At 73.0% G+C, this 41,916-nt stretch carries 41 protein-coding genes; 19 read left to right on the forward strand and 22 right to left on the reverse strand.

The window, feature by feature from the left end; genetic code table 11:
• The 4 genes from C1I92_RS21045 to C1I92_RS21060 form a co-directional block, all read right to left on the reverse strand.
• On the reverse strand, positions 1 to 1,443 hold a 1,443-nt coding region (locus C1I92_RS21045; protein ID WP_111256615.1), incomplete at its 3' end, for a hydantoinase B/oxoprolinase family protein.
• Entirely contained in the window at positions 1,440 to 3,494 is a 2,055-nt protein-coding gene (locus tag C1I92_RS21050) for a hydantoinase/oxoprolinase family protein (RefSeq protein WP_111256616.1), read from the reverse strand. The genes C1I92_RS21050 and C1I92_RS21045, both read right to left, overlap by 4 nt.
• Before the next feature lie 55 nt (positions 3,495 to 3,549).
• On the reverse strand, positions 3,550 to 4,065 hold the full coding sequence (locus tag C1I92_RS21055) for a Uma2 family endonuclease (protein ID WP_111256617.1): 516 nt from the start codon (positions 4,063 to 4,065) through the stop codon (positions 3,550 to 3,552).
• Positions 4,062 to 5,093 (reverse strand): ArsR/SmtB family transcription factor, encoded by a 1,032-nt coding sequence (locus C1I92_RS21060; protein WP_199521442.1) that lies wholly within the window; start codon positions 5,091 to 5,093, stop codon positions 4,062 to 4,064. The genes C1I92_RS21055 and C1I92_RS21060 overlap by 4 nt, the downstream gene beginning before the upstream one ends.
• A 67-nt stretch (positions 5,094 to 5,160) precedes the next feature.
• Here C1I92_RS21060 and C1I92_RS21065 point away from each other — a divergent pair, with 67 nt between their 5' ends.
• From C1I92_RS21065 to C1I92_RS35465, 3 genes are read left to right on the forward strand one after another with little or no spacing between them, the layout of a single operon-like run.
• Positions 5,161 to 6,357, forward strand: coding sequence for an MFS transporter (locus C1I92_RS21065; protein ID WP_199521443.1), 1,197 nt, complete (start codon positions 5,161 to 5,163; stop codon positions 6,355 to 6,357).
• 25 nt (positions 6,358 to 6,382) lie between these two features.
• Entirely contained in the window at positions 6,383 to 6,733 is a 351-nt protein-coding gene (locus C1I92_RS21070) for an LLM class flavin-dependent oxidoreductase (RefSeq protein ID WP_158564221.1), read from the forward strand.
• 58 nt (positions 6,734 to 6,791) lie between these two features.
• Positions 6,792 to 7,601, forward strand: a complete 810-nt coding sequence (locus C1I92_RS35465) for a MerR family transcriptional regulator (protein WP_111256619.1) — start codon at positions 6,792 to 6,794, stop codon at positions 7,599 to 7,601.
• Here the strand turns inward: C1I92_RS35465 and C1I92_RS21080 are convergent.
• From C1I92_RS21080 to C1I92_RS21110, 7 genes are all read right to left on the reverse strand, one after another.
• The gene (locus C1I92_RS21080) at positions 7,588 to 8,487 is read right to left on the reverse strand and encodes a carbon-nitrogen hydrolase family protein (RefSeq protein WP_111256649.1); all 900 of its coding nucleotides are present in this window, start codon (positions 8,485 to 8,487) and stop codon (positions 7,588 to 7,590) included. The genes C1I92_RS35465 and C1I92_RS21080 overlap by 14 nt on opposite strands.
• Positions 8,488 to 8,667: 180 nt before the next feature.
• The gene (locus C1I92_RS21085; RefSeq protein WP_111256620.1) at positions 8,668 to 9,300 is read right to left on the reverse strand and encodes an SRPBCC family protein; all 633 of its coding nucleotides are present in this window, start codon (positions 9,298 to 9,300) and stop codon (positions 8,668 to 8,670) included.
• Positions 9,297 to 11,687 carry an aerobic carbon-monoxide dehydrogenase large subunit gene (cutA, locus tag C1I92_RS21090; protein ID WP_111256621.1) on the reverse strand — a complete coding sequence of 797 codons (2,391 nt, stop codon included), beginning with the start codon at positions 11,685 to 11,687 and terminating at the stop codon, positions 9,297 to 9,299. Before cutA ends, C1I92_RS21085 begins: the two co-directional genes overlap by 4 nt.
• Positions 11,684 to 12,178, reverse strand: a complete 495-nt coding sequence (locus C1I92_RS21095) for a (2Fe-2S)-binding protein (protein WP_111256622.1) — start codon at positions 12,176 to 12,178, stop codon at positions 11,684 to 11,686. Before C1I92_RS21095 ends, cutA begins: the two co-directional genes overlap by 4 nt.
• Positions 12,175 to 13,044, reverse strand: coding sequence for an FAD binding domain-containing protein (locus C1I92_RS21100; protein ID WP_111256623.1), 870 nt, complete (start codon positions 13,042 to 13,044; stop codon positions 12,175 to 12,177). Before C1I92_RS21100 ends, C1I92_RS21095 begins: the two co-directional genes overlap by 4 nt.
• Before the next feature lie 4 nt (positions 13,045 to 13,048).
• On the reverse strand, positions 13,049 to 14,494 hold the full coding sequence (locus tag C1I92_RS21105; RefSeq protein WP_111256624.1) for a uracil-xanthine permease family protein: 1,446 nt from the start codon (positions 14,492 to 14,494) through the stop codon (positions 13,049 to 13,051).
• 213 nt (positions 14,495 to 14,707) lie between these two features.
• Entirely contained in the window at positions 14,708 to 15,883 is a 1,176-nt protein-coding gene (locus C1I92_RS21110; protein WP_111256625.1) for a LolA family protein, read from the reverse strand.
• A 136-nt stretch (positions 15,884 to 16,019) separates the two neighbouring features.
• Here C1I92_RS21110 and C1I92_RS21115 point away from each other — a divergent pair, with 136 nt between their 5' ends.
• The 7 genes from C1I92_RS21115 (at position 16,020) to C1I92_RS21145 (ending at position 23,205) form a co-directional block, all read left to right on the forward strand.
• The gene (locus C1I92_RS21115; RefSeq protein WP_111256626.1) at positions 16,020 to 16,697 is read left to right on the forward strand and encodes a response regulator transcription factor; all 678 of its coding nucleotides are present in this window, start codon (positions 16,020 to 16,022) and stop codon (positions 16,695 to 16,697) included.
• A gap of 1 nt (position 16,698) precedes the next feature.
• The gene (locus C1I92_RS21120; protein ID WP_111256627.1) at positions 16,699 to 18,084 is read left to right on the forward strand and encodes a sensor histidine kinase; all 1,386 of its coding nucleotides are present in this window, start codon (positions 16,699 to 16,701) and stop codon (positions 18,082 to 18,084) included.
• Positions 18,085 to 18,095: 11 nt separating this feature from the next.
• Positions 18,096 to 18,674 (forward strand): hypothetical protein, encoded by a 579-nt coding sequence (locus C1I92_RS21125; protein ID WP_111256628.1) that lies wholly within the window; start codon positions 18,096 to 18,098, stop codon positions 18,672 to 18,674.
• 11 nt (positions 18,675 to 18,685) lie between these two features.
• Complete coding sequence (locus C1I92_RS21130) at positions 18,686 to 19,276, forward strand: hypothetical protein (protein WP_111256629.1); 591 nt, start codon at positions 18,686 to 18,688, stop codon at positions 19,274 to 19,276.
• Positions 19,277 to 19,302: 26 nt separating this feature from the next.
• Positions 19,303 to 19,899 (forward strand): hypothetical protein, encoded by a 597-nt coding sequence (locus C1I92_RS21135; RefSeq protein WP_146605222.1) that lies wholly within the window; start codon positions 19,303 to 19,305, stop codon positions 19,897 to 19,899.
• A 1-nt stretch (position 19,900) separates the two neighbouring features.
• A complete protein-coding gene (locus C1I92_RS21140) occupies positions 19,901 to 20,629 on the forward strand; it encodes a DinB family protein (protein ID WP_111256631.1) in 729 nt (242 codons plus the stop codon).
• 62 nt (positions 20,630 to 20,691) lie between these two features.
• On the forward strand, positions 20,692 to 23,205 hold the full coding sequence (locus C1I92_RS21145; RefSeq protein ID WP_111256650.1) for a DNA gyrase/topoisomerase IV subunit A: 2,514 nt from the start codon (positions 20,692 to 20,694) through the stop codon (positions 23,203 to 23,205).
• A 339-nt stretch (positions 23,206 to 23,544) separates the two neighbouring features.
• Here the strand turns inward: C1I92_RS21145 and C1I92_RS21150 are convergent, their stop codons facing one another.
• On the reverse strand, positions 23,545 to 24,144 hold the full coding sequence (locus C1I92_RS21150; RefSeq protein WP_111256632.1) for a TetR/AcrR family transcriptional regulator: 600 nt from the start codon (positions 24,142 to 24,144) through the stop codon (positions 23,545 to 23,547).
• A 6-nt stretch (positions 24,145 to 24,150) separates the two neighbouring features.
• Positions 24,151 to 25,701 carry an MFS transporter gene (locus C1I92_RS21155; RefSeq protein ID WP_233507137.1) on the reverse strand — a complete coding sequence of 517 codons (1,551 nt, stop codon included), beginning with the start codon at positions 25,699 to 25,701 and terminating at the stop codon, positions 24,151 to 24,153.
• A gap of 239 nt (positions 25,702 to 25,940) precedes the next feature.
• Between C1I92_RS21155 and C1I92_RS21160 the strand changes: the two genes are divergently transcribed.
• The 8 genes from C1I92_RS21160 to C1I92_RS21195 all read left to right on the forward strand — a co-directional run bounded on the left by C1I92_RS21160 (position 25,941) and on the right by C1I92_RS21195 (position 32,253).
• Positions 25,941 to 26,657, forward strand: coding sequence for an LppX_LprAFG lipoprotein (locus C1I92_RS21160; protein ID WP_158564222.1), 717 nt, complete (start codon positions 25,941 to 25,943; stop codon positions 26,655 to 26,657).
• Positions 26,641 to 28,395: an MFS transporter gene (locus tag C1I92_RS21165; RefSeq protein WP_199521446.1), complete on the forward strand. Its 1,755-nt coding sequence runs from the start codon at positions 26,641 to 26,643 to the stop codon at positions 28,393 to 28,395. The genes C1I92_RS21160 and C1I92_RS21165 overlap by 17 nt, the downstream gene beginning before the upstream one ends.
• Positions 28,392 to 29,300, forward strand: a complete 909-nt coding sequence (locus C1I92_RS21170) for a ferredoxin family protein (RefSeq protein ID WP_111256635.1) — start codon at positions 28,392 to 28,394, stop codon at positions 29,298 to 29,300. Before C1I92_RS21165 ends, C1I92_RS21170 begins: the two co-directional genes overlap by 4 nt.
• Before the next feature lie 10 nt (positions 29,301 to 29,310).
• The gene (locus C1I92_RS21175) at positions 29,311 to 29,811 is read left to right on the forward strand and encodes a beta-class carbonic anhydrase (protein ID WP_199521447.1); all 501 of its coding nucleotides are present in this window, start codon (positions 29,311 to 29,313) and stop codon (positions 29,809 to 29,811) included.
• Between the two features lie 482 nt (positions 29,812 to 30,293).
• Positions 30,294 to 30,635: an ArsR/SmtB family transcription factor gene (locus C1I92_RS21180; RefSeq protein ID WP_111256637.1), complete on the forward strand. Its 342-nt coding sequence runs from the start codon at positions 30,294 to 30,296 to the stop codon at positions 30,633 to 30,635.
• 3 nt (positions 30,636 to 30,638) lie between these two features.
• Complete coding sequence (locus tag C1I92_RS21185; RefSeq protein ID WP_111256638.1) at positions 30,639 to 31,130, forward strand: SRPBCC domain-containing protein; 492 nt, start codon at positions 30,639 to 30,641, stop codon at positions 31,128 to 31,130.
• A complete protein-coding gene (locus tag C1I92_RS21190; protein ID WP_111256639.1) occupies positions 31,130 to 31,750 on the forward strand; it encodes a dihydrofolate reductase family protein in 621 nt (206 codons plus the stop codon). The genes C1I92_RS21185 and C1I92_RS21190 overlap by 1 nt, the downstream gene beginning before the upstream one ends.
• Positions 31,751 to 31,770: 20 nt before the next feature.
• Positions 31,771 to 32,253: a GNAT family N-acetyltransferase gene (locus tag C1I92_RS21195; protein WP_111256640.1), complete on the forward strand. Its 483-nt coding sequence runs from the start codon at positions 31,771 to 31,773 to the stop codon at positions 32,251 to 32,253.
• On the opposite strand, the gene mnhG is transcribed toward C1I92_RS21195, so the two are convergent.
• The 8 genes from mnhG to C1I92_RS21230 all read right to left on the reverse strand — a co-directional run bounded on the left by mnhG (position 32,235) and on the right by C1I92_RS21230 (position 41,092).
• Positions 32,235 to 32,588, reverse strand: coding sequence for a monovalent cation/H(+) antiporter subunit G (gene mnhG / locus C1I92_RS21200; protein WP_111256641.1), 354 nt, complete (start codon positions 32,586 to 32,588; stop codon positions 32,235 to 32,237). The two genes, C1I92_RS21195 and mnhG, sit on opposite strands and share 19 nt — an antisense overlap.
• Positions 32,585 to 32,857 (reverse strand): MrpF/PhaF family protein, encoded by a 273-nt coding sequence (locus tag C1I92_RS21205; RefSeq protein ID WP_111256642.1) that lies wholly within the window; start codon positions 32,855 to 32,857, stop codon positions 32,585 to 32,587. The genes mnhG and C1I92_RS21205 overlap by 4 nt, the downstream gene beginning before the upstream one ends.
• Positions 32,854 to 33,414 (reverse strand): Na+/H+ antiporter subunit E, encoded by a 561-nt coding sequence (locus tag C1I92_RS21210; RefSeq protein ID WP_111256643.1) that lies wholly within the window; start codon positions 33,412 to 33,414, stop codon positions 32,854 to 32,856. The genes C1I92_RS21205 and C1I92_RS21210 overlap by 4 nt, the downstream gene beginning before the upstream one ends.
• Complete coding sequence (locus C1I92_RS21215) at positions 33,411 to 34,991, reverse strand: Na+/H+ antiporter subunit D (RefSeq protein WP_111256644.1); 1,581 nt, start codon at positions 34,989 to 34,991, stop codon at positions 33,411 to 33,413. Before C1I92_RS21215 ends, C1I92_RS21210 begins: the two co-directional genes overlap by 4 nt.
• Complete coding sequence (locus C1I92_RS21220; RefSeq protein WP_111256645.1) at positions 34,988 to 35,443, reverse strand: Na(+)/H(+) antiporter subunit C; 456 nt, start codon at positions 35,441 to 35,443, stop codon at positions 34,988 to 34,990. Before C1I92_RS21220 ends, C1I92_RS21215 begins: the two co-directional genes overlap by 4 nt.
• Positions 35,440 to 38,352: a Na+/H+ antiporter subunit A gene (locus tag C1I92_RS21225; protein ID WP_111256652.1), complete on the reverse strand. Its 2,913-nt coding sequence runs from the start codon at positions 38,350 to 38,352 to the stop codon at positions 35,440 to 35,442. Before C1I92_RS21225 ends, C1I92_RS21220 begins: the two co-directional genes overlap by 4 nt.
• 92 nt (positions 38,353 to 38,444) lie before the next feature.
• The gene (locus C1I92_RS33430) at positions 38,445 to 38,846 is read right to left on the reverse strand and encodes a hypothetical protein (RefSeq protein ID WP_146605223.1); all 402 of its coding nucleotides are present in this window, start codon (positions 38,844 to 38,846) and stop codon (positions 38,445 to 38,447) included.
• 146 nt (positions 38,847 to 38,992) lie between these two features.
• Entirely contained in the window at positions 38,993 to 41,092 is a 2,100-nt protein-coding gene (locus C1I92_RS21230; protein ID WP_111256646.1) for a DNA gyrase/topoisomerase IV subunit B, read from the reverse strand.
• A gap of 207 nt (positions 41,093 to 41,299) precedes the next feature.
• Between C1I92_RS21230 and C1I92_RS21235 the strand changes: the two genes are divergently transcribed.
• The gene (locus tag C1I92_RS21235) at positions 41,300 to 41,572 is read left to right on the forward strand and encodes a DUF7455 domain-containing protein (protein ID WP_111256653.1); all 273 of its coding nucleotides are present in this window, start codon (positions 41,300 to 41,302) and stop codon (positions 41,570 to 41,572) included.
• Here C1I92_RS21235 and C1I92_RS21240 read toward each other — a convergent pair.
• The coding region (locus C1I92_RS21240) for an SRPBCC family protein (protein WP_111256654.1) at positions 41,562 to 41,916 on the reverse strand (355 nt) is incomplete at its 5' end. The two genes, C1I92_RS21235 and C1I92_RS21240, sit on opposite strands and share 11 nt — an antisense overlap.

Here is a 41,916-nt window from a genome sequence, read left to right on the forward strand (position 1 = left end):
GTGTATAAGAGACAGCGACAGGATCGACCGGTCCGCGATCGACATGAAGTGCGCGCCGCGCAGCATCCGCAGCCGCTTCTCGTAGCCGAGCCCGCCGCGGTACCGTCCCGGCCCGCCGGAGTCGACCGCGAGCCCGAGCGACTCGACGACGAACGGGAAGCGCGCCTCGCTGAACTCCGTCGGCAGGTTCCGCGAGTCCGGGACCACGTGGATCGTGTCCTCCCCGTCGGCGTAGTACCGCCCGCCCGACCCGCCGCCCAGCACCTCGCGCATGAGATACGGCCGCCCGTCGAGGTCGTCGCCGTAGATGCCGGTGTAGCGGATGGTCTCCTGGTCCGCCGGCATCCGCCCGTCCACCGCCTTCGCCAGCACGCCGGCCAGCACGCCGAGCAGCCGCAGGATCACGAACGTCCGCGCGTTCGTCGGCGCCGGAAACACCGGGGTGAGCAGCGTGCCGGGCGGCGGGAACCGCATCTCGATCAGCGGCACGACGCCCTCGTTGACCTCCAGCTCGGCCATCCGCTCCGGCGAGTCGGCGAGGTTGCGCAGGATCGGGGCCAGCCACTTCTTCAGGAACGCGCCGTCGGCGTAGTCGCCGCAGTGGTTGATCGGGCCCTTGGCCTGCGGCCCGGTGCCGTTGAAGTCGATCACCAGCCGGTCCGGCGCCAGCTCCCGCGTCAGCGTGATCCGCTGCGTGTGCAGCCGCGGCTCGTCGACGCCGTCGTGCTCGGCGTAGTCCTCCCACACGTACGTGCCGGGCTGGATCTTCGCCAGGATCTCGCGGCGGAACGTCTCCGTCGTCCTGTCCAGGATCGCGTCGAAGCACGCCTCGACGTCGGCCCGCCCGTACCGCTGGAACAGCTCGGCCAGCCGGCGCGCGCCCATGAGGCAGGCCGCGCACTCGGCGTCGAGGTCGGCGGCCAGCGACTCGGGCATCCGCGAGTTGCGGGTCATGATCTTCAGCGCCGCCTCGTTCGGCACCCCCTGGTCCCACAGCTTGATCGGCGGGACCATCAGGCCCTCCTCGAACACGCTGGTGGCGTGCGAGGGCATCGAGCCGGGGACGGTGCCGCCGATGTCGTCGTGGTGCCCGAACGCCTGGACGAACGCGACGACCTCGCCATCGTGGAAGACCGGGGCCGTGACGCACAGGTCCGGCAGGTGCCCGATGCCGCCCTCGGACAGGTACACGTCGTTGTGGAAGAACACGTCGCCCGGCCGCATCGTCTCGATCGGGTAGTCGCGGACGACGGGGTGGACGAGCGCGGAGTACGAGCGGCCGGTCAGCTTGCGGAGCCTCCGGTCGTGGATGCCGGCCCGGTAGTCGTGCGCGTCGCGGATCATCGGCGAGCGCGACGTGCGCCCGATCGCGGTCTCGACCTCCTTCTCCACCGACGTCAGGTAGCCCTCGACGATCTCGGCCAGGATCGGGTCCGCGCTCATGTGGCCTCCCGGGTGATCAGCAGGTTGCCGTGCGCGTCGACGACGGCGCGGAAGCCCGGGTGGATCGGGACGGTGGAGCCGAACTCCTCGATCACCGCCGGCCCCGCGACGGCGTCACCGGCGCCCAGCGCGGCCCGGTCGTGGATCGCCGTCTCCGTCCAGCCGGCGCCGAAGTCGACCTGTCTGGTGGTCCGGGGCGGCGCTCCGCTCCCGGGCGCGACGGTGCGCAGGGACGGGCGGGCGATCGGGCCGACCCCCGTCACCCGCAGGTTCACCCACTCGACCTCCTGCCGCGTGTCGCAGGCGAAGTCGTAGCCGTAGAGCTTGCGGTGCGCGGCGTGGAACGCGGCGGCGACGGCGTCCGCGAGCTGCGCCGTGACCGGCCCGTCCGGCACGTCGACCCGCACCTCCGACGCCTGGCCGAAGTAGCGCAGGTCGGCGGTGCGCAGGTAGCGCCGCTCCCCCGCCGCGAACCCCTCCCGCTCCAGCGCCGCGGACGCCTCCGCCGTCAGGTCGTCGAACGTCTTCGCGACGGCGTCGGGGTCCAGCGCCGCATGCCGCGCGACCGCCGTCCGCACGTAGTCGTTGCGGACGTCGACGGTGAGCAGCCCGTACGCGGACAGGTTGCCCGGGTCCGGCGGGACCAGCACGCCGGCCAGGCCCAGCACGTCGACCAGCCGGCAGGCCAGCAGCGAGCCGGAGCCGCCGGAGCAGACCAGGTGGAAGTCGCGGACGTCCAGCCCGCGGGTGACGGTGACCTGGCGCAGCGCGTTCGCCTGGTTCCAGGCGGAGATCTCCAGGATCCCCTCGGCGCAGCGCTCCGGCGTCAGGCCGAGTCGCCCCGCGAGGTCCGCGATGCCGTCCCGAGCCGCGGCCACGTCGAGCGGGATCTCGCCGCCGAGCAGGTGCGGCGGGATCCGGCCGAGCAGCAGGTGCGCGTCGGTGACGGTCGGCTCGGCGCCGCCGGTTCCGTAGCAGAGCGGGCCGGGGTCGGCGCCGGCCGAGCGCGGGCCGACCTTCAGCGTCCCCTCCGGGCTCAGCCAGGCGACCGAGCCGCCGCCGGCGCCGACGGTGACGACGTCGATCATCGGGATCTTGCTCGGGTAGGCGCCGACGCTGCCCTCCGTCGTCAGCGCCGGGTGCCCGTCGACGACGACCGCGACGTCGGTGGAGGTGCCGCCGCCGTCCAGCGTCAGGACGCTCGGGAAGCCGGCCGCCTGTGCGACGACCGCCGCGCCCAGGGCGCCCGCGGCCGGGCCGGACAGCACGGTCGAGATGGGCTGGCGGACCACCTCGTCGGCGGACAGCACGCCGCCGTTGGACTTCATGATGTAGAACGCGGTCGGCTGGTCGGCCAGCTCGCCGAGCCGGGCCGCGATCGTCGCGACGTAGCGGGCGATGCTCGGCTTCACCGCGGCGTCGACCAGCGTCGTCACGCTGCGCTCGTACTCGCGGTACTCCCGCAGCACCTCCGCCGAGATGGAAACGACGGCGTCCGGGTGCTCCCGCGCGAGCACGTCGCGCATGCGCAGCTCGTGCTCGGGGTTGGCGTAGGAGTGCAGGAAGCACACGCCGATGGTCGTGATGCCGCGCTCGCGGAAGAACCGGGCCGCGGCGACGGCGTCGTCCTCGCTGAACGGCCTGATCTCACCGCCGTCGAAGGCGAGCCGGCCGCCGACGGTGCGGACGAGGTCGGCGGGGACGATCCGCGGCGGCTTCACCCAGAAGTAGCTGTTGCCATAGCCGTCCGGGACCGACTGGCGGGCGATCTCGAGCAGGTGCCCGTACCCCTCGGTGGTGACGAACCCGAGCCCGCCGACCTTCCCCTCCAGCAGCCGGTTGGTCGCGACGGTGGTGCCGTGCACGACGGCGGCGACGTCCTCGCCGGTGGCGCCGAGCTGGCCGAGGATCTTGTGCACACCCGCCATGAACCCCTCGGCCGGGTCGCCCGGCGTCGACGGCGTCTTCGTGCTCGCCTGCCGGCCGGTCTCCTCGTCGACGGCGACGACGTCGGTGAACGTGCCGCCGGTGTCGATGCCGATGCGGATCATGGGCTCGATTCAACCTGCGGCCCGGACGCCCGGCGTCGGCAACTGCTGCCAAGGGTCAGGCTTCGAGTGTGGTGAGCGTCGTCACGCGTGTCTCGACGTACGTTGCGGAGCCGTCCGCCGGCCGGGCGAGCCGGTACTGGTAGACGATCGCCTCGCCGTCGACGTCTTCCTCGATGCGCCAGTACTCCGGTACCCCGGCGCTCGCATAGAGGCGTGGTTTCACCTCACGGTCCTCTCGCCGCGATCCCTCGGAGACCACCTCGACCAGGAGGGCGAAGTCCGCGGCCGGATGATAGGCGCTCGTGCCGGACGGAGGGCGGGCGAAGACACCGACGTCGCACGTGCGGATCTCGCCGTGGGGCAGGATCACACCTTGCTCGATGTAGGTGGGCCTGCCTGGATCCACCAGGAGGTTCCGCACCCGGGACTGGACGTCCGCGTGCCAAGGACGCCTCGCCGCGGCCATCACGACGAGGTTTCCTTCCCGCACCTCGTACCGGAACTCCGGCGACAACCGCTCCAGCGCCTCGGGGGTCCACTCGGTGACGTCGGGCAGTTCCAGCGTCCTCATGAACGCACCTCCCTCGCGATCGGCTCTTCACCACCGTACGGTGCGGCCGCCAGGGCCGCGCCGAGCGCCGTCACCCGGTAGAGGACGGTCCGGCCGTGCCGCTCGCCCTCGACCAAGCCGTTCTCGCGCAGCACCCGCAGGTGCTGGCCGACGGCGCTGGGGGTGACGCCGAGGGCGCGGGCCAGGTCGGTGGTCGAGGCGGGTGAGCGCAGCGCGCCGAGCAGCTCGGCCCGGGCCCGGCCGAGCAGCCTGACAGTCGCGGCCGCCGGCGCGTGCTCCGGCGCGACCGACCAGAGCGCCGCGACGCCGCGGGCCGGGTAGCGCACCGTCGTCTGGGTCGACGTGCGCCGCTTGATGAGCACGTACGCTGACCCGAGCACGACCGGCATCAGCACCAGCCCGCCGGGACCCCGGTCGACGGTGCTGTCCTGCCGCCAGCGGTCGCCGCCGAGCTCGAGCCGGCCGTCCCGCCAGCGCAGGTCCGGGTGCAGGTCGGCGAAGAGGGCGGCCGCTCCCCCGCGCGCCAGCCGCCGGGCCCGGTGGGCGATGTCGGCGGCGAGGACGGCGCTGATCCGCTGCCAGTGCGGCGCGATCAGGCGGTCGTGGGCGGTGCGCAGCTCGGCGGCGAGCTCGCGCAGGCCATGGTGCGGGTCGGCGGCGAGGTCGGCGACGGCGGCCGACGGCGCGGTGTCGCCGAACCGGCGCCGCAGGTTTGCGCGAACGGACGCGGCCGGCGTGCGGCGCAGCGCCGCGAGGTCGTCGTCGATGGAGCCGCCCGGCCCGGCCGGCGCCGGGACCAGGAACTCCGGCCAGCCGCGCGCGTCGCCGAACAGCAGCGGCCAGGTAAGCGGCAGCGCCAGCGGCTCGTGGGCCAGCTCGTCCTGGGCCCACTGCAGCCAGCGCCGGTGCACGGCCTGCCGGTCCAGCCCGGCCAGCTGCTGCAGCGCGGCCACCGTCTCCGACAGCGGCGACACCGCGAACCGGGTGGACGCCAGCTCGTCCACGCCCAGCTCGACGGTCAGCGCCATGTCCCGATTATGTAGCCCAGCGCTACAACATGGAGCGCGGGGCGAGGATCCCGCGACGATCGCCGGCATGGCCCGCTACCGCCGGTTCGCCGTCGCCACCAGCCTGAGCACCGCCGGCGACGGCGTGTTCGCGGCGGCCGTCCCGCTGCTCGCCGCGACGCTGACCCGGGACCCGCGGCTGGTCTCGGCCGTCGCGGCGGCCGCGTACGTGCCGTGGCTGCTGTTCTCGCTGCCGGCCGGCGCGCTGGTGGACCGGCACGACCGGGCCGCGATGATGTGGCGCGGCGTCGCCGTCCAGGCCGTCCTCGCCGCGGTCGTGGCCGTGCTGGCCGCGACGGACCGCCTGAGCGTCGCCGGGTTGACGGCGCTGGCGTTCGGCCTCGGCGCCGGGCAGGTGCTGACGGGGACCGCGGCGCAGGCGCTGCTGCCGTCGCTGGTCGCGCCGGACCGACTCCCGTCGGCCAACGGCTACCAGCAGACCATCGCCGTCGTCGGGCAGCAGTTCCTCGGCCCGCCGCTGGGCAGCCTGCTGTTCGCCGTCGCCGCCGGGCTGCCGTTCGGCGTCGACGCGGTCGTGCTGACGGTGGCGGCCGCGCTGCTGGCGACCCTGCGCGCGGACCGCGGACGCCCTGCCCGGGTGACGTCGTCGCTGCGGACGGAGATCGCCGCCGGGCTGCGGTGGCTGGCCGCGCACCGGCTGCTGCGGACGCTGACTCTGCTGGCCGCCGTCAACACGTTCTGCTTCCAGCTCGGCAACGCGACGCTGGTGCTGCTCGCGACGTCGGAGCTGGGTGTGACGGCGCGCGGGTTCGGCCTGCTGCTGGCGACGGCGGCGGTCGGCAGCCTCGCCGGCGGCGTGGCCGGGCCCTGGCTGCTACGCCGCTGCGGTGACCGTGCCGTCCTGCTCGCGGCGCTGACGGTGAACGCGGCGGCCGCGCTGGCGATCGGCCTCGCCGGCTCCGCCGTCGCGCTGGGCGCGCTGCTCGCCGTCATCGGGCTGGGGGTCACGTTGTGGAACCTGGTCAGCATCGGGCTGCGGCAGCGGCTGGTCCCGGCCGAGCTGCTGGGCCGGGCGATGAGCGTGCACCGGCTGGTCGGCTGGGGGCTGATCCCCGCCGGCGCCCTGCTCAGCGGCGTCGTGGCGCACGAGTTCGGCCTGCGCGCGCCGTATCCCCTGGCCGGTGGGATCCGGCTGGCCGCCCTGCTGGTCGCCCTGCCCATGATCATCAACCTTTCGGGCTGGCATGACGACCCGGAAGGTTGATGATCATGGGAGTCCACAGCTACGGGTGCGACGCCTCGAGGCGCTCACCGTCGACCAGCTGTCCGGCGGACGGCTGGAGCTGGGCATCGGCGCCGGCATCATGGCGTCGGACCACCACGCCACTTGCACGACGCCGTGGCCGGTGCGGGAGCGGGTGGCCCGCTACCCCGAGTACGTCCGCGTCCTCGACGAGGTGCTGCGCCGCGACGGCGGCCCGTACACGTTCGAGGGCGACTGGTACACCGTCCGCGACCTGCCCACCGGCCCGGCGACCGTGCGGCGGCCGCGGCCGCCGCTCATCGTCGGCGGGCAGGCGCCGGCCACCGCGGAGCGGTTCGAGCGGCTCGCCCTGGAGGTGATCCCGAAGCTGCGCTGACGTGTTTGACTCGTCCCCTGGGGAAGAGTCCAGGCTCCTGGACGTGAGTGGAGTGGCGATGGACGAGCTGCTGCCGATCGGCCGATTCTCCCGGCTGTGCTGGCTGAGCATCAAGGCGCTGCGGGTCTACGACGACATGGGTCTGCTGCGCCCCGCCCACGTCGACCCGGACACCGGCTACCGGTACTACCGCCCGGACCAGGCGACGACGGCTCGGATCATCGCCACCCTGCGCTCGCTCGACATGCCGCTGGCGACGATCAGGCAGGTGCTGGCCGAGTCCGACCCGGACCGTGTCCGCGACCTCCTCGACGCCCATCGGCTGGTGCTCGAGCGGCGCGTCGACCGCGATCGGCACCTGCTCCAGCGTGTCGAGACCTTCATCCGGATGGGAGCCGTCATGACGTACGAGATCAGCACCCGCGAGACCGCAGCCGCCGAGGTCCTCGGCACCACCTACCCCGCGCCCATGGACTCGCTGGGCGAGACCAGCCGGGTCGCCTACCACCGGCTCTACGACGCCATCGCGGCGGCCGGGGGACGACCGGACGGCTCGCCGCGCCTGGTGTACCTCGACCTCGCCGACGACACCTGGACCGTCGAGGCCTGCGTGCCAGTGGCCGGTCTGACGCGGGCGCCCGACGGGTTCAGCCTGCACCGGGCGCGGGGCGGGCTGGCCGCCGTCACGCTGCACGTCGGCCCGTACGAGGAGCTGGGCATCGCCTACCGCGAGGTCGAGTCGTGGATCGACGCCCAGGGGCTGCGCTCCGCGGGCGCGCCCTACGACGTCTACGTCAACGACCCGGCGGAGGTGAACGACCCGTCGAAGTTCGAGACGGAGATCGTCTGGCCGGTCAGCCGCGACTGAACGGGCTCGCGGCCGGGCGGGTGAGCTCGTCGACGTGCCGGCGGATCAGCTCCAGGTTGCGGTCGGCGAGGTGGTCGAAGCCCTGCCCGATGCTGGAGCCCGGGGTCAGCGAGCGCAGCGCCGCGTCGGGGTCCAGCCGCGCCGACACCCAGCACTCGTGGCTGGCCGCCCGCGCGACCACCTCGGCGATCGGGGTGACGATCATCGAGTTGCCGAAGTAGAGCACGCCGGCCGGGTCGGCGCCGGTCGCGTTGGCGCCGATCACGTAGACGTGGTTGTCGTAGGCGCGGGCCCGGTTGGTCAGCTCCCACAGGTCGGCCGAGCGCAGGAGCGCCGACGGGCGCAGGATCACCTCCGCGCCGCGGACGGCGGTGATCCGGGACAGCTCCGGATAGTCGCCGTCGAAGCAGATGATCAGGCCGATCTTCCCGAGCTCGGTGTCGACGACGCAGACGTCGTCGCCCGGGGTGACCCAGCCGCCGCGGGAGGCCAGCTCGGTGCAGAACGGATGCGTCTTGCGGTAGACGCCGCCGATCTCGCCGTCCGGCCCGGCCAGGACCGCCGAGTTGTAGACGCCGCCGCGCTCCGGCCCACGCTCGTACGTCCCCCACGCCAGGTGCACGCCGAGCCGGCGGGCGGTCTCCTGGAACGGCTCGGCCAGCGCGCCGGGCACGTCGGTGACGAGGTCCCACAGCTCGTCGGCCGGCAGCGCCGGAGTGAACCCGGTGGTCACCGACTCGGGCAGCACGATCAGCTCCGCGCCGGTGTCGGCCGCGCATCGTTCGACGTGGTCGAGCGCGTGCTCGATGTTGGCCTTGACGCTCTGCGCGGTCAGCGGCTCGGCCAGCGGCCGCACCTGGACCGCGGCCGCGGTGAACGCCCGCATGCTGCTCGCCTCCTCGTGGAACTGCTCCAGCGTATCGCCGACCTGGACCTGCACCGGGCGCCTGAGCCGGGCCGAGATGATCACGTTCACCACGAAATCCCCTGCCGCACTACGCATGCAGGCGTGTTGATGGTCGTGCAAGCCTGGCGGGCGGCCCGGAGACGGCCCGCCAGGAGGTCGTCAGGCGCGACGGGAGCGCCCGGACAGCCAGCCGCCGAGGGCGACGCCGGCCAGGGCGACGGCGGCGCCGACGAGGATGCCGCGGGTGAAGTCGCCCGAGGCGGCCGAGCTCGCCGGCCGCGGCGGCGCCTCGTACACGCCCGCGGCCGCCGGGACCGCCGGCCCAGCGGCCAGGACCGGCGCGGCCGGCGCGCGCCCCGTCAGCACGTCGTCGACCGCGGCGAAGAACTCGCCGGCCGTCTTCTTGGCGACGCCGGCCAGCATCCGCTGCCCGACGCCGCCGATCATGCCGCCGACGATCGCGTCGGCGTCGTACTCCAGCCGGGTCGAGCCGTCCTCGGCGTCGGTCAGCGTGACGTGCACATCGGCGCTCACCGTGCCGGGCGCGCCCGCGCCGGACGCCGTCAGCACGAACGAGGCAGGCTCGCGCTGCGAGTGCAGCCGCACGTCGCCGTCGTAGCTGCCCTTGATCGTCCCAACGCCGGCCGAGACCGTCATGCGGTACTGGTCCGGCCCGGACGACTCCAGCCGCTGGCAGCCGGGGATGGTCCGCACCAGCACGGCCGGGTCGTTGAGCGCCTTCCACACGTCGGCCCGCGGCGCGTGCAGGACGGCGGTTCCAGAGACCTTCATCGCGACTCCCGAGCGAGACGGAGAGAGAACAGGTCCGACGGCGAGATCGGCATCCGGGTGATCGCGAACCCCTCCGCGTCGGAGATCGCCGATGCCAGCACCGCCGACCCGGGGATCACGCCGGCCTCGCCCGCGCCCTTGACGCCGAGCGGGTTCAGCGGCGACGGCGTCTCGAGGTGGTCGGTCTCGATGAACGGCACCTCGGTCGAGTACGGCATGAGGAAGTCCATGAACGACGCGTTCAGCAGCTGGCCGGCGTCGTCGTAGACCATCCGCTCGTACAGCGCTCCCCCGACGCCCTGGGCGACGCCGCCGTGGATCTGGCCCTCGACGAGGCGCGGGTTGATCAGCGTGCCGCAGTCGTGCACGACGCAGTAGCGCAGGATGGTGATCTCGGCGGTGTCCGGGTCGGTCTCGACGATGGCCGCGTGCATGCCGTTCGCGAACGTCGACCGCGGCGGCGAGTAGTAGCCGGTGTCCTCCAGCCCGGGCGACTCCCCCTCGGCGACCGGCGGCTTGGAGTAGTCGACGGGGCCGCCGAACTGCGTCGCCCGCTCGGCCTCGCGGTCGAACGCGTAGCGCAGCGGGTTGGCCAGCACGGCGACGGTGGCCAGCGGGATGCTCCCGCCCGGCGCCCCGGACGGCGACCCGACCACCCGCACGACGCCGTCGACGATCTCGAGGTCGCGCGGGTCGGCCTCCAGCGCCTCGCCGGCGATCCGCAGCGCCTTGTCGCGCACCTTCCGGGCCGCCGTGGCCAGCGCGTTGCCGCTCATCACCGCGGCGCGCGAGGCGAACGTCCCGACGGCGTACCCGAACCGCCGTGTGTCGCCGGTCGTCACCGTGACGCGGTCCACCGGCACGCCCAGCTCCGCGGCCACGACCTGCGCGAACACCGTCTTGTGGCCCTGGCCCTGGGTGGTCAGCCCGGTCGCCGCGACCACCGAGCCGTCCGTCTCGACCTTCACCCAGCCGCCCTCGTACGGACCGACGCCGGTGCCCTCGACGTAGCAGGCCAGGCCGATGCCGACGCGCCGCCCGGCGGCCCGCGCCTCGTCCCGGAACGCCTCGAACTCGTCCCAGCCGACCAGCTTCTTCAGCTTCTCCAGCGTCGCCGGGTAGTCGCCGGAGTCGTAGATCAGCGGCCGGCCGTCCTGGAAGATCAGGCCGTGGTCGTAGGGCATCTCGTCGGGCCGGATGAAGTTGCGCTCGCGCACCACCGTCCGGTCCAGCCCCAGGTAGGCGGCGACGGCGTCCATCGTCCGCTCCATCGCGAAGCAGCCCTGGGGCCGCCCGGCGCCGCGGTAGGGCGTCACGGTGACGGTGTTCGTGTAGAGGCTGAAGAACTCCGCCCGGTAGGCGCCGGGCTTGTACGGCCCGAGCAGCTGCGTTGTCGTGATGATCGGGACGATGATCCCGTACGGCGTGTAGGCGCCATTGTCGTGCCAGACGGTGACGTCGAGGCCGAGCAGCCGGCCGTCGTCGTCGAAGCCGACCCTGACGTGCTGCAGCTGGCCGCGCTCGTGTGCGGCGCCGACGAAGTGCTCGCGGCGGTCCTCGGCCCACTTGACCTCGCGGCCGAGCCGGATCGCCGCCCACGGGACCAGCACCTCCTCCGGCCACGGGTGCACGATCTTCACGCCGAACCCGCCGCCGACGTCGGGCGCGATCACCTCGACACGGTCCGGCGGCAGCTCCAGCCGCGCCGCCAGCGCCGCCCGCACCGACGTCGACGCCTGGGTGGACGTGTAGACGCGCAGGCTGGCGTCGTCGGCGTCCCAGCGCGCGTGCACGCCCTTCCCCTCCAGCGGGGTGGACGCGCTGCGCTCGATCGCCAGGTCCAGCTCGAGCACGTGCGGGGCGGCCTCGATGGCCGCCACCGCGTCGCCGCGGGACTGCACCATGTGTGCTGCGACGTTGCCGGGGACGTCCTCGTGCACCAGCAGCTCGCCGTCGCGGGCGGCCTCGATGCCGACGACCGGCGGCAGGAAGTCGTACTCGACCCGGATCCGCGCGCAGACGTCCTCGGCGACGTACCGGTCGGTCGCGACGACCATGGCGATCGGCTCGCCGACGTGGTTGACCTCGTCCTTGGCCAGCGCGTACGCGGTGCGGCCGTGGGTCAGGGCCGCGTGCGGGATGAGCAGCGGCAGCGGCTCGCCGGCCCGGCCGTCGAGGTCCTCGTGGGTGTAGATCGCGACCAGCCCGTCGACGTCCACCGCGTCGGTGACGTCGATGCTCACGATCCGCGCGTGCGCGTGCGGGCTGCGGACGAACGCGGCGGCCAGCGCACCGTGCCCGATGTCGTCGAGGAACCGGCCCTGCCCGGTGAGCAGCCGGGGGTCCTCCAGCCGCTGGATCGGCTCGCCGAACGCCCTCGTCGTCATGCCCGCTCCGCCCGCAGCTCGGCGGCGCGCAGCACGGACGCGACGATGTTCTGGTAGCCGGTGCAGCGGCAGAGGTTGCCGGCGATCGCCTCGCGCGCCTGGTCCGCCGTCGGCGCCGGGTTCTCCTCCAGGTAGGCGGTGATCGTGGTGACGAAGCCGGGCGTGCAGAAGCCGCACTGCAGGCCGTGGCACTCGCGGAAGGCCTGCTGGACGTGGCCCAGTTCGCCGTCGGGCCGCGTGCAGCCCTCGACGGTCGTGACCTCGGCGCCGTCGACGGTGACGGCGAACTGCAGGCAGGACCGGATCGGCCGGCCGTCGACGAGCACCGTGCAGGCGCCGCAGACGCCGTGCTCGCAGCCGACGTGGGTACCGGTCAGCTCCAGGTCGTGGCGGAGGAAGTCCGACAGCAGCCGCCGGGCCGGCACCGTCGCCGACCGAGGCACGCCGTTGACCACCAGCGACACCTCGTACAGCTCCTCGGCGGCGCTCATGCGACGGCCGCCCGCCGGGCCGCGTCGCCCGCCGCCCGGGCCGTCAGCACCTCGGCGAGGTGGCTCCGGTAGGCGGCGGTGGCGTGGATGTCGTCGTCGGGCTCCAGCCGGCCGGCGGCCAGTCGCCCGGCCGCCGCCCAGTCCGCGTCGTCGTACATCGCCCCGGCGACCGCGTCGGTGAGGTCGAGCACCGCCGGCTCCGGGCCCATCGAGACGTACGCCGATCTGGCACCGGCGACCCGCAGGTCGTCGTCAAGTGTCACCACCACTCCGGTCCCGCAGACGGCGTAGTCGCCGTGCCGGCGGGCCACCTCCGTCCAGACGGCCCCGGTACGGCCCTCCGGTACCGGGAACGTGACGGACGTGACCAGCTCGTCGGCGTCGGCGCAGGTGGTCAGCGGGCCGGTGAAGAAGTCGGCCGCCGCGACGGTGCGCTCGCCCCTCATGGAGCGCAACGTCGCCGTGCCGCCGAGCAGCGTCAGCACGGCGGTGAGCTCGCCGGCCGGGTCGGCGTGCGCGATGCTGCCGACCGTCGTGCCACGGTTGCGGATCGTCGGGTGCGCGACGTGCTCCAGGGTGTCGCGCAGCAGTGGCAGGACGGCGTACGCGGCGTCGTCGTGCTCGACGTCGGCGTGCCGGGCCAGCGCGCCGACGGTGACCTCGTCGCCGTCGACGCGCACGTAGGCCAGCTCCGTCAGCCGGTTGATGTCCACCAGGTGCTCGGGCGCGGCCAGCCGCATGTTGAGCAGCGGGACCAGGCTCTGGCCCCCGGCCAGCACCTTGCCGGCAGGGCTCACCTCGGCCAGCACCGCGACGGCGTCGTCGACGGTGGCCGGCCGGTGGTAGGCGAACCCCGCTGGCTTCACGGCATCATCCTCTCTCGCCGCGCGCCGTTTCGCCCGGCGGCTCGTCGTCGACCTCGTGCACACCCGGCGGCCCGACCGTCAGGACGGCGCCGCCGTCGCGCAGGTGCGGCGGGGCGACGGCCCTGGCCAGGTGGTACGCGGCGATCGTGACGATGGTGCCGAGCGCGATGCCGGACAGCACGAAGTCGTCGGTGATCTCCAGCGACGTGTCGCCGATCGCGATGATGATGCCGGCCGACACCGGCACCAGGTTGATGGGGTTGGAGAAGTCGACCCTGTTCTCGATCCAGATCCGGGCGCCGAGCAGGCCGATCATCCCGTACAGCACGACGGTGATGCCTCCGAGCACCCCGCCCGGCGTCGCCGCGATCAGCGCGCCGAACTTCGGCGAGAACCCGAACAGGATCGCCACCAGCGCGGCCACGTAGTACGCCGCCGTCGAGTACACCCGGGTCGCCGCCATCACGCCGATGTTCTCCGCGTACGTCGTCGTCGGCGAGCCGCCCACCGACGTCGCGATGACCGTGCCGACGCCGTCCGCGGCGATCGCCTTGCCCATCACCGGGTCGAGGTCCTTGCCGGTCATCTCCGCGACCGCCTTGACGTGACCGGCGTTCTCGGCGATCAACGCGATGACGGCCGGCAGCACCAGCAGGATGAAGGTGATGCTGAAGCTGGGCAGATGCCAGCCGGGGATCTCGACGCCGTTGCTGACCACGGTCTCGTCGGGGAAACCCAGCCAGTCGGCCTCGCGGACGCCGTCGAAGTTCACCCGGTCGCGGGTGACGATCTCGCCGGTGCCATCGGGCGAGGTGATCTGACCGAAGATCCGGTCGAACACCCATGACAACGCGTAGCCGAACACCAGCCCGACGAAGATCGCGATCCGGCCGAAGAACCCGCGCAGCCCGACCGCCATGAGAATGACGGCCGTCATCACGATCAACGCGATCCACTGGTCCTGCGGCCAGTACACCGTCGCGACCACCGGCGCCAGGTTGAAGCCGATCAGCATGACGACCGCGCCGGTGACGACCGGTGGCAGCACCTTGTGCAGCACACCGGCGCCCAGGTAGTGAATCAGGACACCGGCCGCCGCCAGCACTACACCTGCCACCAGGATCGCCCCGGTGACGTCCACCGAGTCGCCCTCCTGCGCCCGGATCGCGACGACACCGCCGACGAACGAGGCGCTGGTGCCGAGGTAGCTCGGCACCGCCCCCTTGACGATGAGCAGGAAGCAGATCGTCGCGACCCCGCTCATCATGATCGCGAGCTGCGGGTTCAGGCCCATGATGATCGGGAACACGAACGTCGCACCGAACATCGCGACGACGTGCTGCGCGCCGAGGCCGATCGTCCGGCCCCACGACAATCGTTCGTCCGGCCTCACCACCGCCCCCGGCGGCGGCGTCCTGCCGTCGTAGACCACCTTCCAGCGCAGCGCCACGGGGCCTCCTCACGCGGGCGGGTGACGCACGTCACCCTTGCGGACACGTTGGAGGCAACTTAGGCATCAGACGTTTCCGGGGCATGGGCACGAAGTGCCGAGGAGATCACCCCGTCGTCGGCAACGTCTGCACTGCGCGCGGACGCGCGGAAAGGCCGCCGCGGGATCGCGAGTCCCGCGGCGGCCTCTGTTCCCGCCCGTGTGGTCTGCCGGCTACAACGCCGCGGCCGGGTCCTGCGCGGCCTCCTCGAGGACCTCCAGCGGGACGGCGCCGGCCAGCAGCCGGCCGTCGTCGAGGAGGAGGACGGTGAAGAGGTCGCTGCTCAGGGCGCGGCCGGTGCCGTACGGCCCGCTCACGTCCTCGAGTTCGGCGATGAACGCGTCGGCCATGGCCGCGGCACCGCCCTCGAGGCCGGCGGTGAGCTCGTCGAGGTTCACGTCGCGGGCGAGGACGACGCTGCTCCAGCCGGAGCCGATCACGTCCACGTCGGCGTCGCCCATCGCGACGTCGGCGCCGGGGTGCGCCTTCGCGTCCTCGAGGTCGCCGGGCTGGATCTCCTCGACGGTGGTGCCGGGCGGCGGGGTGAACTCGTAGGTCGACGCGTCGGGCTCGTCGAAGGAGATGGAGGTGAAGCCGACCTCGAAGGACGGCTCGGTGGCGTCCTTGGCGACGATCTGCACGCGCAGCGGCATCGACGTCTCGCCGTCGACGGCCAGCCGGATCGAGCCGATCAGCGACTGCTCGTCCTTCGGCCGCAGCACCAGCTCGTAGGCCGAGCGGCCGGCCACGGTGGCCGTCCCATCGACGTCGACCTGGGTGGACGGCTCGATCATCGCCAGCGCGAGCGACGCGGCCGCGGTCGGGATGTCGGTGGGCAGGTCCTCCGGCATGCCCTCGCCGCCGCCGAACGGGTTCTCGCCGCCGAACGGGCCCTTGCCGGCGTCGTCCTCGGTGTCCTCGGGGAGGACCAGGTGCGACGCGGACGCGCTCTCGCTGCTCCAGAACCAGGTGTCCTGGCCGTCGCGCAGCAGGTCGGACTCGGCCTGGTCGCTCTGCAGCGCGACCCGGTAGGTGTCGCCGTCGGTGTACCAGATGCGTGCCGTCGACGACCCGTTGAGCAGCGACAGCATGGCCGTCGGCAGCGAGGTGGCGTCGCCGCCGGTGACGTCGGGGAGGCCGACGTCGGCGGACTGGACGACGGTGCCGGCGAACGGCTGCACCTCGAGGCCGGCGAGGCCGATCAGCAGCTCGGCGGCGGTGCGATCGGGCAGGTCGGAGTCGGCGCCGGCGATCAGCGGGCCGGCCACGGCCGCGCCGACGACCACGGTCGCGACCGTCGCCCCGGTCGCCCACCGCCGGGCCGGAGTGCTGAGAAGGGAGTTCGGCATGTCTGCTCCTGACGTGCTTCGGTGCGTTTCGGTGCTTCGGGGGTCGTCCCGATGAGAACCAGAGTGCCAAGTCGTCGCTGTGAGATCCCTGAGAGCCGCCGCCACGGCCCCAAGCCGGCAGGGCATGCTTGACGGCATGCGGGTGCTGGTGGTCGAGGACGAGCGCGGGCTGGCCCGCGCGCTGCACCGCGGCCTGTCGGCCGAGGGCTTCTCCGTCGAGCTGGCCCACGACGGCCTCGACGGCCTGCACCTGGCCCGCGAGCACAGCTACGACGTCATCGTGCTCGACATCATGCTCCCGTCGCTGTCGGGCTACCGCATCTGCCGGACGCTGCGGGCCGAGGGCAACTGGGTGCCGATTCTCATGCTGTCGGCGAAGGACGGCGAGTACGACCAGGCCGACGGGCTCGACGTCGGCGCCGACGACTACCTCACCAAGCCATTCTCCTACGTCGTGCTGGTGGCCCGGCTGCGGGCGCTGCTGCGCCGCGGCGCGCCGGCCCGGCCGGCCGTCCTCACCGCCGGCGACCTCGAGCTGGACCCGGGCGCCCGGACCGTGCGCCGCGGCGGCGAGGAGGTCACCCTGACGCCGCGCGAGTTCGGGGTGCTCGAGTTCCTCATGCGCCGCACCGACGAGGTCGTGTCCAAGCGCGACATCCTCGAGCACGTCTGGGACGCCCACTACGACGGCGACCCGAATGTCGTCGAGGTGTACGTCGGCTACCTGCGGCGCAAGATCGACACGCCGTTCGGCCGGGCCGCGGTGCAGACGGTGCGCGGCGCCGGCTACCGGCTCAGCGGCGACGGCGGCTGACATGGCCGTGCTCGGCCGGATGAGCCTGCGCGCCCGGCTCACCCTCGCGGCCACCGCGATGGCGGCGGTCGGGCTGGCCGTCGGCGGCGTGCTGCTGATCATCGCGCTGGACCGGGCGCTGCTGAGCGCGCTGGACGAGACCGCGCGACGGCAGGGCGAAGACATCGCGACACTGGTCGAGTCCGACCGGATACCCAACCCGCTGCCCGGCTTCGGCGCCGTCGTCGCCCAGGTCATCGATGCCGAGGGCCGCGTGCTGGCCTCGACGCCCGGCGGCGACCGGCTCACGGCCGTCGTCGCGGGCGCCGACCTGGAGGCGATCCAGGCCGGCGGGGCGATCGACCTCGACGGCACCCGGCTCGGGCAGCCGGAGCCGCTGCGCGTCGTGGGCGTCGCCACCCAGACGGCGGGTGAGCCGCGCACCGTCATCGTCGCCGTCTCGCTGGAGGAGCAGCAGCGCAGCGTCCGGTTCGCGACGATCGGCGTGTTCGGCGGCGGGCTCGTCGTCACGATCGCACTGGCCGGGCTGAGCTGGCTGGTCATCCTGCGGGCGCTGCGCCCCGTCGACCGGCTGCGCGGGGGCGCCGAGGAGATCACCGGCGCCGGTGGCGGGCACCGGCTGCCGGTCCCGGCCGGCGGCGACGAGCTCAGCCGGCTCGCCGTCACGCTCAACGACATGCTCGGCCGGCTGGACGCGGCGGCGGCCCGGCAGCGCGCGTTCGTCGCCGACGCCGCGCACGAGCTGCGCAGCCCGATCGCGGCGCTGCGGACCGAGCTGGAGGTCGCGCTGGCGCACCCGGACGCCGTCGACCCGCACGACACCGCCCGCGAGGCGCTGGTCGAGGTTCAGCGGATGGCCCGGCTGGTCGACGACCTGCTGGTGCTCGCGCACCTGGACAACCCGCGGCCGGTACGCCGCGACGAGCTGGTCGACCTCGGCGAGCTGGCCATCGAGGTGGCCGAGGGGGTGCCCGATGGCGCGGTGGCGGTGCGGGTCGACGCCGGCGACGACGTCTTCACCCGCGGCCATCGCGACTCGCTCTCCCGGGTGCTGCGCAACCTGCTCGACAACGCCGTCCGGCACGCGTCGTCGCGGGTGGAGGTCGTGGTGACGACCGGCGGCGGCCGCGCCTGGGTGACGGTGGCCGACGACGGCGCCGGCGTCCGGCCGGCCGACCGGGAGCGGATCTTCGAGCGGTTCACCCGCCTCGACGACGCCCGCGACCGCGACGCCGGCGGCTCCGGGCTGGGGCTGGCGATCGCCCGCGAGATCGTCGTCGCGCACGGCGGCACGGTGACCGTCGAGGACGCCGCGCCGGGCGCCCGGTTCGTCGTCGCGCTGCCGGCCGCCCGGGCCACCATCGGCGCGCCCGAGTCGGTGCCCTAACCTGCTGGGCCATGACGCAGTTCGTCCTGCGCCCGTCCGTTCGGCACCGTCCCCTCGCGTTGGTCCCCGTCGTCGTCTTCGTCGTGTTGTGCGTGGTCGCCGGCGCCTCGGCCGGCCGGTTCGGAGTGCTGATCGGCCTGGGCATCGCGTCCCTGGTCGTCGTGCCGGTCGCCGGCGTCCTGCTGCGCTCGCGCATCGTCGTCACGCCGTCGGAGATCGCCGTGCGCGGCTTCCTCACCCATCGCCGCGCCGACCGCGCCCAAGCGGCGTCCGTCGTCCGCGCCATGATCGTCGCGCCCCGTGCGCCGCTGAACGACTCGATCTTCGTCCTGGACCGCGACGAGAAACCGCTGCTGCGCATCCAGGGCGTCAACTACCCCAGGGCAGACCTCGACCGCCTGGTCGACCACCTCGGGCTGCCGGCCATGACGGCGGACCGGCCCGTGACCGCGGCCGAGCTGGAGCGGCGATATCCCGGCATCGTGCCGTGGATCGAGCGGCACCCGTACCGGTTCGCGTTCGCCGTCGCGGGCGGGGTGGTCGTGCTGGCGATCGTCATCGCGGTGATCGTCGCGGCGGCCGTCGCGTAGGGTCGGGGGCCGTGCCCGAAACCGACGTCCTCGTCCTGCGACCGGCCTCCGGCCCGCGCCGGCAGGTCCTCACGATCGCCGCCGTCATCTCCGTCGTGCTCGTCATCGGCGGCGTCATGGCCGGCGGCCGGCCGGCACTGGTCACCGGCATCGGCCTCGCCGCGCTACTGGCGCTCGCCGTCGCCGTCTACCTGTGGCGCTCGCGCATCGTCGTCACCCCGGCCGAGATCTCGGTGCGCGGCCTGTGGTTCCACCGCCGCCGCGACCGTGCCGACGCCGCCTCGGCGATCCGGGCCACCGTGGTCCAGCCGATGGCCGCGCCCTCCGAGACCATCGTCGTCCTCGATCCCGGCCGGCGGGCCCTGCTGCGCATCAACGCCGCCCTCTACTCCCCCGCCGACGTCGACCGGCTGATGGACCACCTCGAACTGCCGGTCGCCGGGTCGGACGGCCCGGTCACTGCCGCGCAGTTCGCCCGTGAGCAGCCGGGCGCCAGCAGCTGGATCGAGCGGCACATGCTGGCCTTCATCCTGCTCTGCGCCCTGGGCTTCGCCGTCCTCGCGCTCGTCCTCGGCACGGTGATCGCGGCCCTGTCGGACTGACGCCGTCCACGCCTATGATGCTGGCCGTGCCCGGTCCCCTGCCCGCAGCCGCGCTCGAGCTGCGGCCGTCGCTTCGCCGCTACCTGGGCACCGTCAAGTGGTCGCTGCTGCCGATCGTCGTCCTGCTGGCGGCGCTGCTGTTCCGCGGCGGCGGGTTCGGCGCGATCGTGTCGCTGAGCGTCATCGTGCTGGCGTCGGCGGTCGTGCCGACGTGGTTCCGGCGGGCCGCGATCGCCGTCACGGCCGACGAGGTCGCCGTCACCGGCCTGCTGCGCACCCGCCGCGTGCCACGCAGCGCCGTCGCGTCCGTCATCACCGTCGCGCTCCCCCGCACCCACAAGAACAGCCGCAGCATGGCGCACCTCTATGTGCTCGACGGCGGCGGCCGGCGGATCGCCCGGATGAAGGGCAGCCGCTGGGTCGAGGACGACATGCGCCGCCTCATCGCCACCCTCGGCGTCGAGACCCGCAAGCTCGGCCGGCTCCCATCGGCCCGCGCGCTGGCCCGCCGCTACCCGCACGCCGTGCCGCTGCTCGAGCGCTACCCCGTCCTCGCCGGCGCCCTCGTCGTCGTCCCCGCCGTGGCGGCGATCTTCGCGCTGTCGCTGGAGCTCTCCTCCTAGGATGCGGAGCATGACACGTTACGTCGACGAGGATCTGCGCGGTGCGGAGTTCCGCGAGTGCGATCTGACCGGGGCACGCCTGATCGGCGTCGTCATGCAGGATGCCGTGATCGACGGGCTCGTCACGAACCTCGTGGTGAACGGTGTCGAGGTCACCGGGTATGTCGAGGCAGAGCTCGACCGGCGTCATCCGGTGCGGGTGCTGATCCGCTCCGAGGACCCTGCCGATCTGCGCGAGGCATCGCGTCAGCTCCATGCCGCCTGGGCCGCCACGATCGAGCGAATCCGCGCTACGCCCGGCATCGAGCGCCGCAGCGTGAACGACGAGTGGTCGGCGGCGCAGACGATGCGCCACTTGGTCTTCGTCCACGACTCGTGGTTCCGCCGCTGCTGCCTGGGCTCGACGGAGCTGTTCACGCCGATGGGCATCGGCACGACTGTCGAGCCCTACCGCGGGGCGCACGGGCTCGACCCCGCGCTCGATCCGCCCCTCGACGAGATCGTGAGCGTGCGTGAGGCACAGGCCGCCGAGCTCGAGGCCTGGCTCGACGACGTCACCGTCGAGCAGCTCGCGGCGCGAGCGCCAGTGCCCGACGACGACGTCTGGCCGCCGTACGCCCGGGGCCGCTCGGTGCGGCAGTGCCTCGGCACGGTGCTCAACGAGACCTTCGAGCACCACCGCTTCTGCGTCCGCGACCTCGACCTGATCGAGGCACAGGACGCTGAGTAGCGCCTGTCCGTCCTGCGGGTCGTTGCACGGTGGAGGACCCCGGCAGGGTGACAATGGTCGGCATGGCACGCCGGACCACGACACCCCCGCCCGAGGACTTCGAAGAGGTCATTCTCGACGTCGACGTCTCGGAGGAGATGCGGGGCAGCTTCCTCGAGTACGCCTACTCGGTCATCTACTCCCGCGCGATCCCGGACGCCCGTGACGGGCTGAAGCCGGTGCAGCGCCGGATCCTGTTCCAGATGAACGAGATGGGCCTGCGCCCCGACCGCCCGCACGTGAAGTGCGGCCGCGTCGTCGGCGACGTGATGGGCAAGCTGCACCCACACGGCGACACCGCCATCTACGACACGCTGGTGCGGATGGCGCAGCCGTGGGCGATGCGGGTGCCGCTGGTCGACGGGCACGGGAACTTCGGCTCGCTGGACGCCGGGCCGGCCGCGTACCGGTACACCGAGTGCCGCATGAGCGAGCCGGCGATGCTGCTGGTCCGCTCCCTCGACGAGAACGTCGTCGACATGGTGCCGAACTACGACGGGCAGTTCGAGCAGCCCGAGGTGCTGCCGGCGGCGTTCCCGAACCTGCTGGTCAACGGCGCCACCGGGATCGCCGTCGGCATGGCGACGAACATGGCGCCGCACAACCTCGGCGAGGTCATCGACGCGACCCGGCACCTGCTGACGAACCCCGGCGCGAGTCTGGACGACCTCATGCGGTTCGTGCCCGGGCCGGACCTGCCCAGCGGCGGCCGGATCATCGGGCTGGACGGGATCCGCGAGGCGTACGAGACCGGCCGCGGCGCGTTCAAGACCCGCGCGACCGCCCGGGTCGAGAACATCACCGCCCGCCGCAAGGGCATCGTCATCACCGAGCTGCCGTACATGGTCGGCCCGGAGCGGGTCCGCGAGCGGATCGTCGAGCTGGTCCGCAACAAGAAGCTGCAGGGTGTGGCCGACGTCGTCGACTACACCGACCGCAACACGACGTTGCGCCTGGTCATCGAGCTGAAGAGCGGGTTCGTGCCGGAGGCGGTGCTGGAGGAGCTGTACCGCCTCACCCCGCTGGAGGACTCCTTCTCCATCAACAACGTCGCACTGGTCGACGGCCAGCCGCGCACGCTCGGCCTCAAGGAGCTGCTCGAGGTCTTCATCGCGCACCGGCTCGACGTGGTCCGGCGGCGCAGTGAGTTCCGCCGGACGAAGGCCGCTGACCGGCTGCATCTCGTCGACGGCCTGATGATCGCGCTGCTCGACATCGACGAGGTCATCGCCGTGATCCGCTCGTCCGACGACGCCAGCGCCGCGCGCGAGCGGCTGATGGCCGTCTTCGACCTGTCCGACATCCAGGCCCGCTACATCCTCGACACCCCGCTGCGCCGGCTCACCCGCTACGACCGGCTGGAGCTGGAGAAGGAGGGCGAGGAGCTGCGCCGCACCATCGCCGAGCTGACGGCGCTGCTGGAGAACGAGGGCCTGCTGCGCCAGGCGGTCTCCGACGAGCTGGCCGAGATCGCCGCCGCGCACGCGACGCCGCGGCGCACCGTCCTGCTGGAGGAGTCCGGCGCCGTCACCACCCGGGCCGGCGCCGCTTCGCTGGAGATCGCCGACGACCCGTGCCAGGTGCTGCTGTCGTCGTCGGGGCTGCTGGCCCGCACGGCCGGCGAGGAGCCGCTCGTCTACGGCGACAAGCGGTCCAAGCACGACGTCATCGTGTCCGTCGCCGCGTCGACGGCGCGCGGCCAGATCGGCGTCGTCACGTCGGCCGGCCGGGTGCTGCGGCTGTCGGTGCTGGACCTGCCGGCGTTGCCGCCGACGGCCGCGCTGACGCTGGCCGGTGGCGCGGCGTTGAAGGAGTTCATCGAGCTCGATCCCGGTGAGCGGGCGCTGGCCCTGACGACGTTCTCGCCCGACTCCCCCGGCCTGGCGCTGGGGACGGAGCGCGGCGTCGTCAAACGCGTGGTCCCGGACCACCCGGGCAAGGACGCCTACGACGTCATCCGGCTCGACGACGGCGACCGCGTCGTCGGCGCCGTCGAGCTGCGCACCGGCGACGAGGACCTCGTCTTCATCAGCTCCGACGCCCAGCTGCTGCGCTTCCCCGCGTCGGCGGTCCGGCCGCAGGGCCGGTCGGGCGGGGGCATCGCCGGGATCAAGCTCTCCTCCGGTGCGAAGGTCACGTTCTTCGGCCTCGTCGACGCCACCCGCGACGGCGCCGTCGTCACGGTCTCCGGCTCGTCGACGGCGCTGCCGGGCACGCAGCCGGGCGCGGTCAAGGTGACGCCGTACTCGGAGTACCCGGCCAAGGGCCGCGCGACCGGCGGTGTGCGCTGCCACCGGTTCCTCAAGGGCGAGGACACCCTGCTGCTGGCCTGGGCCGGCGTGGCGCCGGCCCGCGCGGCCGCCGCGAGCGGCGTGCCGATCGAGCTGCCGCCGGCGACCGGCCGGCGCGACGGGTCGGGCATCGCGGTGGCGCAGCCGATCGCGGCCGTCGCCGGCCCGCTGGCTGCCGGTGAATCGGTTGGTGCGTCCGACCCGGAGGAGCCAGTCGGCGATGGGGAGCAGTTGACGTTGGAGTAGCCGAGTTGTGCCGGCCCCCTGTTGCTTTCCATTGTCGGGGGCGCGGGAGGCGCCCAGGCTCCTACCTTCGCTGTACTTGGGCTCCGCTGGCCGCCTCTGGCCGCGCCCCCGTGATCATCGGCGATCCACCACACCATGGCGTGGTCGATCGCCGATGATCATGGAGCGGGTGGCGGCAAGCGGACGGCAACCCACAGCGGAGTCGGTCGCCAAAGAGTGCGACCGTGAGAGGCCGGCGGACAGCAACCAGACAGCGGACCCCAAAGCCTGGGCCACTCTTTCCTCGCCCCCTGATGCTGTGAGAACGAGGGCGCAGAGGGCCGAGGAACTGGAGAACCTCTACCCCCGCGCAACCCCGTTCAACACGCCGTCGAGGAACTGCTCGAGCAGCTCGCGGGTCGGGTTGCGCTCGGGGTTGTGCAGCATCCAGTGCAGCGTCGGCGCGGTGACGATCTCGGCCACGACCTCCAGGTCGAGATCGTCGCGCAGCTCGCCCCGCTCGACGGCGCGCTCCAACGCGGCCCGCGTCAGCGCGCGCCGCGGCGCGATGACCGACTCCCGGTACTGGGCGTCCAGCGCCGGGTAGCGGGTCATCTCGCCGATGAAGCAGGCGTACACCTTGCGGTTGCGCGCCGACTCGCGGCCGCGGGCCGCCGCCTCCACCAGCACCAGGAGATCGTCGCGGATGGAGGTGCCGGGCAGCGTCGGCAGCGGGCCCTTGAGCTCGGCGACAGCGTCGCAGATCAGGCTCTCCAGGCCCTTCCACCGCCGGTAGATGGTGGTCTTGCCGACGCCGGCCTGGGCCGCGATGCCCTCGATGGTGGTGCCGGCGATGCCGGACCGCGCGAGCAGGTCGAGGGTCGCCTCGATGATCGCCCGGTCGGCGTCCTCGCTGCGCGGCCGCCCGCCGCGCCGCTCCGCCTGCGCGATCTCCGTCATGTCAGGTCACGTCCTCGCTGTCTCCGGCTCCGGCGCCTCCGTTGGCGCCGGCGCGGACGCGGCCGACCGGCCGGGCAGGAACACCCCGACGACGACCACGCTCAGCGCCGCCACCGCGGCTCCCAAGAAGGCTACCCAGTGCACGCCGCCGATGAAGGCGTCGAACGCCGGGCCGCGCACCTGCGCGACGACGCCGGCCCGCTCGGCCGCCTGCATCGTGGTGCCGATCGACTCGGCAGCGGCGTGCCTGACCCCCTCGGGCAGCACGCTGACCGCGTCCTCCACCCCGGACCGGTACCGCGCCGACAGCACCGCACCCAGCACGGCGACCCCGAGGGCGCCGCCGACCTGGCGCATCGTGTTGTTGACGGCTGAGCCGACGCCGGCCTTCTCGCGCGGGACGGCGGCCATGACGGCGGTCGTGGCCGGCGGCATGACGTTGGCGATGCCGGCGCCCTGGACGAAGAACGCGGCCAGCAGGAACCACAGCGGCGTCGTCTCGTCGATGAACCCCATCGCGACCAGGCTGACCGCGACCAGCGACAACCCCGTCGCCGTCACCGCCCGGATGCCCCACCGCTGCACCGCCGTCGACGAGAACGTCGAGAACACCGTCTGCGCGATGGCGAACGGCAGGAACATCAGGCCGGTCTCCAGGGGCGAGTACCCGCGGACGATCTGCAGGTAGAACGTCATGAAGAAGAACGTGCCGAGCATGGCGAAGAACACCAGCCCGATCGTCGTCACCGACGCCGAGAACACCGGGTTGCGGAACAGCCCGACGTCCAGCGCGGGGTGGGTGGAGCGGCGCTCGAACACGACGAACAACGCCAGCACGACCACCCCGCCGATCGTGGAGCCCCAGACCAGCGGGTCGGTGACGGTGGCCCGCTCGCCGCCCTCGATGATGCCGTAGACGAGCAGCGTCAGCCCGACGATGGACAGCAGCACGCCGATCGGGTCCAGCCGGCCGGGCGACGGGTTGCGCGACTCGGGCACCAGCCACGCGATCAGCGCCAGCCCGAGCACCACGACCGGCACGTTGATGAGGAACACCGAGCCCCACCAGAACCGCTCCAGCAGCGCGCCGCCGAGCACCGGCCCGAGCACGATGGAGATGCCGACGGAGGCGACCCAGATGCCGATGGCCCGGCCGCGCTCCTCCGGTTCGAAGACCTGCGTGATGATCGCGAGCGTCGACGGCATGACGGCGGCCGCGCCGACGCCCATGAAGGCGCGGGCCGCGATCAGCTGCTCCGGCGACGACGCGTAGGCCGAGACGGCCGAGGCGATGCCGAACAGCAGCAGGCCGAGCATGAGCATGCGCCTGCGGCCGAACCGGTCGCCGAGCAGGCCGAACGTGAACAGCAGCCCGGCGAAGACGAGCGTGTAGGAGTTGATCGCCCACTCCAGCTCACTCTGGGTGGCCGAGAGGTCGTCCTGGATGGTGCGGAGCGCGACGTTGAGCACCGTGTTGTCGAGCACGACGACGAGCAGGCTCACGACGAGAACGCCGAGGATGCTCCATCGCCGGTTGTGGATCGTCGCTTGGTCCACGATGGCGGTCCTTCCCTGCTGATCGATTCCGATACGGACACGTCCCGTATCGATTCGGCACCGACGCTAGACCGATCCGAAGCGATACGCAACCGTTTCGTATCGCTACGACGGAACTCTCAGCGAAATCACAGCCGCCGGCGCGCATCGTGGCCGCGCACCGAACGTGAGGAGAGCAGTCCATGTCCAGGCCGGGTGTCGTGGGTCACAGGTCGCGCAAAGGCTGGCAGACTGCCGTCATGCGTCCCGCCGCCCGACGTCTGCTGCCCGCCGCGCTCGTCATCGCCACACTGGCCCTGACCGCGTGCAGCGACGACGGCGACGGCGGCGGCAACGAGCCGTCCGAGGACCCGCAGGCTCAGCTGCAGACCGCCGCCGACCTGCTCAACGAGGCGTCCAGCGTCACGTTCACGCTCGAGGGCGAGGACCTTCCCGACGACGGCACGGTCGTCGTCGGCGGCGAGGGCGTCGCGGTGCCGCCGTCGTCGTTCGAGGGCGAGATCCGGATCCGCGCAGGCGCCCTGCCGGCCACCATCGAGGTCGTCTCCGTCGACGGGACGCTGTGGGCGCAACTGCCGCTGACCAGCGGGTTCGAGGAGGTCGACGCCCAGGAGCTGGGGTTCGGCGACCCCGGCCTGCTGATCGACCCCGACCACGGCGTCAGCCAGCTGCTCACGTCCGGCACCGAGATCAGCGCCGGCGAGCAGGTGCGCGTCGACGGCGAGGTCTACGACCAGGTCGAGTCGGTGCTGCCGGGCGAGCTGGTCGGCGAGGTGCTCACGATCGCCGACCCGACCGCCGAGGTGCGCGCGGTGTGGGCGCTGGACGCCGAGACCGGCCACCTGCGCCGGGCCACGCTGACCGGTCCGTTCTACGACGGCGGCGACGAGCAGACCTACTCCGTGAACCTCGACGACTATGACGAGCCCGCCGAGATCAGTGCTCCGGAGAGCTGAGCGCACCGGCCGCGCCGCGCTCGTCCTCGGGGTCATCGGCGTCCTGCTGGCCGCCGCGGACACCTACGTCATCGTCCTGGCGCTGCCGGACATGATGGTCGGCGTCGGGCTGGACGTCGACGAGCTCCAGCGCGCCGCTCCCCTGGTCTCGATGTTCCTGCTCGGCTACGTCGTCGTGCTGCCCCTGGTCGGGCGCGTCTCGGACGTGACCGGGCGGCTGCCGGTGCTGACCGGCTCGCTGCTGGTGTTCACCGCCGGGTCGCTGCTGACGGCGTCGGCCGACGGCGTCGCGGGCGCGGTCGTCGGCCGGTTCCTGCAGGGCGCCGGCGGCGGCGCGCTGGTCCCGGTGACGCTGGCGCTGGTCGCCGACCTGTGGCCGCCGGAGCGCCGTGGCGTGCCGCTCGGGCTGGTCGGCGCGGTGCAGGAGCTGGGCTCGGTGCTCGGGCCGCTGTTCGGCGCGGCGATCCTCGCGGTGGCGGACTGGCGGGCGATCTTCTGGGTCAACTTCGTGGTGGGCGCGGTGCTGTTCGCCGGGGCGGCGGTGGGGCGGCGGGCCGCGGCCGCGCCGTCGCCTGAGGACGACGCCGAGGCGCCGCCGCCGGGCCGGTTCGACGCGATCGGCGCGGTCCTCGGGCTGGCCGCCCTGGCCTGCGGCGGCGTCGCCGTGACCCGGCCCGCGTCGCTGGAGCAGAGCGTCCGCTGGGGCGAGCTGCTGGTGCCCCGGCTGGACGGCCGGGAGTGGACGACGCCGCTCGCGCTGGCCGCGTTCGCGCTGGTCGCCGCGTTCGTCGCGCGGGAGCTGACGGCGCGCCGGCCGGTGCTGCCGCTGCGCCGCACCCCGTCGGTGCTGCGCGCGGCCGACCTGCCCGGCGCGCTGCTGCTCGGCGTCGCGCTCGGCGGGATCGTGCTGACGTTCGCCACCGCCGATCCGGCGGTCGAGCTGATGGCGGACTCCGGGCCGTGGCTGCTGGCCGGGTCCGCCGTCGCGCTGGCGGCGTTCGGCTGGCGGCAGCGCCGGGCCGCCGCGCCGCTCGTCCCGTCGGCCGCCGTCCGCGCCACCGCCGCCTGGGGCGCGCTCGTGGTCAGCCTGTTCGTCGGCGCGGCGCTGGTGGCGGTCGTCGTCGACGTGCCGATCCTGGCCCGCACCGTCGTGCCCGGGTCGGACCAGCTGGACGCGGCGCTGGTGCTGCTGCGGTTCCTGGTCGCGCTGCCGGTCGGCGCGCTGCTCGGCGGCTGGCTGCTGCGCCGGTACGGTCCGGCGCTGCTGGCCGGCGCCGGGATGGCGATCGGCGCGGCCGGGCTCGCCGTGATGGCGACCTGGGGCGTCGGCTCGCTGGACGGGATCGGCGACGACGCGGTGCTGGTGGCGGCGGGTCTCGGGTTCGGGCTGGCGATCGCGCCGGTCAACGCGGCGCTGCTGGCTGCGGCGCCGCGCGAGACGCATGGCGTGGCCAGCGCGCTGCTCGTCGTCGCCCGGATGGTCGGCATGCTGGCCGGGCTGTCGGCGCTGACGGCGATCGGGCTGCGGCGGCTGTACTCCGTCCAGTCCGGCATCGAGTCACCGGCCGTCCTGTGCCCGGACTCCCCCACCGACTGCGACCCGTACGACGACGCCGTCCGGCAGGCCGTCGTCGAGCAGTTGCAGGCGACGTTCACCGGCGCGGCCGTGTGCGCGGCGGCCGCCACGGTGGGTGCCGTGCTGCTGTTGCGGCACCGTGCCCGTACCGTGGAGTCGTGACGCTCTGCTCGGACGTCGGCCGCGAGCTGGCCGAGCCGCTGGCCGGCACGGCGCCCGTCGCCGCGTGGTGGCTGGTGGTCGAGCAGCCCGGACCGTGGGGCGCGAAGGCGCTGACGCAGTCGCACCTGGACCCGTCGCTCGGGCGTGACCTCGACGCGGCCGCAGCCGAGTACGGCGGACGGGTCGCGCTGGTGCGGCGGCCGCGGCGGCATCCCGACACGCACTATCCGGCGGCGCGCCGGGTCTGGCTGGCCGGCACGACGCCGGGCGCGACGTTCCTGCTCGGCGGCTGGCTGCCGTCGCCTGAGGTGCTGCGCTCGCTCGACTTCGCCGCGCTGGCGTCCGGTTCGCCGTCCAGCCTGCCCGAGCTTCAGCCGGAGACCGAGCCGCTGCTGCTGGTCTGCACGAACGGCCGCCGCGACCTGTGCTGCGCGGTGAAGGGGCGCGACCTGGTCGCCGGGTTGCGCGACGACGTGCTCGGCCGGGTCTGGGAGACCACGCACCTGGGCGGGCACCGGTTCGCGCCGACGGCGGTGCTGCTGCCGCACGGCGTCGTGTACGGGCGGCTGGACGACAAGCAGGCGCTGCTGCTGGTCGAGTCCGCCCGCGACGGTGGCTTCCTCGGCGACGGATACCGCGGCCGCAGCACGTTCTCCCGGCCCGGCCAGGCCGCCGAGGCCGCGGTCCGGCAGCGGCTCGGCGACTCCGGGCTGGACGACCTGACCGTCGCGTCCGCCGACCCGGACGGCGACGGCGCCTGGTCCGCCGTCGTCGCGCACCGTGACGGGCGGAGCTGGACGGTCGCCGTCCGCTCACAGGAGCAGCACCCGCCCCGGCCCGAGTCGTGCGGCAAGCCGCCGGCCACCCCGATCGCATACGTTGCCGATGTCCCCGTCCCGAGGTGAGAGGAACCCGATGCAGTCCGACGAGTTCGCCGACGTCCTGGTCGCCAACGACGACTACGCCGAGCGGTTCGCCCTGGCCGGCCTGGAGCCGGTCGCCGCGCGCGGGCTGGCCGTCGTCACCTGCATGGACTCGCGCATCGAGCCGCTGGACATGCTCGGCCTGAAGCCCGGCGACGCGAAGATCATGCGCAACGCCGGCGCCCGCGTCACAGCCGACGTGCTGCGCACGCTGGCGCTGGCGACACACCTGCTCGGCGTCACCCGGATCATGGTGGTGGCGCACACGAAGTGCAAGATGGCCAGCGCAACGTCGGAGGAGGTCGTCGCCGCGATCGAGCAGTCCACCGGCATCGACGTGCGCAGCCTCGACTTCCAGCTGATCGCCGACCAGCCGGCCACCCTCCGCGACGACGTGCAGAAGGTCCGCTCCTGGCCCTTCCTGCCCCCGGCCGTCCCCGTCGGCGGCTTCCTCTACGACGTCGACACCGGCCGGCTCACCCAGCTCGCCTGACGTACCGGGCGTGCGGGCGGGTGTGGACGCTCATGATCATCAACCATCCGGTACCTCGCTAGGCGTTCTCCCGCTCTACCACCCATGCATGCCCGGTAGAGCGGGAGAACGCCTGGTGGGCCGCCCGGACCCGAGCCACAGACCACGCCGAAGTCCCCAACGGGGGTCGCCGTGCCCCGACGGGCCGTCGCCACACTCCCCCCGTCCCCCTGATAGCTGCCCGTTCTTGGCCGGGACGACTCGGGTCAAGTACGGCGGCCCCCACCACAACACAACAGAAACCAGCAAGAGCCGCCGGACTTGAGGCGCGCCGACCCGGCTAAGAAAATGGGCACCAGGGGGACGGCCAACGGTCGCAACCCCTCAATGCCGACGTCGCAGCCATCAAGCCAACGGCAGCAAGACCACCAACCTCCCCCGCCGGGTACAACGCGTCCTCCCCACGCCCTTGACGCATGCCGATATAGGCATACGATGGCGTTATGGCACGAGCAGCGACGACGTCGGACGTGTTCAACGCGATCGCCGAGCCGCAGCGCCGGGACATCCTGATGCTGCTGCGGGCCGGCGAGTGGCCGGTCACCGACCTGGCCCGGGAGCTCGGGATGACGCAGCCCGGCGCGTCCAAGCACCTGCGGGTGCTCCGCGAGGTCGGGCTGGTGCGCGACCGCAAGGCGGGCAAGCAGCGCCTGTACGGCCTCGACGCCCGCGGGCTGCGGCCGGTGCACGAGTGGACCGGCGGGTTCGAGCGGTACTGGAACGAGAGCTTCGACCGGCTGGACAGCTACGTCCAGCAGTTGAAGCAGGCCGGGCGGGAGGAGTAGCCGATGAGCGCGACGGCACAGTCCCCGACCGCTGACCGGGAGATCGTCATCTCCCGGGTCATCGACGCTCCGCGCGAGCTGGTCTTCGGGGCGTTCACCGAGGTGCGGCACCTGTCGCGGTGGTGGGGACCGGAGGGCTTCACGACCACCACGCGGACCTTCGAGTTCCGTGTCGGCGGGGTGTGGGACTTCGTGTTGCACGGCCCCGACGGCACCGACTATCCCGAGTGGATCACCTGGACCGAGATCGCCCCGCCGGAGCGGATCGCGCTGCTGCACGGCGAGTCGCGCGGCGACCCGAACGCCTTCGAGTCGGTCCTGACGTTCCAGCCCGACGGTACGGCGACCCGGATCGAGATGCGCACGGTGTTCCCCACCCGAGAGCTGCGAGACGAGATGGTCGAGAAGTATCACGCGATCGAGGGCGGCCGGCAGACCCTGAGCAACCTGGCCGCCTACGTCGCCGAGATCGTCCGGACGAGAGCGGAGGGCTGATGGCCGGCACGGTGTTCTTCAGCGTGTCGATGTCGCTGGACGGGTTCATCGCGCCCGAGTCCCCGGAGGACCTGATGGGGCGGCAATGGGTGGAGCTGCACCAGTGGCTCTTCCCCCTGCGGTTCACCCGCGAGAACCTGAGGCTCGGCGAGGGCGGCGAGGAGGGGCGCGACAACGACATCGCCCGCGAGACGTTCGAGCGCACCGGCGCGAGCGTGATGGGCAAGCGGATGTTCGACGCCGGCGAGCGGATGTGGCCGGAGGAGGCGCCGTTCCACACGCCGGTGTTCGTCGTGACGCACGAGAAGCGCGACCCATGGGAGCGGCCGGGCGGGACCACCTTCCACTTCGTCAATGACGGCATCCCGGCCGCGCTCGAGCGGGCCCGCTCGGCCGCCGGCGACCGCGACGTCCGTGTCGCCGGCGGCGGCGCGACGATCGTGGAGCATCTCAACGCGGGCCTGGTCGACGAGTTCACGGTCGCGCTGTCGCCCGTACTGTTCGGCTCCGGGGTCCGCCTGTTCGACGGTGTCGACGCGGGCCGCGTGGCCCTGAGGCAGGTCCGCTCGGAGTCCTCGCCGAGGGTGACGCACCTGACCTACACCGTCAGGGAGCGATAGGCCGCGGTTACGCTCGACGGGTGCCGCACACGTTCCGGGCCACGGCCGAGGCCGACCACGCCGCCCTGCTCCAGCTGAACAACGACCACGCGCTCGAGCTGTCCGAGCTGACCGCCGACGAGTTCCGCGAGCTGCTGAAGGTGGCGTGGCGGGTCCGGGTCACCGACGACCTCGCGGCGATGGTGATCGCGTTCGACCAGGACACGGTCCGCAGCAGCCAGAACTTCGACTGGTTCAAGGCCCGCCACCGGCGCTTCGCGTACATCGACCGGGTCGTCGTCGCGCCGTCGCGGCGTGGGCAGGGGCTGGCCCGGGCCCTCTACGACGACGTCATCGCCGCCGCCCGCGCCGAGGGGCAGCCGCTGCTGTGCGCGGAGGTCAACCTCGACCCACCCAACCCGGCGTCCGACGCGCTGCACACGTCGATGGGGTTCGCACCGGTCGGCTCGGCCGAGCTGGTCGGCAAGGGCAAGTCGGTGACGTACTACTCGCGGCCGCTCTGACCGTCCGGGTCCGACGACAGCACCGGCGTCAGCTCGTCCACCAGCAGCGTGTCGCGGCGCACCGCGCCGTGCCGGTACGCCGCCCGGCCCACCATGTGCGCCGCCACCGGGGCAGTGAGCAGCTGGAACACCGCGACGGCCAGCAGCATGCCGACGTCTGTCCAGTCGCGCAGCCGCAGCCCGACGCCGACCAGGATCAGCAGCAGGCCGAGCACCTGCGGCTTGGTCGCGGTGTGCATGCGGCTGAGCAGGTCCGGGAAGCGGACCAGCCCGATGGCGGCGACGAGCGACAGCGCGCACCCGGCGAGCAGGAAGACGGCGGAGAGCACGTTCACGGGTTCTCCCCCTTGTCGTCGTGGGCGGCGAACCGGGCGACGCTGACCGAGCCGACGAAGCCGACCAGCGAGAGCACGACGAGGATCGGCAGCGTCGTCGCGTGCCGGTTCAGCGCCGCCTCCAGCCCGAGCCCGGCGACGACGATGGCGATGAGCACGTCCATCGCGACGACCCGGTTGAGCATGGTCGGGCCGACCGCCATCCGGGTCAGCACGAGGACGGCGGCGACGCTCAGCATGGCGGCGCACACCCAGATCACGACGGTCATGACGCTGCTCCCTCGACCCGGTAGGCGGCCAGTTCCTCCTCCGACGCCAGCGCCCGCATGACCCGCTCCTCCTGCCGCAGCGCCCGCCGCCGGGCGGCCTCGACGTCGGCCAGGGAGCGGACGCCGAGAACGTGCAGGAACAGCGTCGACGTCGACCGGCGGGCCTCGACGACGAGGCTGCCGGGGACGAGCGACAGCAACTGGGCGGTGAGCGTCAGATAGAGGTCGGACCGGCTGCGCAGATCCACCTCGATGACGGCGTTCAGCGGCCGTTGCCCGATCCGCAGCGCCTGTGCCGCGACCTGGACGCTGGCGACGACGAGGTCGGCGGCGAACCAGCCGATCAGCCGGGCCAGCCCGAGCGGGCGGACCCGGCCGCCGAAAACGATCGGCGGCAGCGGGAACACCAGCACCACGACGGTGGCGACGACCAGCCCGGCCAGCGCGTTGGCGACGGTGAAGCTGCCCCACAGCAGCACCCACACGACGGTCAGGCCGATCAGCACCGGCCACTGGACGCCGTTGCGCCGCTCCGGGACCTCCTGCGACGAGCTCACGGCGCACCTCCCGGCAGGACGGCCTCGACATACGGGGTGCGTTCGCGCAGGTCGGCCGCGGCGCGGTCGGTGAGCCCGAACAGCGGCCCCGCGAACACCGTCATCGCGACCCCGACCAGCAGCAGCACGGCGGCAGGCCCGGCCATCCCGGCCCGGAGCGCGACCGTCGCGACCCTCCCGTTGACCGGAGTGGCGGTGCGGACGGGCTTGCGGTGCAGGTCGGTCCGTGGCCCCGCGGCGTCGTCCGGCGCCGGCGCCGGCGGCTGCCAGAACGCCCGGTTCCACGCCTTCGCCATCGCGTACAGCGTCAGCAGGCTGGTGACGACGCTGCCCGCGACCAGCACGTACGCCAGCCAGCCGCCATCGTCGACGCCGGCCTGCATGAGCCCGAGCTTGCCGAGGAACCCGGAGAACGGCGGGATGCCGGCCAGGTTCATCGCCGGGACGAAGAACAGCAGCGCCAGCGCCGGCGACAGCCGGGCCAGCCCGCCGAGCCGTTCCAGCGACGTGCTGCCGCCGCGCCGCTCGATCAGGCCGGCGACGAGGAACAGGTTGGTCTGGATGACGATGTGGTGCACGACGTAGTAGATCGCGCCGGACAGCCCGTCGTCGCTGGCCAGCGCCACCCCGAAGACCATGTAGCCGATGTGGCTGACCAGGGTGAACGACAGCATCCGTTTGAGGTCGTCCTGCGCGACGGCGCCGAGGATGCCGATCACCATTGTCAGCAGCGCCGCCCACAGCAGCAGGTCCGACAGCGGGCTGTCCGGGAACAGCAGCGTCTGCGTCCGGATGATCGCGTAGACGCCGACCTTCGTCAGCAACCCGGCGAACACCGCGGTGACCGGCGCGGGCGCGGTCGGGTAGCTGTCGGGCAGCCACGCCGACAGCGGGAACACCGCCGCCTTGATCGCGAACGCCGTCAGCAGCATCAGCTGCAGCATCAGCGAGACACCGGACGGCAGCTCGTCCAGCCGGCCGGCCAGCTGGGCCAGGCTGACGGTGCCGGTCGCGGCGTAGACCAGCGCCAGCGCCGTCAGGAACACGATCGACGACGCCAGGCTGACGACGACGTACGTGCTGCCGGCCCGGATCCGGTCGGCCGTGCCGCCGAGCGTCAGCAGCACGTACGACGCGGCCAGCAGGATCTCGAAGCCGACGTAGAGGTTGAACAGGTCGCCGGAGAGGAACGCGTTCGCCACGCCCGCGACCAGGATCAGGAACGTCGGATGGTAGATCGACAGCGGCGTGTCCGGACCGTACTCCACCAGGCCCTGACTCAGCGAGTACACCAGGACGCACAGCGCCACGACCACCGACACCAGCAGCATCAGCGCCGACAGCCGGTCCGCGACCAGCGAGATCCCGATGGGCGCCGGCCACCCGCCGACGTGCATGACTTGCGGGCCGTGCTCGTCGGCGCGGGCCAGCAGCACCGCGGCGACGACGACGACCAGCGCGAGCACGACGACGCTGACGACCCGCTGCGCCCGGGCGGACCGGCCCAGCGCGAGCGCCAGCCCGGCGCCGAACAGCGGCAGCACGACGGGCAGCGGGACCAGGGCGGACGCGTTCATCGGCGCTCCCCCGCGGTCTCGGCGGCCTCGTCGCTGCCCTCTTCGTCCATGGTGCCGCCGGCGCTGTCGTCGTAGCTGGACGACACCTCGTCCCGCTCGGCCCGGCGCCGGATCGCCGCGTCCTCGACGTCGTCCTGCACGTCGTCGTGCCCGTTGAGCTGCCAGGCCCGGTAGGCCATGGCCAGCAGGAACGCCGTCACGCCGAGCGTGATGACGATCGCGGTGAGCACCAGCGCCTGCGGCAGCGGATCGCTCATGTCGTCGACGTCACTCAGCCCGACGATCGGCGCCCGCCCGGCCGGGCCGGACGCCACCAGGAACAGCGTGTTGACGCCGTTGCCGATGAGGATCACGCCGATCAGGACGCGGGTCAGGCTGCGTTCCAGCAGCAGGTACACGCCGGCGGCGAACAGCACGCCGACCACGGCGACGAGGACCAGGTTCGCGCTCATCGCACCCCCTCCGCGGTCTCGATGGACTCGCCGGCGTCGGCGTCATCGTCGTCGCCGGCCTGTTCGTCGACGCCGCCGCCGAGGCTGCGCAGCACGTCGAGCATCAGCCCGATGACGACGAGGTAGACCCCGACGTCGAAGAACAGCGACGTCACGAAGTGCACCTCGCCGAGCAGCGGCAGCGAGAGGTCGACGATGGCGCTCTGCAGCACGTCGCCGCCGAAGGCCAGCGGCGCCAGCCCGCTGCCGGTGGCGATGAACAACCCGATCCCCAGCACCAGCCCGGCGTCGACCGGCGCCGCCTCGTCCAGCTCGTGCCGGCCCCCGGCCAGGTACCGGACCATCAGCGCCAGCCCGGCCACCAGTCCGCCGGCGAACCCGCCGCCGGGTGAGTTGTGGCCGACGAACAGCAGGTAGATGGAGAACACGATGACGATGTGGAAGGCCAGCCGGGTGACGACCTCGAACAGGATCGAGCGGCCCTCCGGCGCGACGGTGCGGCCGGCCCGCAGCCACAGGTTGCGGTGCGGACGGCGCTCCGACGACGCCGGCGCGCTGGCGATCGCGTCGTCGGGCCGGTGCCGCCCGGTCCGGCCGGTGATGAGGAAGATCAGGCTGGCCACGCCGGTCGCGGCGACGACGAGGACGGAGATCTCCCCCATCGTGTCCCAGGCCCGGATGTCGACCAGTGTGACGTTGACGATGTTGTAGCCGCCGCCGTAGGAGACGGCAGGCTCGGCGAACCCCTCCGACACCGGGTCGGCGGTCCGCGCGCCGGACGCGGCCAGCGCCAGTCCGGACATCACCAGCCCGACGGCGACGCCGAGCCCGATGCGCCACCAGCGCGACTTCGTCAGCGGGCGGTCGGAGAAGTACGTCGGCAGCCGCCGCAGCACCAGCACGAAGATCACCAGCGTGACGGTCTCGACCAGCACCTGGGTGAGCGCGAGGTCCGGCGCGCCGTGCAGGATGAACAGCATCGCCATGCCGTAGCCGGTGCCGCCGGCCAGCACGACCGCCTTCAGCCGGCGCCGCGACCGCGCCGCCAGCACCGCCGCGGCGATCATGATCGCGCCGACGATGGCCTGCCCGATGCTGTCCCAGGCCCGCACGCCCGGGCCGTCGGCCCAGAGTTGCCCGGCCACCAGCACCCCGCCCGGCACCGCGACGATGACCAGGAAGATCACCGCGAGGTAGCTGGGCAGCGAGCCGCGCTGGGTGGCGCCGGTGACCTCGACGGCGAGCCGGTCGACGCCGCGCATCATCGCCCGGTACGCCGTCTCCGCGTCGGCCGGCGGGGCCAGCGCCGCCTCGGCCCGGTCGACCCGGTCACGCCAGCGGAACAGCGCGATGCCGGCCAGCACCGACGCGACCGACAGCAGCAGCGCCAGGTTGACGCCATGCCACAGCGCCAGCTCCGGTTCGTGCGCCCCTGCCGGGAACAGCTCGGCGTACGGCGCCAGCAGCTCGGTCTCGACCGGCCCGAGGAAGCCCAGCGCCAGCCCGCCGAACGAGAGGAGCACCGGCGTGGCGGAGAAGCCGGCGGTCGGGAACCGGCAGTCCCTGCTCTCGATCGGAGGCACCCCGCTCTTGACGGCGAACGCGCCCCACACGAACCGGATGCTGTACGCGGCGGTCAGCGCCGAGCCGACGGCCAGCCCGGCGACCAGCGCCCAGCCGGCGAACGCGCCGATCCCGGTGCCGTCGCCGGTCTCGGCGATGTCGACGGCGGCGGCGTACGCGGTCTCCTTGGCGACGAACCCGGCCAGCGGCGGGATCGCCGCCATCGACGCGGCCGCCAGGATCGACGTCCACATCAGCAGCGGCAGCCGGCGGCCCAGCCCGGACAGCTCGCGCAGGTCACGGGTGCCGGCCGCGCGGTCCACCAGCCCGACCACCAGGAACAGCGTCGCCTTGAACAGCGCGTGCGCGACCAGCATCGCGACGCCGCCCAGCGCGGCGGCCCGGGTCCCGGCGCCGACCAGCACGATGAGGAAGCCCAGCTGGCTCACCGTCCCGTAGGCCAGCAGCAGCTTCAGGTCGGTCTGCCGCAGCGCCCGCAACCCGCCGAGCAGCATCGTCAGCACGCCGAGCGTCAGCAGCAGCGGCCGCCACGGCAGCAGCCCGGCGAACGCCGGCGCGAACAGCGCGACCAGGTACACGCCGGCCTTCACCATCGCGGCCGCGTGCAGGTAGGCGCTGACGGGGGTTGGCGCCGCCATCGCGCCGGGCAGCCAGAAGTGGAACGGCATCAGCGCCGACTTCGACACGGCGCCGACCAGCACCAGCACGACGGCGACCGTGACGGCGTCGCCGCCGGGCGGGTTCGCCAGCACGTCGGAGATCCGGTACGTCCCGGCGGCCTGCCCGATCACGATGACGCCGACCAGCATCGCCAGCCCGCCGAACGTCGTCACCATCAGCGCCTGCAGCGCCGCGCGCCGGTTCGCCTTGCGCTCCGGGTTGTGCCCGATGAGCAGGTACGACAGCACCGTCGTCAGCTCCCAGAACACGTACAGCACGAGCAGGTCGTCGGCCAGCACCAGCCCGAGCATCGCCGCGGCGAAGGCCGTCAGCAGCCCCGCGAACCGCGGCAGGCCGGCGTCGTCACGCCGGAAGTAGGCCGCGCAGTACGCCAGCACCAGCGCGCCGACGCCGGTGACCAGCAGCGTCATCACCCACGTGAGCGTCGTGAGCCGGAACGACAGCTCCAGCCCGAGCGACCCGACCCAGCGGACCCGCTGCTCGACCGAACCACCGTCACGCAACTCGCCGGTCATCGCGGCCGCCCAGGCGAACCCGGCGGCCGGCACGACGGCGAGCAGCAGCAGCGCGCGGCGACCCAGCCAGGTCACCAGGGCAGGCGCCAGCGCCGCGGCGACGAAGTGCGCGGCGATCAGGGCCAGCATCATGAGCGGCTCTCACGGTCGGACACGAGGAAACCCTTCGATGGTGCCGCCTGCGAGTGGGTCGCGGGGGCACATTCGCACGGACGGAACGGTCAGGCGGCGACGGGTTCAGGAGGGGCGCGACCGGCCGCCGGGCCGGCGGGGGCCGGCGCGGCCGGCCGCGCGGTGCCGCCGCGGACCACGTCCGCGACCGTGCCGGCGGCGCCCGGCGACGCGACCTCGGTGACGACGGCGGCTGCGTCCGGTCCGTCGTGGGCGCCGGCGGATGCCTGGCCGCCGGCGCCGTCCGGGACGGCGTCGCCGGCCGGCTGCTCGTCCGCGTCGGTGCGCGGCAGCGAGTTCGGGGTGATCTCCGCGGCCGGGTGGATGACCGGGCCGGCGCCGCGGACCGTGTCGCCGCCGCCGGTGACCATGGCGCCCGCCAGCACGACGAGGAGGGCGGACAACATCGCGACGACGAGGCTGCGGGGCAGGACGCGGGGCGCGGTCACCATGCGTCCCACCTCCCCGCTGCTCGTCTCGTCGCCCTCACCCTACCGGTCCGGAGGCCGGCCTCCGGACGGCGCCGCGCGCCGGATCGGCGCTGACCAGCGACGTGTGGCGGCTATTCCTGGTGACGGGGTGAGGAATGTCCCAGCGGTCAGGCGTCGATGCGGGCCCGGTCCAGCTCGGCGGCGCCGGCGATGATGAACTCCTTGCGCGGCGCGACGTCGTTGCCCATCAGCAGCTCGAAGACCCGCTCGGCCGCCTCGGCGTCGCGGGCGTTGATGCGCCGCAGCCGGCGGTGTCGCGGGTCCATCGTCGTCTCGGCCAGCTGCTCGGGGTCCATCTCGCCCAGGCCCTTGTAGCGCTGCGGGGTCTCCTTCACCCGGACGCCCTTGCGGGCAAGGTCGCGCAGGGTGCGGTCGAGGTCGGCGTCGGTGTAGGTGTAGATGTACTTGTCCTGACCCTTCTTCGGGTTGGACAGCTCGATGCGGTGCAGCGGCGGCATCGCGGCGAACAGCCGGCCGGCCTCGACGTACGGGCGCATGTACCGGTAGAAGAGCGTGATCAGCAGCGTGCGGATGTGCGCGCCGTCGACGTCGGCGTCGGTCATCAGGATGACCCGGCCGTAGCGGGACTGGTCGAGGTCGAACGAGCGGCCGCTGCCGGCGCCGAGCACCTGGATGATCGCCGCGCACTCGGCGTTCTTGAGCATGTCGGCGACGGACGCCTTCTGCACGTTGAGGATCTTGCCGCGGATCGGCAGCAGCGCCTGGTACTCCGCGTCGCGGGCCGACCGGCCGGTGCCCAGCGCGGAGTCGCCCTCGACGATGAACAGCTCGGACTTCTCCAGGCTGTTGGACCGGCAGTCGACCAGCTTGGTCGGCAGCGAGCTGGTCTCCAGCGCGTTCTTGCGCCGGACGGTCTCCTTGTGCAGCCGGGCGGCCACCCGGGCCTTGGCCGCCGAGACGACCTTCTCCAGCAGCGCCGCCGCCTGCGCCTTGTGATCACGCTTGGTCGACGTGAGCAGGGCCTTGAGCTCGCGCTCGACGATGGCGGAGGTGATCGAGCGGACCGCCGCGGTGCCGAGGACCTCCTTGGTCTGGCCCTCGAACTGCGGCTCGTCGAGGCGGACGGTGACGACCGACGTCAGGCCCTCGAGGACGTCGTCCTTCTCGATCTTGTCGTTGCCGGCCTTGAGCCGCCGGGCGTTGACCTTGACCTGGTCGCGCAGCGCCTTGAGCAGGCCCTGCTCGAACCCGGTGACGTGGGTGCCGCCCTTCGGGGTGGCGACGACGTTGACGAACGAGCGGCCGACGGTGTCGTAGCCGGTGTCCCAGCGCAGCGCGACGTCGACCTGGCAGACCCGCTCGGTGTCCTTGCTGACCAGCTGGCCGTCGTCGTCGAGGACGGGGACGGTCTCGCGGAAGGTCTGCTCGCCGGTGAGCCGCAGCACGTCGGTGACCGGTGCGCCCGGGCTGAGGAACTCGACGAACTCGCTGATGCCGCCGTCGTGCCGGAACGTCTCCTCGACGATCTCGTCGCCGCGCTCGTCGCGGACCACCAGCTGCAGCCCCGGCACCAGGTAGGACGTCTGGCGGGCGCGGGAGATGAGGTCGTCCCACGAGTACGCGGCGGTGGCGAGGAAGATCTGCCGGTCGGCGTAGAAGCGGACCCGGGTGCCGGTGACCCGCTTGGCCACCCGGCCGGTGATGCGCAGCTCGGAGTGGTCGGTGAACGGCGCGAACGCCGCCCTGGGTCCGTCGCCGTCCCAGACGCCGGGCTCGCCGCGCCGGAACGACATGGCATGCGTGCGGCCGTTGCGGTCGACCTCGACGTCGACCCGCTCGGACAGCGCGTTGACGACGCTGGCGCCGACGCCGTGCAGGCCGCCGGTGGCCGCGTAGGAGCCGCCGCCGAACTTCCCGCCGGCGTGCAGCTTCGTGTAGACGACCTCGACGCCGGACAGGCCGGACTTGGCGTGGATGTCGACCGGGATGCCGCGGCCGTTGTCGGCGACCGAGGCCGAGCCGTCGGCGTGCAGCACGACCTCGACGCGGTCGCAGAACCCGCCCAGCGCCTCGTCGACCGCGTTGTCGATGATCTCCCAGAGGCAGTGCATGAGGCCGCGTGAGTCGGTCGAGCCGATGTACATGCCCGGCCGCTTGCGCACGGCCTCCAGCCCCTCGAGCACCGAGAGGTGGCGGGCGGTGTAGTCGCCACCGGTGGTGGGGGCGTCGGCGCGCGCGGCGGTCACGGGTGTCCTCCTTGCGGTGAGCACATGCGGTGACAGCGTAAGCCCTCGGCACGACGGAACCGGTGCTGCCACGCGGGGCCGCCCGGCCCGAACGTGCTGCCGAGTCGATCAGGTGACCAGTGTCACAGCCCGGTCGATTACGCGCAGAGCGAACCACCCCTCACTCGAGATGCGGGAACGTCCGGGGGTGGTTACATGTTGGTACGGATGCACGAGACCACCGGAACCTTCGGTGGACCAACGATCAGGAAGGTAGGCGACGTGACTACTACGGCTCTCGCTACCAGCCCGCTGAAGGCCGCCGACCGCTGCGACAGCTGCGGCGCCCAGGCGTACATCCGCGTCGTCCTGAACGAGGGCGATCTTCTTTTCTGCGGCCACCACGGCCGCCGGCACGAGGCCAAGCTCCGCCCGCTCGCGGTCGAGTGGCACGACGAGACCAACCGCCTCCAGCCGCAGGCCACGCCCATCACCGACTGACTTCTCGTCCCACCACGTCGCCGCCGGCCGCCTCGTTCGCGAGGCGGCCGAGCACTATCCGCCAGCCGTCGATGGTCTCGCCGCGCAGCGTCGCCGGCAGACCGTCGTGGCGGAGCGTCACCCGGGTGCCACCGTCGTCGGGGGTCAGCGTGATCTCCACCCGGGAGCCGCCGGGCGGGATGTCCGGCACGCCGGGCGCCGGCTCCCAGCCGAACGTGAACACCAGCCGCTCGTACGGCTCCAGCTCGACGAACCGCCCGCTCATCACCGGCTCCGGCCCGCCGTCCATCGCGACGCGCAGCGTGCCGCCGGGACGCGCGTCCGCCTCCGCCCTCCCCCACCAC

The sequence above is a fragment of the Jiangella anatolica genome (assembly GCF_003236295.1).
Classification (GTDB): domain Bacteria; phylum Actinomycetota; class Actinomycetes; order Jiangellales; family Jiangellaceae; genus Jiangella; species Jiangella anatolica.

Coding starts and splice junctions, on each gene's coding strand:
- C1I92_RS21050 (WP_111256616.1), bottom strand. CDS start 3,494: ATGATCCGCATCGGCATCGACACCGGCGGCACGTTCACCGACGTCGTC.
- C1I92_RS21055 (WP_111256617.1), bottom strand. CDS start 4,065: ATGAGGACGCTGGAACTGCCCGACGTCACCGAGTGGACCCCCGAGGCG.
- C1I92_RS21060 (WP_199521442.1), bottom strand. CDS start 5,093: ATGGCGCTGACCGTCGAGCTGGGCGTGGACGAGCTGGCGTCCACCCGG.
- C1I92_RS21065 (WP_199521443.1), top strand. CDS start 5,161: ATGGCCCGCTACCGCCGGTTCGCCGTCGCCACCAGCCTGAGCACCGCC.
- C1I92_RS35465 (WP_111256619.1), top strand. CDS start 6,792: ATGGACGAGCTGCTGCCGATCGGCCGATTCTCCCGGCTGTGCTGGCTG.
- C1I92_RS21080 (WP_111256649.1), bottom strand. CDS start 8,487: ATGCGGGCGTTCACCGCGGCCGCGGTCCAGGTGCGGCCGCTGGCCGAG.
- C1I92_RS21085 (WP_111256620.1), bottom strand. CDS start 9,300: ATGAAGGTCTCTGGAACCGCCGTCCTGCACGCGCCGCGGGCCGACGTG.
- cutA (WP_111256621.1), bottom strand. CDS start 11,687: ATGACGACGAGGGCGTTCGGCGAGCCGATCCAGCGGCTGGAGGACCCC.
- C1I92_RS21095 (WP_111256622.1), bottom strand. CDS start 12,178: ATGAGCGCCGCCGAGGAGCTGTACGAGGTGTCGCTGGTGGTCAACGGC.
- C1I92_RS21110 (WP_111256625.1), bottom strand. CDS start 15,883: ATGCCGAACTCCCTTCTCAGCACTCCGGCCCGGCGGTGGGCGACCGGG.
- C1I92_RS21115 (WP_111256626.1), top strand. CDS start 16,020: ATGCGGGTGCTGGTGGTCGAGGACGAGCGCGGGCTGGCCCGCGCGCTG.
- C1I92_RS21120 (WP_111256627.1), top strand. CDS start 16,699: ATGGCCGTGCTCGGCCGGATGAGCCTGCGCGCCCGGCTCACCCTCGCG.
- C1I92_RS21125 (WP_111256628.1), top strand. CDS start 18,096: ATGACGCAGTTCGTCCTGCGCCCGTCCGTTCGGCACCGTCCCCTCGCG.
- C1I92_RS21140 (WP_111256631.1), top strand. CDS start 19,901: ATGCGGAGCATGACACGTTACGTCGACGAGGATCTGCGCGGTGCGGAG.
- C1I92_RS21145 (WP_111256650.1), top strand. CDS start 20,692: ATGGCACGCCGGACCACGACACCCCCGCCCGAGGACTTCGAAGAGGTC.
- C1I92_RS21150 (WP_111256632.1), bottom strand. CDS start 24,144: ATGACGGAGATCGCGCAGGCGGAGCGGCGCGGCGGGCGGCCGCGCAGC.
- C1I92_RS21160 (WP_158564222.1), top strand. CDS start 25,941: ATGCGTCCCGCCGCCCGACGTCTGCTGCCCGCCGCGCTCGTCATCGCC.
- C1I92_RS21175 (WP_199521447.1), top strand. CDS start 29,311: ATGCAGTCCGACGAGTTCGCCGACGTCCTGGTCGCCAACGACGACTAC.
- C1I92_RS21180 (WP_111256637.1), top strand. CDS start 30,294: ATGGCACGAGCAGCGACGACGTCGGACGTGTTCAACGCGATCGCCGAG.
- C1I92_RS21185 (WP_111256638.1), top strand. CDS start 30,639: ATGAGCGCGACGGCACAGTCCCCGACCGCTGACCGGGAGATCGTCATC.
- C1I92_RS21190 (WP_111256639.1), top strand. CDS start 31,130: ATGGCCGGCACGGTGTTCTTCAGCGTGTCGATGTCGCTGGACGGGTTC.
- C1I92_RS21205 (WP_111256642.1), bottom strand. CDS start 32,857: ATGACCGTCGTGATCTGGGTGTGCGCCGCCATGCTGAGCGTCGCCGCC.
- C1I92_RS21215 (WP_111256644.1), bottom strand. CDS start 34,991: ATGAACGCGTCCGCCCTGGTCCCGCTGCCCGTCGTGCTGCCGCTGTTC.
- C1I92_RS21220 (WP_111256645.1), bottom strand. CDS start 35,443: ATGAGCGCGAACCTGGTCCTCGTCGCCGTGGTCGGCGTGCTGTTCGCC.
- C1I92_RS21225 (WP_111256652.1), bottom strand. CDS start 38,352: ATGCTGGCCCTGATCGCCGCGCACTTCGTCGCCGCGGCGCTGGCGCCT.
- C1I92_RS33430 (WP_146605223.1), bottom strand. CDS start 38,846: ATGGTGACCGCGCCCCGCGTCCTGCCCCGCAGCCTCGTCGTCGCGATG.
- C1I92_RS21235 (WP_111256653.1), top strand. CDS start 41,300: ATGCACGAGACCACCGGAACCTTCGGTGGACCAACGATCAGGAAGGTA.